The 57671-nt window shown below is 45.8% G+C and carries 49 protein-coding genes (2 of these 49 cut by a window edge); 28 read left to right on the top strand and 21 right to left on the bottom strand.

The window, feature by feature from the left end:
* Positions 1 to 485, top strand: partial view of a ketopantoate reductase family protein gene (locus tag ACTHPG_RS25530; protein WP_440392184.1) — the 3' portion only. It extends 442 nt beyond the left edge of the window; the window shows 485 of its 927 coding nt (coding positions 443-927); the start codon falls outside the window, past its left edge; it ends in the stop codon at positions 483 to 485.
* Between the two features lie 76 nt (positions 486 to 561).
* Entirely contained in the window at positions 562 to 978 is a 417-nt protein-coding gene (locus tag ACTHPG_RS25525) for a DUF4395 domain-containing protein (RefSeq protein ID WP_440392183.1), read from the top strand.
* A 182-nt stretch (positions 979 to 1160) separates the two neighbouring features.
* On the opposite strand, the gene ACTHPG_RS25520 is transcribed toward ACTHPG_RS25525, so the two are convergent.
* Complete coding sequence (locus tag ACTHPG_RS25520; protein ID WP_440392182.1) at positions 1161 to 1877, bottom strand: NPP1 family protein; 717 nt, start codon at positions 1875 to 1877, stop codon at positions 1161 to 1163.
* A 523-nt stretch (positions 1878 to 2400) separates the two neighbouring features.
* Here ACTHPG_RS25520 and ACTHPG_RS25515 point away from each other — a divergent pair.
* Both ACTHPG_RS25515 and rlmD read left to right on the top strand, forming a co-directional pair.
* Positions 2401 to 3282, top strand: a complete 882-nt coding sequence (locus ACTHPG_RS25515) for a diacylglycerol kinase (protein ID WP_440392181.1) — start codon at positions 2401 to 2403, stop codon at positions 3280 to 3282.
* A 442-nt stretch (positions 3283 to 3724) separates the two neighbouring features.
* A complete protein-coding gene (gene rlmD, locus ACTHPG_RS25510) occupies positions 3725 to 5326 on the top strand; it encodes a 23S rRNA (uracil(1939)-C(5))-methyltransferase RlmD (protein WP_440392180.1) in 1602 nt (533 codons plus the stop codon).
* Between the two features lie 229 nt (positions 5327 to 5555).
* Here rlmD and ACTHPG_RS25505 read toward each other — a convergent pair whose 3' ends face one another.
* Positions 5556 to 6467 carry a ketopantoate reductase family protein gene (locus ACTHPG_RS25505; protein ID WP_440392179.1) on the bottom strand — a complete coding sequence of 304 codons (912 nt, stop codon included), beginning with the start codon at positions 6465 to 6467 and terminating at the stop codon, positions 5556 to 5558.
* Between the two features lie 148 nt (positions 6468 to 6615).
* On the opposite strand from ACTHPG_RS25505, the gene ACTHPG_RS25500 reads away from it, so the two are divergent.
* Positions 6616 to 7197 carry a TetR/AcrR family transcriptional regulator gene (locus tag ACTHPG_RS25500; RefSeq protein WP_339304126.1) on the top strand — a complete coding sequence of 194 codons (582 nt, stop codon included), beginning with the start codon at positions 6616 to 6618 and terminating at the stop codon, positions 7195 to 7197.
* Positions 7198 to 7333: 136 nt separating this feature from the next.
* On the opposite strand, the gene ACTHPG_RS25495 is transcribed toward ACTHPG_RS25500, so the two are convergent.
* Positions 7334 to 7477 (bottom strand): leucine-rich repeat domain-containing protein, encoded by a 144-nt coding sequence (locus ACTHPG_RS25495; RefSeq protein ID WP_440392178.1) that lies wholly within the window; start codon positions 7475 to 7477, stop codon positions 7334 to 7336.
* A 175-nt stretch (positions 7478 to 7652) separates the two neighbouring features.
* Here ACTHPG_RS25495 and cysD point away from each other — a divergent pair, with 175 nt between their 5' ends.
* Together cysD and ACTHPG_RS25485 are read left to right on the top strand one after the other, a co-directional pair.
* Positions 7653 to 8591 carry a sulfate adenylyltransferase subunit CysD gene (gene cysD / locus ACTHPG_RS25490; RefSeq protein ID WP_440392177.1) on the top strand — a complete coding sequence of 313 codons (939 nt, stop codon included), beginning with the start codon at positions 7653 to 7655 and terminating at the stop codon, positions 8589 to 8591.
* Between the two features lies 1 nt (position 8592).
* Positions 8593 to 10266 carry a GTP-binding protein gene (locus tag ACTHPG_RS25485; RefSeq protein ID WP_440392176.1) on the top strand — a complete coding sequence of 558 codons (1674 nt, stop codon included), beginning with the start codon at positions 8593 to 8595 and terminating at the stop codon, positions 10264 to 10266.
* Between the two features lie 279 nt (positions 10267 to 10545).
* Here ACTHPG_RS25485 and ACTHPG_RS25480 read toward each other — a convergent pair whose 3' ends face one another.
* From ACTHPG_RS25480 to ACTHPG_RS25470, 3 genes are all read right to left on the bottom strand, one after another.
* A complete protein-coding gene (locus ACTHPG_RS25480) occupies positions 10546 to 12312 on the bottom strand; it encodes a leucine-rich repeat domain-containing protein (protein WP_440392175.1) in 1767 nt (588 codons plus the stop codon).
* Between the two features lie 281 nt (positions 12313 to 12593).
* On the bottom strand, positions 12594 to 13475 hold the full coding sequence (locus ACTHPG_RS25475; RefSeq protein ID WP_440392174.1) for a GNAT family N-acetyltransferase: 882 nt from the start codon (positions 13473 to 13475) through the stop codon (positions 12594 to 12596).
* Between the two features lie 73 nt (positions 13476 to 13548).
* Positions 13549 to 13755 (bottom strand): DUF2536 family protein, encoded by a 207-nt coding sequence (locus ACTHPG_RS25470; RefSeq protein WP_440392173.1) that lies wholly within the window; start codon positions 13753 to 13755, stop codon positions 13549 to 13551.
* Positions 13756 to 14139: 384 nt separating this feature from the next.
* Between ACTHPG_RS25470 and ACTHPG_RS25465 the strand changes: the two genes are divergently transcribed.
* The gene (locus ACTHPG_RS25465) at positions 14140 to 15132 is read left to right on the top strand and encodes a tRNA dihydrouridine synthase (RefSeq protein WP_440392172.1); all 993 of its coding nucleotides are present in this window, start codon (positions 14140 to 14142) and stop codon (positions 15130 to 15132) included.
* Positions 15133 to 15260: 128 nt separating this feature from the next.
* On the opposite strand, the gene ACTHPG_RS25460 is transcribed toward ACTHPG_RS25465, so the two are convergent.
* The gene (locus ACTHPG_RS25460; protein WP_440392171.1) at positions 15261 to 16319 is read right to left on the bottom strand and encodes an ankyrin repeat domain-containing protein; all 1059 of its coding nucleotides are present in this window, start codon (positions 16317 to 16319) and stop codon (positions 15261 to 15263) included.
* A 298-nt stretch (positions 16320 to 16617) separates the two neighbouring features.
* On the opposite strand from ACTHPG_RS25460, the gene ACTHPG_RS25455 reads away from it, so the two are divergent.
* Positions 16618 to 17187 carry an SF0329 family protein gene (locus ACTHPG_RS25455; protein ID WP_440392170.1) on the top strand — a complete coding sequence of 190 codons (570 nt, stop codon included), beginning with the start codon at positions 16618 to 16620 and terminating at the stop codon, positions 17185 to 17187.
* 134 nt (positions 17188 to 17321) lie between these two features.
* Here ACTHPG_RS25455 and ACTHPG_RS25450 read toward each other — a convergent pair whose 3' ends face one another.
* On the bottom strand, positions 17322 to 18152 hold the full coding sequence (locus ACTHPG_RS25450) for a MerR family transcriptional regulator (RefSeq protein WP_440392169.1): 831 nt from the start codon (positions 18150 to 18152) through the stop codon (positions 17322 to 17324).
* Between the two features lie 134 nt (positions 18153 to 18286).
* Between ACTHPG_RS25450 and ACTHPG_RS25445 the strand changes: the two genes are divergently transcribed.
* The 3 genes from ACTHPG_RS25445 to ACTHPG_RS25435 all read left to right on the top strand — a co-directional run bounded on the left by ACTHPG_RS25445 (position 18287) and on the right by ACTHPG_RS25435 (position 20630).
* On the top strand, positions 18287 to 18832 hold the full coding sequence (locus ACTHPG_RS25445) for a GNAT family N-acetyltransferase (protein ID WP_440392168.1): 546 nt from the start codon (positions 18287 to 18289) through the stop codon (positions 18830 to 18832).
* Between the two features lie 15 nt (positions 18833 to 18847).
* Positions 18848 to 19324, top strand: coding sequence for a GNAT family N-acetyltransferase (locus tag ACTHPG_RS25440; protein ID WP_440392167.1), 477 nt, complete (start codon positions 18848 to 18850; stop codon positions 19322 to 19324).
* A gap of 139 nt (positions 19325 to 19463) precedes the next feature.
* Entirely contained in the window at positions 19464 to 20630 is a 1167-nt protein-coding gene (locus ACTHPG_RS25435; RefSeq protein ID WP_440392166.1) for a cobalamin-independent methionine synthase II family protein, read from the top strand.
* Between the two features lie 193 nt (positions 20631 to 20823).
* Here ACTHPG_RS25435 and ACTHPG_RS25430 read toward each other — a convergent pair whose 3' ends face one another.
* Together ACTHPG_RS25430 and ACTHPG_RS25425 are read right to left on the bottom strand one after the other, a co-directional pair.
* On the bottom strand, positions 20824 to 21402 hold the full coding sequence (locus ACTHPG_RS25430; protein ID WP_440392165.1) for a GNAT family N-acetyltransferase: 579 nt from the start codon (positions 21400 to 21402) through the stop codon (positions 20824 to 20826).
* A 75-nt stretch (positions 21403 to 21477) separates the two neighbouring features.
* Positions 21478 to 22218: a TVP38/TMEM64 family protein gene (locus ACTHPG_RS25425; RefSeq protein WP_440392164.1), complete on the bottom strand. Its 741-nt coding sequence runs from the start codon at positions 22216 to 22218 to the stop codon at positions 21478 to 21480.
* Between the two features lie 159 nt (positions 22219 to 22377).
* On the opposite strand from ACTHPG_RS25425, the gene ACTHPG_RS25420 reads away from it, so the two are divergent.
* Both ACTHPG_RS25420 and ACTHPG_RS25415 read left to right on the top strand, forming a co-directional pair.
* Entirely contained in the window at positions 22378 to 23070 is a 693-nt protein-coding gene (locus ACTHPG_RS25420; protein ID WP_440392163.1) for a response regulator transcription factor, read from the top strand.
* A complete protein-coding gene (locus ACTHPG_RS25415; protein WP_440392162.1) occupies positions 23063 to 24406 on the top strand; it encodes a histidine kinase dimerization/phospho-acceptor domain-containing protein in 1344 nt (447 codons plus the stop codon). The genes ACTHPG_RS25420 and ACTHPG_RS25415 overlap by 8 nt, the downstream gene beginning before the upstream one ends.
* Positions 24407 to 24490: 84 nt before the next feature.
* On the opposite strand, the gene ACTHPG_RS25410 is transcribed toward ACTHPG_RS25415, so the two are convergent.
* Entirely contained in the window at positions 24491 to 26026 is a 1536-nt protein-coding gene (locus tag ACTHPG_RS25410; RefSeq protein WP_440392161.1) for a carboxylesterase/lipase family protein, read from the bottom strand.
* Positions 26027 to 26140: 114 nt separating this feature from the next.
* Here ACTHPG_RS25410 and ACTHPG_RS25405 point away from each other — a divergent pair, with 114 nt between their 5' ends.
* Positions 26141 to 26950, top strand: coding sequence for an AraC family transcriptional regulator (locus tag ACTHPG_RS25405; protein ID WP_440392160.1), 810 nt, complete (start codon positions 26141 to 26143; stop codon positions 26948 to 26950).
* Positions 26951 to 26952: 2 nt separating this feature from the next.
* Here ACTHPG_RS25405 and ACTHPG_RS25400 read toward each other — a convergent pair whose 3' ends face one another.
* Together ACTHPG_RS25400 and ACTHPG_RS25395 are read right to left on the bottom strand one after the other, a co-directional pair.
* Positions 26953 to 27156 carry a hypothetical protein gene (locus ACTHPG_RS25400; protein WP_440392159.1) on the bottom strand — a complete coding sequence of 68 codons (204 nt, stop codon included), beginning with the start codon at positions 27154 to 27156 and terminating at the stop codon, positions 26953 to 26955.
* A complete protein-coding gene (locus tag ACTHPG_RS25395; RefSeq protein ID WP_440392158.1) occupies positions 27157 to 28320 on the bottom strand; it encodes a glycoside hydrolase family 27 protein in 1164 nt (387 codons plus the stop codon).
* A gap of 379 nt (positions 28321 to 28699) precedes the next feature.
* Here ACTHPG_RS25395 and ACTHPG_RS25390 point away from each other — a divergent pair, with 379 nt between their 5' ends.
* Both ACTHPG_RS25390 and ACTHPG_RS25385 read left to right on the top strand, forming a co-directional pair.
* The gene (locus tag ACTHPG_RS25390; RefSeq protein WP_440392157.1) at positions 28700 to 29407 is read left to right on the top strand and encodes a DNA alkylation repair protein; all 708 of its coding nucleotides are present in this window, start codon (positions 28700 to 28702) and stop codon (positions 29405 to 29407) included.
* 226 nt (positions 29408 to 29633) lie between these two features.
* Positions 29634 to 30815: a DUF4317 domain-containing protein gene (locus ACTHPG_RS25385; protein WP_440392156.1), complete on the top strand. Its 1182-nt coding sequence runs from the start codon at positions 29634 to 29636 to the stop codon at positions 30813 to 30815.
* Positions 30816 to 30986: 171 nt separating this feature from the next.
* Here ACTHPG_RS25385 and ACTHPG_RS25380 read toward each other — a convergent pair whose 3' ends face one another.
* The 3 genes from ACTHPG_RS25380 to ACTHPG_RS25370 form a co-directional block, all read right to left on the bottom strand.
* Positions 30987 to 32105, bottom strand: a complete 1119-nt coding sequence (locus ACTHPG_RS25380; RefSeq protein WP_440392155.1) for a response regulator — start codon at positions 32103 to 32105, stop codon at positions 30987 to 30989.
* The gene (locus tag ACTHPG_RS25375; RefSeq protein WP_440392153.1) at positions 32102 to 35233 is read right to left on the bottom strand and encodes an ATP-binding protein; all 3132 of its coding nucleotides are present in this window, start codon (positions 35231 to 35233) and stop codon (positions 32102 to 32104) included. The genes ACTHPG_RS25380 and ACTHPG_RS25375 overlap by 4 nt, the downstream gene beginning before the upstream one ends.
* A 120-nt stretch (positions 35234 to 35353) precedes the next feature.
* Entirely contained in the window at positions 35354 to 36295 is a 942-nt protein-coding gene (locus tag ACTHPG_RS25370; protein ID WP_440392152.1) for a helix-turn-helix domain-containing protein, read from the bottom strand.
* Positions 36296 to 36465: 170 nt separating this feature from the next.
* Between ACTHPG_RS25370 and ACTHPG_RS25365 the strand changes: the two genes are divergently transcribed.
* Positions 36466 to 37485: a glycoside hydrolase family 88/105 protein gene (locus ACTHPG_RS25365; RefSeq protein WP_440392150.1), complete on the top strand. Its 1020-nt coding sequence runs from the start codon at positions 36466 to 36468 to the stop codon at positions 37483 to 37485.
* Positions 37486 to 37498: 13 nt separating this feature from the next.
* Entirely contained in the window at positions 37499 to 39679 is a 2181-nt protein-coding gene (gene gnpA / locus ACTHPG_RS25360; protein ID WP_440392149.1) for a 1,3-beta-galactosyl-N-acetylhexosamine phosphorylase, read from the top strand.
* A gap of 119 nt (positions 39680 to 39798) precedes the next feature.
* On the opposite strand, the gene ACTHPG_RS25355 is transcribed toward gnpA, so the two are convergent.
* Positions 39799 to 40722 (bottom strand): alpha/beta hydrolase fold domain-containing protein, encoded by a 924-nt coding sequence (locus tag ACTHPG_RS25355; protein ID WP_440392148.1) that lies wholly within the window; start codon positions 40720 to 40722, stop codon positions 39799 to 39801.
* Between the two features lie 193 nt (positions 40723 to 40915).
* Here ACTHPG_RS25355 and ACTHPG_RS25350 point away from each other — a divergent pair, with 193 nt between their 5' ends.
* The 3 genes from ACTHPG_RS25350 to ACTHPG_RS25340 all read left to right on the top strand — a co-directional run bounded on the left by ACTHPG_RS25350 (position 40916) and on the right by ACTHPG_RS25340 (position 44310).
* The gene (locus ACTHPG_RS25350) at positions 40916 to 41245 is read left to right on the top strand and encodes an ArsR/SmtB family transcription factor (RefSeq protein WP_091038881.1); all 330 of its coding nucleotides are present in this window, start codon (positions 40916 to 40918) and stop codon (positions 41243 to 41245) included.
* A gap of 166 nt (positions 41246 to 41411) precedes the next feature.
* Entirely contained in the window at positions 41412 to 43187 is a 1776-nt protein-coding gene (locus ACTHPG_RS25345; protein WP_440392147.1) for a SulP family inorganic anion transporter, read from the top strand.
* A gap of 127 nt (positions 43188 to 43314) precedes the next feature.
* Positions 43315 to 44310 carry a phosphotransferase gene (locus ACTHPG_RS25340; protein WP_440392146.1) on the top strand — a complete coding sequence of 332 codons (996 nt, stop codon included), beginning with the start codon at positions 43315 to 43317 and terminating at the stop codon, positions 44308 to 44310.
* A gap of 113 nt (positions 44311 to 44423) precedes the next feature.
* On the opposite strand, the gene ACTHPG_RS25335 is transcribed toward ACTHPG_RS25340, so the two are convergent.
* Together ACTHPG_RS25335 and ACTHPG_RS25330 are read right to left on the bottom strand one after the other, a co-directional pair.
* A complete protein-coding gene (locus ACTHPG_RS25335) occupies positions 44424 to 45416 on the bottom strand; it encodes a DUF4003 family protein (protein WP_440392145.1) in 993 nt (330 codons plus the stop codon).
* A 67-nt stretch (positions 45417 to 45483) separates the two neighbouring features.
* Positions 45484 to 45849 carry a DUF6713 family protein gene (locus ACTHPG_RS25330; protein ID WP_440392144.1) on the bottom strand — a complete coding sequence of 122 codons (366 nt, stop codon included), beginning with the start codon at positions 45847 to 45849 and terminating at the stop codon, positions 45484 to 45486.
* 372 nt (positions 45850 to 46221) lie between these two features.
* On the opposite strand from ACTHPG_RS25330, the gene ACTHPG_RS25325 reads away from it, so the two are divergent.
* A complete protein-coding gene (locus ACTHPG_RS25325; RefSeq protein WP_440392143.1) occupies positions 46222 to 47601 on the top strand; it encodes an amino acid permease in 1380 nt (459 codons plus the stop codon).
* A 225-nt stretch (positions 47602 to 47826) separates the two neighbouring features.
* Positions 47827 to 49356, top strand: a complete 1530-nt coding sequence (locus ACTHPG_RS25320; protein ID WP_440392142.1) for an alpha/beta hydrolase family protein — start codon at positions 47827 to 47829, stop codon at positions 49354 to 49356.
* Positions 49357 to 49380: 24 nt separating this feature from the next.
* Here the strand turns inward: ACTHPG_RS25320 and ACTHPG_RS25315 are convergent, their stop codons facing one another.
* Complete coding sequence (locus ACTHPG_RS25315; protein WP_440392141.1) at positions 49381 to 50364, bottom strand: MerR family transcriptional regulator; 984 nt, start codon at positions 50362 to 50364, stop codon at positions 49381 to 49383.
* Positions 50365 to 50733: 369 nt separating this feature from the next.
* Here ACTHPG_RS25315 and ACTHPG_RS25310 point away from each other — a divergent pair, with 369 nt between their 5' ends.
* Both ACTHPG_RS25310 and ACTHPG_RS25305 read left to right on the top strand, forming a co-directional pair.
* The gene (locus ACTHPG_RS25310) at positions 50734 to 51636 is read left to right on the top strand and encodes an SDR family oxidoreductase (protein ID WP_433750729.1); all 903 of its coding nucleotides are present in this window, start codon (positions 50734 to 50736) and stop codon (positions 51634 to 51636) included.
* Positions 51637 to 51892: 256 nt separating this feature from the next.
* Complete coding sequence (locus ACTHPG_RS25305; RefSeq protein WP_440392140.1) at positions 51893 to 52888, top strand: hypothetical protein; 996 nt, start codon at positions 51893 to 51895, stop codon at positions 52886 to 52888.
* Between the two features lie 73 nt (positions 52889 to 52961).
* On the opposite strand, the gene ACTHPG_RS25300 is transcribed toward ACTHPG_RS25305, so the two are convergent.
* Positions 52962 to 55466 (bottom strand): transglutaminase domain-containing protein, encoded by a 2505-nt coding sequence (locus tag ACTHPG_RS25300; protein ID WP_440392139.1) that lies wholly within the window; start codon positions 55464 to 55466, stop codon positions 52962 to 52964.
* A 304-nt stretch (positions 55467 to 55770) separates the two neighbouring features.
* Here ACTHPG_RS25300 and ACTHPG_RS25295 point away from each other — a divergent pair, with 304 nt between their 5' ends.
* On the top strand, positions 55771 to 56190 hold the full coding sequence (locus ACTHPG_RS25295) for an ester cyclase (protein ID WP_440392138.1): 420 nt from the start codon (positions 55771 to 55773) through the stop codon (positions 56188 to 56190).
* A gap of 129 nt (positions 56191 to 56319) precedes the next feature.
* Positions 56320 to 57671 carry the 5' portion of a GH36-type glycosyl hydrolase domain-containing protein gene (locus tag ACTHPG_RS25290; RefSeq protein WP_440392137.1) on the top strand. It continues 1027 nt past the right edge of the window, so only the first 1352 of its 2379 coding nucleotides appear in the window; its start codon is at positions 56320 to 56322; the stop codon falls past the right edge of the window.

Here is a 57671-nt window from a genome sequence, read left to right as displayed (position 1 = left end):
AAATGGTGATTGGCAGTCTGGACGGAGAAATAGGCTTTAAACCTTTGTTGGATCAAGCTTTCCAACATGTGAAATACAAGTTGAATGTTCTGAGCGATATTGATGCCTGGCTGAAAAGCCATGTTGTACCCATTCTGATGCTTAATGCGGTGAGCTTTAATGAGAAACGTGAGTTGATCAAGTTGGACGGGAACAAACAGCAGATCCAACATATGATTCGGGCGATGGATGAGGGCTTCAGCGTGCTTGAAGCTATGGGTATAACGATTATACCGGAGATTCAGGCTAAAATGATTCGCAAGCATCAACGGATGATGTTTCTTCTGTTGAAGATCTATAGTATGCTTCCGGTTCATAAGCTGGTCGCGGGTTCTTTTGCAGAGATTGAGGTGTTAAATCAGGCATTTACCGATTGGAAAAAGACAACAGGCATCCCGACACCCCATTGGGACGTGCTGAAAAGAGATTTTACTCCCCTTAAATAAAATGTACTCTTGCTCATTGACTCAATACCGACTACAATAAAACCAACTAATAAAATGGGATTAAGGGGATATGAGGATGCGAGAAGTGCCCATGCGGTATGTAAAAGCGAATCAGGTCGGTATTGTATTGTTTGTTTTACTCTCGTTTGTGTTCAATCCACTTGTAGTTCTGGGCGCACTCTGGATCATTCAGGTGATTGGTCTGGCTTCCAGTGGCAAGCTTAATCTGTTTGTGCAGATTGGGAAAGTTGTGTTGACGGATAAAGGAACAGAGACGCAGGCGGTGGAACTGCAGCGATTCAACAATATTCTGGCTGTGCTCTTCCTGTCTCTGGCACTCATCTCGTTCTCGCTTGGCTGGGTAACCGCGGGTTATGCCTTCTCTGTCATGCTTCTCGCGGCTGCAAGCGCGGCTCTGCTGGGTTATTGTGTGGGCTGCACGGTGTATTTCTGGTACAAACAGTTGCGTGCAGGGCGAAAAATCGGATTTTGAGGTTGGCTGAAGAGTGATATGATAATAAAACAACCTAATCTTAGATTAAGGATCTTGACGTGCGATGTTCCGAGGAGCTTTCTTGCGTTGAGCATTTAACTGAAAAATCTCTAGCTATCGGTTCACGATAGCTTCATAACGAAATCCCCCTCAAGTGAGCTGTTCACTTGAAGGGGATTTTTTTACCTAAACCAAGCTTTGTTCAGATTGTTGGTGAAATTGTTATCATTGAAAGGTACGTTGGCACTGCCAAAGTCCGTGGTATTGAGTGCATTTCGTGCCGCAGAAGTCAGGTCGTCCCATCCGATTAAAGGTTGTGTTCCCCCAACAACGTTGGTGACGCCTAGTTCATGGTTCAGTGGCCAGGTACTATTATAGGAAATTAACGGATGGTTACCTTGTGTATTGGTATTGCTCGGTGTGACGTTGGTGAACTGTCCGTGACCGGAATACGCGATGGAGAGGATTTGGGGATTGGCCGCTGCCGGATTATCTACCCACACGACGATACCTTCCCAATCATGACGATGGCCGAGCCCAGGGGAGTGAGAGTCTTTGGGAAAATACCACGAATACATGATGGCCCACACTCCGTTGTGCCATGCCGAGCGGGAGTAGATCTGTCCTGTACTTGAGCTACAGTTTCCATTCGATGACCCGGATGTATTCAAGCCAGCACTGGTATTGCCCTGTTGATCGACCGCAGGGAAAGGAACACAACCATGATAGACTTTCAGAAAAGGCTGAAAACGCTTGGCTGCTTGTTGTGTCACGGTGACTGGTGAGACTTCCTGAAATCCGACAACCTGATCATGATTAATTGCTGCTGCTTCAACAACGGTAACCCAAGGAATACATGCCATAAGAAGGACCAGGAGCATTAACACGATTTTTTTCATTCACAGTTCTCCTTCACGGGTATGGTGTGGTGCGAAGTTGCGGGTGCACTAAGACTATATTGGGAAAAGGTTTGTATTATTTATCTTTTTATCTTGAGATTTGTAAATTTGTAGCATATCCATGTCATAATCATATGAAGGTATCAAAATTGAAGACTAATTCCTGTCCAAGCGGGCAGAATGGTTGATTAATGAGACTATTTTACATAAAAGGTAATGGGACAGATTCAGGATTGGTGCAGAAGGTTATTGGGTAGTGGAAGGAATCGTGGATACATATATGAAAAAATATACTTATAGATTACAGGCTAGGACATCTTTACATTTGATGATATGATAGGAGTTAAAGGCTTTGGAATGAGACGGAATTCCTGATGCATAGATATAGGTAAGACGAAAGATTAGAGCAGAATGAACGGAAGTTCATTGTTGTGTTAAAAATATGCCCTTTTGTGGATGGATGCAAGGTAAGATTATGAGGTCGTATAGACTCATGGATAATGTGGAATAGGTGGCGTATGAGATGAAAAAAGCTCGCTTAATATATAATCCGACCTCAGGCCGGGAAGAAATGAAGAAACGTCTGGCTGATATTTTGCAGCGTTTGGATCAAGGTGGTATTGAAGCTTCATGTCACGCAACGACGGGTGAAGGTGACGCAACCCGGGAAGCTGAACTCGCGATTGAACGCGGATATGACATGATTATTGCTGCTGGTGGCGATGGTACATTGTACGAAGTCATCAACGGCATGGCCGAGCGGGAGAATCGTCCGCCGCTGGGTGTGTTTCCTTTGGGAACGACGAATGACTTTGCACGTGCACTCGGCATTCCGAGACAATGGGAAGATTACGTGGATATGGTCATTAACCAGCAGCTTCGTCCGCTCGATCTGGGCAAAGCCAATGATAAATATTTTATCAATATCGCCGGTGGTGGATCATTAACTGAACTGACCTATGAAGTGCCGAGTCGTCTGAAAACGATGATTGGGCAACTGGCCTATTATATGAAGGGTATTGAGAAAATGGCGAGCCTGTCTCCTCAGGAGCTGATTATTCGCGCCGACGGTCAGGAAGAGATTCATGATGAATTCATGTTATTCCTCATCGCCAATACCAATTCGGTTGGGGGATTTGAAAAGCTTGCTCCAGGTGCGACCATTGATGATGGTCTGTTCGATGTGATCGGTGTCCGCAAATGTAATCTGGCTGACATGATCCGCCTCGTCACGCTCGCGCTGCGTGGGGAGCATCTGAACGACAAGAAAGTGGTTCATTTCCAGACGAGTCATATGGAAGTTACCTCGCCGGGTTATGTGCAATTGAACCTTGATGGAGAGTTGGGCGGTACGCTGCCAGCTACATTTACGAACCTCAAGCATCATCTGCAATTGTATCGTTAAGAATGTAGTTGCTGTGGGCAATGTGGGTCGCTTGCGAAAAGCAATGTTGATCCCCTCAGAAAAGCTATGATGCTGCAGCAGTGGTTGCACAGTATCGCATAACTGTTGAGGAGAGTTGGATTCAGCTCTGCGGTAAGGCGAGATGGAAGTGGATTTTCCAGTTGCCGTGTACGGTGGGATCGCGTATAATCTCATGTGGTCACCATGCTGAAAATAGCAGTTTGGTCGAGTGCCGGCGGCTAACGAACTCAGAAAGCCTTAATATGGCGAAATCGCCGAATCTGCGAATCTAACGAATCTCAACGTCGTTATTATGAAGAAAATGGTCTAATAAGGTCGTAAAACACCATCCGAAGATGATATAACGTTTCTGAAGTTCATTAGAAATTCGGAACGTTATTTTTGATGTGATACCATATAAGAAGAAAGAAGTGAATGTACGTTGTCTAATACGAACCGCAGCGGTCGTGGAAAAAACCGCCGGAATTCGGCTGCCTCTCAGGGGCAAGGGAACGCTTCAGCGTCCCGTCAGCCAAGTCAATCATCTCGTCCATCACCACGTCAGCAAGGGAAAGAGGTGCGGCCACAAGGCGCATCTCTTTCTGCCGTTCGTTCAAAGGGGAGAGCGCGTGAATCAGCACCAATCGAAGGACTGCCCGTTAGCAAAAATGAAGAGACCGTCATCGACATCATTGGTATGAACCATGACGGTGAAGGGGTAGGTCGCGCGAATGGATACACGCTCTTCGTGCAGGGTGCGCTTCCGAGTGAAACTGTGCGTGTTCGCGTGATGAAAACCAAGAAGCAGTATGGCTACGCCAAGTTACTGGAGATCGTGAAAGCAAGCCCGGATCGTGTGTCCGCGCCATGCCCGATCTACGATCAGTGCGGCGGCTGCCAGATCCAGCATATGAGCTATGCCGGACAGCTTGCGTGGAAACGCCAGTTGGTCGTAGATAATTTGCAGCGGATTGGCAAATTGAACGTGACGGTGGAGAATACAGAAGATGCGGAGCAAGGCATTCGCGTTCTTCCTACGATGGGTATGGACGAGCCGTGGCGCTATCGTAATAAGGCACAGGTGCCAATTGGTGTGACCGAGGGTGGCTTGGTAGGAGGATTTTACGCCAAAGGAAGTCATCGGATCATCGACATGGACACCTGCCTCATTCAGCATGAGCACAATGACGAAGTGGTTGCGAAGGTGAAGGAGATCGGCAGTCATTTTGGAATCAGTGCATATAACGAGGAGACAGGTCGCGGTCTGCTGCGCCATGTGGTTGTGAAGAAGGCGTTCCGTACAGGCGAGATGATGCTTGTTCTGGTCACCAATGGACGAGACATTCCGTACAAAGACGAGTGGATTGGCAGTATCCGTGAAGCGATTCCGCATGTGGCGAGTATCTGCCAGAATGTGAACAAGAAACAGACCAACGTCATTTTCGGTGATGAGACCCGCGTCCTATGGGGCCGTGATGTAATCTATGATTATATCGGTGATGTGCAGTTTGCCATTTCGGCGCGTTCGTTCTACCAGGTGAATCCGGTGCAGACGGAAGTGCTGTACGGGAAAACGGTGGAGTACGCCGGACTAACCGGCAAAGAAACCGTGATCGATGCCTATTGCGGCATCGGTACGATTTCTCTTTTCCTCGCGCAACATGCGGATCAGGTGTATGGGGTCGAGATTGTGCCTGAAGCGATCGAGGATGCGCGCAGCAATGCGCTCTTGAACGAGATGCGTAACGTGAAGTTTGAAGTGGGTGCATCCGAGGACGTTATTCCGCGCTGGAAAGAACAAGGCATCGAAGCCGACGTCATCGTTGTCGATCCACCGCGTAAGGGCTGTGATCCACGTTTGCTGGAAACGATCCTGGAGATGAAGCCGGAACGTGTGGTGTACGTGAGTTGTAATCCGAGCACGTTAGCACGTGATCTGCGTGTGCTGGAGGATGGCGGGTATCGCACGGTTGAGGTAACGCCGGTGGATATGTTCCCACACACGGTGCATGTGGAGTCGGTGGCGATGTTGGTGAGGGAGTAGTGTTTTGAAGCTAGATTACCTGCTTTAATAAATAGCTAATTAGCCCGAAGCTTCTAAAGTTCGGGCTAATTAGCTATTTATAACCAAATTAATTCATTCAACGAAGGACATTTAATGATGCTTCCGTTCGTCGGATGGAGAATCGTTTTATATAATCATTTGGAGAGTTGATGGTGGTCTGAACAATATCAAGTTTTCCAGTTTATCCGTTTTCAATAGCTTGGTGTTGTTAAGTGTTTTCTAATACCGCAGTAAGACGTGGCAAAGGTATACCTAACTTTTGGGCTTCTCTCACAACTTCAAGTACTGCAAAACTGGACGTACTATTATTGTATTCAATGAAAAGTCGTGGTAAGCTGCCTTTTGCAAAAATAACCTTGTTAAACAGCGTTCCGAGAAGTACTGGTGGAATCTTGGTCAACAGTAGAGTAATCGCGTCCATCTTTGCGCCTCTTGCTTTAAGTACAGGGGTCATTTCCCGCATACTCTTACCGACATTTGCGAATGAGTCACCATGATTCAAGAGTGCTGGGAAACTTCCCCGTTTTAACACCTCGGCCTCCATCGCCGCATTCGTGGCATAGTGATTCCATAACCAGCTTTGCATATCCTTGATCCAATTGATTTTAAAATGGGCGCTTTCAAATAGTTCTTTGACCTTGTTGTTGATCTGTTCCGTGCCTACCCGTGGTTTTTCCAGAAATATCATCTTTAAAAAGCCGCCCCTAAGCTTATTGTCCTCAATGCCGCCTCCTGCTCCTGGGAACCCAAAGACAACATTGTTCATAGACAGGGGCAAGATTGATGACTTTAAATCCTGCCAAATATTATTGAATATTAGGATCGGGGTGTTACCAGCAGTAGTCGAAAGTATTCTTGCTGCTTCGGGAAGTTGTTCCGTGTTGACACTCGCAATAATGAGATCATAATTTGGGTTTATCTCCTCATGCAGCTTGATTTTCCAGCTTTCTTGGATGAAATGTTTTCCTCTTCGTGCGTCCCACATTTCAAGAGCGATATGACTTCCAAATGTTTCTTTCCTCCCTTTTCTAACGTAAAACTCAACGGTATGCCCTGCCTTCTCTAAAGCCCAAGCGTATTGGGTCGATATTACACCTCTACCGAAAAATAAAATTCTCATCTTAGCCTCCTAATATCCATATTCATCTTTGTCGATAATCCAACAACGTGTTGTATAATGTTATTGTATAGATTCACTATTTGGTCATCAACCATCAGATTTTTAATATCTGTCGTATAATCAATCCAATAGAAAATGGAGGTCAAACATGAATAAGCAACCTGAAATTACGGAAAAAACAAGGCAGACATTTATAAATGTATTCTGTGATTTATATTGCCGAAAACCAATCGAAAAGATATCCATTCAAGAGATTGCTAACCAATCAGGATATAATCGGAGTACATTTTATCAATACTTTACAGATATCTATGATCTGTTGGACTGCGTTGAAGAGCGCATGTTGAAATCAATTAAGGAGGAAATGGCAGGAAGAGAGTTTTCTACACATACTATCCAAGATGCACTTCAATGCTTGGAAAATGCAGAGGAAATTTCAGTTCTTAAAGCTGTATTGGGCGATTATGGTTCTGTTCATTTTGTGGAACGCTTGAAAAGAGAAATTCCCTTTGAGCGATTGATTATGGATTTTTCAACAGATGATGTCTTGGCACCATACATCATTGAGTTTTACATATCAACATTAATATCTATGTTTCGTCTTTGGATACACAGAGACAAAGATCTATCATCGGAGGAATTGATCAAGCTGATCGATAGTCTATTTTCAAAGGGGATAACACCGTATCATATCTTTGGCACGGTCAATCCGCAACGCTCTGGAGTGTAGAGATGATGGTTAGAAAGCGAAACATAAACATAAGGGGCTCGAGAATTTATATATTCTCGAACCCCTTTTTTGTCTTTGTTTCAATACCATCCATTACCTGTAGTAGTCTAAAACTCCCCATCATCCAAGGCGGTAATTAATATACGTGCACACCCGTACCAAGCACGGATTTGTTTTGTACGAAATTACCGGAGAGATACACCTTTTGCAGATTAGGCAGCTGACTTAGAGTCTCCATATTGGAAATGGCATTGTTCTCGAGATGAAGCTCAAGTTCCATGTCCATCCGATTCCATTTGCAGCTCAGTACAAATCATTCGTTCAGGCGATTTTTTATAGGAGTGAACGGCTACTCAATGCTGAATATTGTCGTTCCAACACATAGACATCATAAATTTTGCTTTTTTCCACTTTGCAATAAAGATGGAATCTGATAGGATAAGTTTATAAATACGATGGTTTTAGTGAGGATTAAAAAGGAGGCCGCCCTTGCCATGCAAGAATTAACACATCTGGATCAACTTGAGGCTGAAGCGATATACATTATCAGAGAAGTAGCAGCGGAGTGCGAGAAACCGGTCATGTTGTATTCCATCGGCAAGGACAGCTCGGTCATGCTGCACTTGGCCCTAAAGGCTTTCTACCCCGAGAAGCCGCCGTTCCCATTCATGCATATCGATACAACCTGGAAATTCAAGGAAATGATTGAGTTCCGCGACCGAAAGGCGAAGGAATTTGGTATCGAGATGATCGTGCACTCTAATGAAGAGGCTATTCAGCAAGGAATCAATCCCTTCGACCATGGTTCCGCATATACCGACATTATGAAAACCACAGCCCTGAAGCAGGGATTGGACAAATACGGATTCACGGTTGCGTTCGGTGGCGGAAGACGTGATGAGGAGAAGTCGCGTGCGAAGGAGCGGATTTTCTCGTTCCGGAACAAGAATCATTCGTGGGACCCGAAGAACCAACGTCCGGAGATGTGGAAGCTGTTCAACACGCGAATCAACAAGGGTGAGAGCATTCGAGTCTTTCCGCTGTCCAACTGGACTGAGAAGGATATCTGGCAATACATTCGTCGGGAGAACATCGATATCGTTCCGCTTTACTCCGCCGACGTAAGACCGATCGTTAATCGTGACGGGCATATCATCATGGTGGATGACGAGCGGATAAAGCTTGAGCCTGGCGAGAAGGTAGAGATGAAGAAGATTCGCTTCCGCACGCTGGGTTGTTACCCGCTCACGGGCGGAGTCGAGTCCGATGCCGTTACACTGGATGAGATCATTGAGGAGACATTGGGTGCGTTATCTTCCGAACGGACCAGTCGGGTTATCGATCAAGAAGCGGCGGGAAGCATGGAACGACGCAAACGGGAGGGCTATTTCTAACATGAAGAGTCTACTTAAATTCATTACCTGTGGAAGTGTTGATGATGGCAAGTCCACGCTGATCGGACATATGCTCTATGAGGCCAAACTGCTATTTGCCGATCAAGAACGCGCGCTTGAGCTCGATAGTCGATTGGGAAGCCGAGGCGGCAAAATCGACTACTCGCTGCTCCTGGATGGTTTGCTGGCCGAACGCGAACAAGGGATTACCATTGATGTGGCATATCGTTATTTTACGACGTCTCATCGTTCCTTCATCGTGGCGGACACACCGGGACACGAAGAGTATACGCGCAACATGGCTGTAGGCGCTTCCTTTGCCGATCTAGCCATCATTCTGGTGGACGCTACCAAAGGCATCATTACCCAGACCAAACGCCATGCCCGGATCTGCGCCCTGATGGGGATCAAGCATCTCGTATTGGCTGTGAACAAGATGGATCTGGTCGGCTTCGATCAAAGGACGTTCGAGACAATCAAGGAAGAGTTCATCCAAACGACGGCCGAATTCCAAATCAAGAGCATTCAGGTCATTCCCGTGTCCGCTACGGAAGGGGACAACATTACAACCCAGTCGCCGAATGCACCCTGGTACGAGGGGTTAGCTTTATTGCCGTATTTAGAAAGTATAGATGTTCATACTACCAATGATACGAAGCCTTTCATGATGCCAGTTCAGCGTGTAAGCAGACCGGACCATACGTTCCGTGGGTTCCAGGGCCAGATCGAGGCTGGAAAGATTTCGGTCGGAGACGAACTCATGACTCTGCCAAGTCGGGAGAAAGCCAAGGTTAAGCGGATTTTGGTGACGGACCAAGCTCAGGATTCGGCTTATGCTGGCCAACCAGTTACGATACAACTGGACCGCGAAGTTGATGTCTCGCGGGGTTGCGTGCTCACGATGGACAATCAAGTCCAAGAAGCTGACAGCTTCGCTTCTACAATCCTGTGGATGGACGATTCCGTCCTGACTCCGGGCAAGCATTATTGGGTAAAGGTCGGAACGAAGACTCTTCCAGGCACTGTAACTGCGATTACCCATAAAATTGACATTAACACGGGCCATACCGTTCCAGCCGATCAAATTGTTAAGAACGAATTGGCCAAGTGTGAATTCACACTGTCGGATCAGATCGTCTTCGATTCCTTTGAACACAATAAGAGCATCGGAGGTTTTATCCTCATTGATCGTGTCACCAACATGACGTCCGCGTGCGGAGTCATTGATCAAGCTCTGAAGGGAGAAAGCCGATTTGCCACGCTGGATACTGGGATCACGAGAGATGTTCGCGCCCAGCAGAAAGGACAATCTCCGCTCACGGTATGGTTTGCTGGCTCGGATACGGTATCTATCGCCAAGGAAGTGGAGAAGCGACTAATGTCATCCGGTTATCATACGATGCTGCTTGAGAGCGTCAGTGGAGAAACGCTCCGCGGTACGGCGGAGATGGCAAAGGTGTTGAACGACGCTGGCCTGATCTCACTGGTTTCCCATGATTCTATCAGTGCGGGCGAGCTTGAGACAGCTCGAGAGATCATCGGGGGCAAAGGATTTATCGAAGTTAACGCGGATGAGATCGGCGGAATGTCCACCCAGGATGCCGCAAAATCCGTGGTTAAACGAGTCGTGCAATCCGTTATCGATCATAGTCCTTCGAATAACTACGACATTTAATAAGCATGTCCGATAAAGCGGTTGCCGATCAGGCAGCCGCTTGTTTGTTTCGTCAAGATCCCTTTATATGTGGAGACTGATCTTTGGATGCCAACATCATCCGTGCTGAGGTTGCAGCTATCGTCCAAAGAATATTGAAGGCTTCTGAATTGATTTAAAGCAACGAAAGGGTTCCCCCATGCAGGAAGAACTGCATAAGGGGAACCCCTTTTTTGTCTTTGTTTCAATACCATCCATTAACTGTAGTAGTCTAAAACTCGCCAACATCATAGACGGTAATTAATATACGTGCACACTCGCACCAAGCACGGATTTGTTTTGTACAGAATTACCTGGGAGATAGACCTTTTGCAGATCAGGCAGCTGGCTTATTGTCTCAATATTGGAAATGGCATTGTTCTCGAGGTGAAGCTCTTCTATGGCCTGCCAGTTGCTCATGAATTCGAGAGAAGCCAAATTGCTGTCTTGCATAGTGAAGGAACGCAGAGCGGACAGTTTGGCAAAGTATGGCATCATTTGGTCAACTTCAGTAACGGAGGTATTGTTAATGCTGAAATACGGCTGCTCTAAGGTCAAATGTTCAAGCACGCTGTTCTCCACGGCCGTTTTTTGTTCAAAGTTCAGCCTGCACTCGGAGCACATCAGCGATTTGACCTGCTTCAAACGAAATAAAGCATCGCTCTCCTTAAATAGTGAAGAGTCGTAAATGTTCAGGGTCTCTAGGCTGGACAAGCCGTCCAAGGCGCCCAAACGGGTTATTTCATCGATCTCCCAGAGCGATAGTTGCTCCAGTTTCGGGAATTTCCCCAGCGCTGCCAGATTCAACTCGCCGCTTCCGCCACGGAGTGCCAGACTGGTCACGGCGGGCGCTTTCAGCCCGGAGAGAAAGGAGCTTGGAATTTCCACCCGCTCGACATTAGGCAATGTCAGCGCTTCTGCATTCTCGTAGTAGCCGGACAACGTTAATTCCCGCAGAGATGACAGGCTATTGATGGCCTTTACCGAACCAAGCTGACTTAGAGAAGCCAGGCGCAGTGTAGTAATGGAGTTTTTGCCGGTCAAGCGCTCCAGACTGGAGAAGTTTACATTTTCAATATCCAGCGTTTGTAGAGCAGGCATGTTTTGCACAAAGTCGATGGACTTTACATTTGTTAAAAAGGACAAACGAAGCTCCTGAAGCTGGGTCAAGGCATATAACGGCTGCAGGTCTGTGGTTTCACTGTGCTGTATAGATAAGGATGTTAGCCCGGTCATGGACGACAACCATCCGAGTTCATCGACAAAGGTAAGGGACAGGGACTTGAGTGGCAGTTTATTCAACAGAAATAAATCCGTTACGGACTCATCCACATAGGTAATGGATAAAGAGTTCAGATTGGGGAATTCCAGCAACAGGGCCAATTCCTGATTGCTGCGAAGCTGAGTGGTAAGCTCCGTAATGTTAGACTTGTCACCAAAGTAGTCCGAAAATGTGCCAAAAGATTCATTAAAAGCGCCGCCATAACTTTTTAATCCGGACATATGTGCCAAAGTGGTTTGGTCCGTCTGGGAGATTTCATAGGTATTCGTCAGGTCCAATGCCGTCAGTCCCGTAAAAGCTTCAAAATCTCGCTGATCAATCCGTTGGCTATTTAGTTTCTTATCCTGAGTAACATAGGTGATCTTTTCGGCCTGTTCATCGCTGAAGGGATCGGAAAGGCTATACGTAAATTGCCACTGATCATTCTCCGAATGCTCTACGGTTAAATAGCGAATACGAGCCAATTCCTCCTCTGTTGGCAAGGCAGACCCTTTATCGAAGATATCTCGCAAAAATGAGAGCAGAACCTCGCTTTCGGGCATCTTTCGCACAGGCAGATTGGCTTCTGTTTTGGGATAGGTGGAGCTGTTGCTATAATAAAAATATGTACCGATGGCCCCGGTCAGGAGCAGCATCAATATCAGCAGCAGCCTTACAGAGACGTTCAGCGTCGGTGCTGTTTTTGGGGGCGTTCCGTGGTAATGATTAATGGTCTGGTCCACGTAATAGACATTATTTTGCTTCAATAAAAGCTCTGTTTCACAATAAGGGCACTTTAAGATTTGACCCTCTTTGTACTCAATTCTACCGTTGCAATTGGGACAGTTTAACGGGATAAAGGCCACGAATGTCCCCTCCTTCATTATGATGGTGATAAGATCATGCTGAACGGTCATCTGCTTTCATTATACCTTGTGAATTTACGTTTGATGAGAGAAAGAAGTTTCACATAACGAAGGAGCAGGGAAACCCTGCTCCTCTTTGATCTTTTTAACGTTTAGCTGGTGGTGGGATATTACATAAGTCGTTAAGCGATCGAAGTAATGGGATGTTTAACTTGCACCGGGTAGAGATGATCACCAGGGATTCTTACAAATAATCCGTCATTGGTAAGAGTACTTTTTAGAACGAGATGTTCTGTTGCATCTGGTGTGAAATGGAAGGTTATTGTCTCCGTATCCTCATCTGCAATCTTATCCAAGATATCTTTCATATTTATTTCGTTTAAGCTAACAACGTCGAAGAGCTCAATATGATTGTCCTCTTTTTGATAAATAACAATGACGTTTTCATTTTCTAAGTAATTAATATCATTATTAAAGACATTTAGGCAATAAAACATGAGTATTCCTTGCGTATGGGCGGTTCCGAAATGTTGCGAAACAGGCAGTCTTTCCAATGCAAATTGTTGAATAAGATGTAAATCATCCGCGTTAGCAACATCGAGTTTCCGAAGGTTCGCAGGTGTGTTTAATTTTTTTGCCGTATAATCCATTGAAAAAAGATGTTCTTCCACCGGCTTAAAACCAAACTTGGGGTAAAAATCAAGGACCGATTCATTGGCAAAAAGGTACATGAGATCGTATTTGTTGTCGTATTCCTCTAAAATCTGGTTCATTAAACGAGTGGATAGTCCTTTCCCTCGATAGTCGGGATGTGTCATCACTGTGCCGATTTGAATCGCTTTTTTATGCTCCCCGTGAATGATGAGCTCGAGGATATTGACTGAAGCATTGGCAACAACCCGATCTCCGTCCACAAATGAAAAAGGGATGTAGTTCTCGCCCCAGCATCCGTGCTGGTACCAATTTTCAAAGTCAATATCAAAAGTATCGGCAGCAAGTTTAAAAAAACTTGTTCGAAGTGTGTCATTATTTTTATAGTTCTTCGTAAAGAGCAATTCCTGCATGGTATGTCCCCCCCCCCTAATCCTCAAAAGTGACTACATAATATGACTGAGAGCAACTGCAAATCTTGGTCCATCAATCTAAGGAAAAATGCACGACTGCACTATATAACATTTTGGTACGAATAGGGTCAAAGGTTACTTGATGTTGGACTTGCTTTACACGTAGCATTAATGCCTTATTGATTTCAATTCGTTCTTCAATCGCTCGCGCCAGTTCATGAAAGTCATAAGCCTGCAAGCATTCGACTTTATCTTTCATTATATCCAGTGAAATTTCCATATTTAAGTTATGCCTCCTCCGAGTGTCGATCTGCAAGTTAAATGCTTGTCGAGCTTCATTTTAGAGGAGCTTTTCCAGTTCGGCAAGCGTAAGCATGCTGAAAATTAAATATAGACGTGATAAAATCGGGAAAGAGTTATTCGGAAATCATCGAACTTTCAATAATCTAAGATCTAATGGAAGCAATAACAGATCTGATGTTTGAACAAAGTTACATTTGCATGGTATAAGTGAAGAAGCAAGGACACAATAATGTGAATTGCAACGAAAACTGTTAATGCTAATATAGTTGATAGGCAAGCAGATTCATAAGTTACGTGTTTTACTATGTTTACTATTAATGAGGATAAAGACTGTCCTGGAATGTATAGAGGAGTTATGGAGATGACACAAGAGAACTTTTGGCGTGAATTGCCACGACCATTTTTTATACTGGCACCGATGGAAGATGTGACGGATGTTGTGTTTCGGCATGTCGTAAGCGAAGCGGGCAGACCGGATGTGTTTTTTACCGAGTTTGCGAACACAGAGAGTTATTGTCACCCGGAGGGGCACAAGAGTGTGCGTGGGCGTTTGACGTTTACAGCAGATGAACAGCCGATTGTTGCTCACATTTGGGGAGATAAACCGGAATTTTTCCGTGAGATGAGTATCGGTATGGCAAAGGAAGGCTTTAAAGGTATCGATATTAATATGGGCTGTCCTGTAGCGAATGTTGCCGAGAATGGAAAAGGAAGCGGCTTGATCTGCCGGCCGGTACTTGCGGCGGAGATTATTCAGGCGGCGAAAGCCGGGGGGCTGCCGGTCAGTGTAAAAACGCGTCTCGGATTTACGGAGGTCGATGAATGGCGCGACTGGTTAACTCATATTTTGCAGCAAGACATTGTGAATCTGTCGATTCACCTGCGTACGAGAGAAGAAATGAGCAAAGTAGACGCTCACTGGGAACTGATTCCGGAGATCAAAAAACTGCGGGATGAGATCGCGCCGAACACACTGCTGACCATTAACGGGGATATTCCTGACCGTGAGACAGGCCTCAGACTTGCGGAGCAATATGGTGTGGACGGCATTATGATTGGACGCGGTATTTTCCAGAATCCGTTTGCTTTTGAGAAGGAGCCGAAGGAACACACCAGTGAGGAATTGCTTGATCTGCTTCGGCTGCATTTGGACCTTCATGATCAATATTCAGGACAGGCGCCACGTTCGTTCAGCGCGCTTGCCCGTTTCTTTAAAGTCTATGTCCGAGGATTTCGAGGGGCAAGTGAACTCAGAAACAGCTTAATGAACGCCAAGTCGACAAGTGAAGTTCGCACGCTGCTCCATGAATTTGGAAATAAGGCTCAAGATGAGGCGGAGGGACGTGGGATTTAAGTTTCCGAGTGATGTATTGGATGATTAATTAAAAAGATATACAAGAAAAGAAGCGGGAACGATTCCGCTTCTTTTTGGGCTGTTGTTGTATTCAATTTGTGTTGTAACACTTTAGTCGTCTTGGAACGTTAACGCGTATACTCCGGTTGGGCGGCCATGGCGATCGGCTGAGGATTCGCTAATACCCATAACACAGCCAACTCGGATAATCTGGCGGGCGCATCAAAATCGTATCCATTGCGAAGTCTGCTGACCAAGTCTGCTGCCTCTTGGAGAAGTTCCGGGGCGAGTGGCGCACCAGTGCCCAAGTGACGAATCAGTGCATCCAGCATCTTGCGATACTCGGCGTCCCAGTTTCCACCGCCATTATCCAATACTTCATGGGACACGCGCCCTGTGATGCGGATAACCTCTCCCTGCACCGTTTGAGCATGGCCCTGAGCAGGAATGAGATATTCCCATAGCTCTTGGTGCTGCTTGGGCCAGGTGGTTGCCGTTACCTGTATGGGTTTAGTGCCATCGTGCATGATCCGATTCGCTACCGGCTCGACATCAAATAGCCGATACAGTTTGATCAGCGCGTCTGAAACTTCATCGACCTTGTCTTTATTGAACTTCTCACGAACGAATTCAAAATCCTTACCAATCCGCTTCACCGATTCTTTCATATCCGGGGTGACCGATGCACCAGCATCCAGCAGAATGGCGGCAATCTCCGCCAGATTGACAATATCACTATTCCTGCAATTGATTAATCCCTTAGCTAATGGCGTATTTCCCTTATTATTTTCAACGTTAATAGCAGCACCTTGGTTTACCAACTCTTGAACCACTTTGGTTCTATACCCATTGACCGCTGCATGTAACGGTGTTTCATTTTGGTAATCCACAGCGTCCAGATCCGCACCTAATTCAAGAAACAGGGCTACATTTCCTGACCAGTGTGAGGCATGAGCATGTAGAGGCGTGCGTTGATATTTGTCACGTGCATTAATATCTGCCCCTTGCTCTACTAGCCAGCGGACCACTTCATCCGATATTTGACGAAAGCTGAGGGTCGTACCTTTGCTGTATCCCCCACGGGCATCCCATTCGCATTGCTCGAAAACTTCTTTTACAGCAGAAATATCATTATCTTTAACGAGTTTTTCCATATGAGCCGGTAATGTTGTTTTCATCTTAGCCATTAAAAAATCCCTCTCCTTGTGAACGACATCGTATTTCTAATGATAGGAAATGACAAATGGATAGAAAGCAGATAATTTTCTGCAAGTTTATCACATAGGCGTTTTTAAAACCAATAACTGGATTTTAAAACTTCTGATTTGAAGCATAAAGTAGTGGGCACTGCATCACAATTGATATGAGACTTCGCTTCGCTTGGCTGTGATATACTTTAGGTGAATGTTGATTTTGGAGATTGGTTGAAACGATTAAAATGATCGCCGCAATGCATGCGGTAGGTTTTTCATAATAGGAGGATCTATGTCCTGGAGCAAATTGAAGCAACAATTGGAAAGTTTTCTTAGTCCTGCGTTAGTTGGACGGGTGGAGTACCGTGCTACCAGCTATCGCTATTCACCTGATAAATCAGGAAATTGTTACATTACCGTAGATAAAAAGAACATATTGAATATGATTGATACGACCGCCCCTGTCCGGTGGTATCAGACGGAGCAGGAGATCAAGAACGATCCTAACATCGTCATTCCTGTGAGCGAGGAAGAGATTGAAGCTATCCGGCAAGAGTCCATAGGCAATATTCCCGAGGAGCGTCTTCAAGTCATGGCAAGAAGCAGAAAAATCTCCGTCCATGCCAAGGAGCTTTTGGCGGCGCAGACCGCACTCAGCAAATCGAATTTTACCGTTGCAGCTACCACATATTTATCGACTTCTATAGAGGATAATCTGGAGAGCAAGGATATCCTTTCTAACATTCTGGCTTTAATGGACAGACGAGTAGGCAAAAAGCGAATATTGAACATGTCCGAGCAGATGAAGTTAAAGCATCCAGCGGTGCAATATTTTTATGAACTGCGCCGTCGTACGGTGTAGATTAGTTAAACTTCGTAGGTTGCTATGATCATCAAAAAAAATATAAACCCAGGCATAAAGAAATAACTTGGGTTTATATTTTTTGAGTTGAAGCTCTTATTTTATTGGTGTAATTTTAGAGAGCCGTTACTTATTCAGGATTGTACGCCTATAGTAATCCGGGTAACATAGTTCAGTTCACTTTGTTCGGCTACCTCGTCAATTAAATATTCCTCATAAGCATAATCCCCAAGATTCCAACCTTCTCTTATGGAGTACTTCACTATTTTTTCATAGGTTTCTCCAATGGTTTCGTAGCTTCCATGATGGTAAGCAACAGCATACCAACCTTTTGGTTTGACAGAAGTAGATGTAGTTTTAGATTTCTTTTTACTCTTGGTTTTTACATAAAAAAAGGATTTGGAGTGGTAATCCCCGTTTAAAATACGTTCCCTGCTTAGAAGATAACCTACGAAAGAGGTATCTTTAGATAAGCTACGATCCTCGAAATGATGAAAAGCTAACATCCAGCTTATATATTCTTCTTTATCCAGCGCAATCAAAGATTCACTGCGAATAATGAATTCCTCTTCCTGTTCTTCGACCATAATAGTTTCAAAATCGGCATGCATGCCTTGTTTTACGTTGTGAATTAGTTCTCTTAATGTGTGTTTGAAATATGTGAGTCTCTCGATCTCCCTGTCGATGTCCTTTATTTTCTCTTCTGACATCTGTATAGCTCGTTCCGAATTTCTTACTTCAAGATACTTCTTAATATCGTTAAGAGGAACATTCAAATCTTTGAGAATGTTGATGGTGGAGAACAACATGAACTGTCCTTCAGAATAATAACGATATCCGTTTGCATCCACATAGTCGGGTTGAAACAATCCAATCTCATCGTAATGAAAAAGCGTTCTTTTATTCACGTTACACAGCTTGGCAAATTCACCTGTTTTGTAGTACTTGTCTGATCCAGTATCCATAATTAACCACCCTTGACTATCTGGTTACGTTATACCTTATTGTAATGTTACAAACATTAAAATCTAAAGTAAAGGCAAGAAGAAATGGTTATATGGGATAGCCATCTTTTCATGAATTTTAAAGGAGAATCAGTATGAGTTTGAAAATAGAGTATGTGAATAAATCTTTTCATGAAATGAACAGTCTGAAAGAGTTATATGACGGTGCATTTCCTGAAGAGGAAAAGTTGCCGATGTGGTTTCTTTTATGGAAGGCGAGGAAAAGTTACATTCATTTTGTCGCATTTTATGATGATCTTCAGTTCATTGGCTTTACTTATTTAATTGAATATAAGGATACTACGTTTATCTTTTACTTAGCTATAGATACGAAGAACAGGTCCAAGGGATATGGCAGTCAGATATTATCCAAGATTAAAGAGATGTACCCGAATAACAGAATAATTCTCAACATTGAGGTCATTGATGAGGCTGCCAGTAATTATGAGCAGAGAGTCAGCCGGAAACGTTTTTACGTGAAAAATGGTTATAGAAGCTCTAATCGAACGATTAGCCAATTTAATCAGTCCTATGAGGTTATGATTCATGGCAAAGATCTGGTTGAAGACGAACTTCGCAGTATGTTGAAGCTGTTCGCAGGAACAATTCTATACTGGTTCAGTAGAACAGAGATTAATTGAGGTAGGGTGGTCCTTATGGATAAGTTCGAGATAAAACATGTTACTGCACAAAACCGGGATGAGGTTTTAAATTTACGCGTAAAAAGTACACAAGTAACCAACATTGAAACAACGCAAGAATGCTTGGAAGAAGCAGATGAATGTGAATATTATCAGCCTGCAGGCCTGTATTGGAATGATATGTTGGTAGGTTTTGCAATGTATGGTTATTTTCCGCCAATTGAAGATATGCAGGGTAGAGTGTGGTTAGATCGCTTTCTTATCGATGAGAAGTTTCAAGGTAAGGGCTTAGGAAAAAAACTGCTATGTGTTCTTATACAACATCTTTTTAGCTTATACAGGTGCAACGAGATCTATCTTAGCTTGTATGAACATAACCGGGAAGCATTACAATTATACCAACAGTTTGATTTCAAGTTTAATGGAGAGCTGGATTTTAACGGAGAAATGGTCATGGTGAAGGAAATTAATGCTCTTGAGATTGGACATTAACTTCCGTATCACAACTTCCCCCAAAAAAAGTGCTATTTTTGATATAGCTTTTAACTATAACCAGTTATGGTTTTTAAGTATCCCTTCTAACTGCTCTCTGCGTGATATGATCATGGTATACAACGAGGGGGTAATTTACATGACTGACAAGTTCCAGATCGTAGGAAGTTTATTGCGGCCGGATGAGCTGCTGAAATATAAAACGCAAATTGAACATAATGACGATATCCAATATCCGTTCTATGAAAATTACGAAGGATATGAGAAGTGCGAGACGGAGGCTATCAAACAAGTTGTCGCCAAGGAAATCGAACATAACTTGTCCGTGGTTACCGATGGCGAATTCTCTAAATCGATGTGGCATCTGGACTTTGTATGGGGATTTGGCGGCGTGAAACGTTATATCGCGGATCATGGCTATTTTTTCAGAGATGTGGACGGAACTTCGAAATATGAAACACGCAAAGATATTGGACTGCGGATCACGGACCAACTGAGCGGAAAGAATCATCATTTTATTCAGTTGTTCCAACAACTGCAAGACACGGCTGGCGAGCAACAAACGAAACTTTGTGTACCATCGCCATCCCATATCTTCGGTGAGCTTTCCTGGTCGGATAACATTGGCGGTACCGATTCCGTTTATCAGAACAAACAGGAGCTCAAAGAGGGGCTTGTGATCGCGTATAAGGAATTCGTCGAAGAATTCGCTGCAGTGGGCGGTAAAATTCTGCAATTCGATGATTGCTTGTGGGAACTGTTTGCAGACGACAACCCGAACTCTCCTTTCACAGGGGAGCATATCAATCAAGATGAAGTACAAGGCCTGGCTACTGAATTCATTGATATTAACAATACCGTGATTGACTTCGGTCATAGCCTTGGCTTGAAAATGTGGACACATAACTGTCGCGGTAACTATGATTCCCGCAACATGGGCGGTGGATCATATGTGAAAATCGCCAATCTGTTCCTGAAGCAATTAAAGTATGACCGTTTCTTCTTGGAGTGGGATGATGATCGTGCGGGTTCACTTGAAGCGTTGGAAGTGTTCAAGGACAGACCTGAAACGGAAGTGGTATTAGGTTTGCTTTCCTCCAAAACAAGTACCCTCGACGATGAAGCACGCGTTGTCCGTTTGCTGGACGAAGCTTCCAAAATTATCGATAAGGATCGGCTGCTGTTGTCTCATCAATGCGGTTTTGCATCCTGCGATGGCGGTAACGAATTAAGCGAAGCTCAGCAATGGGCGAAGATTGATCAGGGGCAGAAGATCGCCAAACAATATTGGGGCAGCACCGTTTAGGTTCAAGCTGACGGTATTTTGACCCATAAACGATTACCCGTTCAATAGTGTTTAGTATTCATACAACGGCGACTTGTCCTCTGGAATCCATCCAGGGAGAAGCCGCCGTATTTGTTCTGAAACGTACGTATAGGTACGTTCTTATTTCTATAAACTTTTTTAAACTAATGATGAGGCATAAGTATGTCTTTTTCTATTTCTGCGATTCACGCTGTGCCAGCCATTCCTTTTTCAACAAAGCATATTGATACGTATTTTCGTATTTCGGTGTTCCGTCCTCATTGTTGACAAATGAAATGAACTCCAAAAAGAGACCTTCCCGGCGCATGCCCAGCTTCTCACACAGTTTCTGGGAACGAAAGTTATCATCCTCGACATAGGCGTACACTCTTCTTATTCCCTGTTCCATAAAGAGATGCTCGATGAAAGCATGGGCACTCTCACTTGCGTACCCTTTCCCTTCAAATCTGCCATTAAAATTCCAACCAATACTATACGTATCTGAATTCGTATCCTTATCTGTACCAGGATCCTGATCTTCCCTCATGCCAAACAGCTCACCGATCAGCTCGTTACTGTCTTTCAGGCAGACTGCGATTTGGGAATCGTCATTGCTTCTTTTTGCGACCTCCGCTGCCGCGTCTTCCAGTGTTGAAATTCGGTGATCCACAAAGCAATTCACTCTGGGATTAGCTGTGTATTCCAACAGTCCGGCTGCGTCTGTTGCGGTGAAATTTCGCAGGATTAATCGATTGGTTTCAAGGTTTTGCATGAGATATACCTCCAGTGTTCAGATCAATAGATTGGCTTTGTTCATGTTGTATTTCTTTTTATTCTACCAAACACATTATTTCTTACTATAGCTGGGTGCAGCCTTGAGTTTGGCTTTGGTTTTGGTTCTGGTTCTGTCAGACCGGGAGAACAATCCCACCAATTTCTCCCTATAGATATAACCGAGCACGAACCCGATCACAGCGATAACAGAAATACTAATGGCGATCGTATATTGTTGCATATGAATGGTGGACCCCACGGCGGCAGATGCAATGATCCACGGCAGACGACCAATTATCAGAATCATGAAGAACTTAAACGAACGAATCGATGTAAGAGCGGCAACAAATACAAGCATGTCTTTGGGCAAGCCGGGTATCACGAAAAAGATAAATAAAAAGGCGGAGAATTTCTTCTCATCATGTATAAACGACATCCACTTATAATTTTTCTTTTGCAGCAGCCGTGAAATGTAAGCCCGACCGATAAAACGAGTGAAATAAAAGGCGATCGCTGAGCCGAGTATCAAACCTATCGTTGTATACAATGAACCAATGGCTGTACCGTAAATATATCCGCCTGCGACTTGCACCACTTCTCCTGGAATAGGTGCAACCACGATCTGAAGAATCTGGAATAGGATGAACATGATTGGACCCCAATGTCCGGTTGAATGAATATATTCTCTGAAGTTGTCCATGGAAGACATGATTTTAATTATGGCAGGAGAATAATAGACCAGCAGACCAATGGACAACATGAGGAACAGACCCAACAATAGGTTAGTCATTACTTTTTTCGAGGGTTGTGGCATAGCTGACGACTCCTTTGTGTAATAACCTTTAGATATTTACAGTATAAGGCGAAGTTATTAAGAGATACCTACATAACTTCTGAAGAATTCTTAAGTCGATTGTATTTGCTGGTAGTCGCCAATAGCGCATATTATACTGAAATTAGACGGAGGGATCAGATGAGTAAGAAAATTCTAATTGCTGATGATAACAGCGAAATTCGTGAAATTGTAAGGATTTTATTAGAGAGCGAGAATTATGAAGTGATTGAAGCGATAGATGGTCAAGATGCGATTGATAAAGTGAATGAAGAGACGGATCTCATTATCTTGGATATGATGATGCCCAATAAATCGGGCCTGAAGGCATGTCTGGAGATTCGTGAACAAACAAGCGCACCGATCCTGTTTCTCACGGCGAAAACGCAGGATTCTGACAAACAATTGGCCTTTTCCTCCGGCAGTGATGACTTCTTGTCCAAACCCTTCTCCTATACAGAACTCGTTTCAAGAGTGAAGGCCTTACTGCGGAGGTATTACGTTTATCGGGGCAAGGAGAAAACTGAAGAAACGGATCAAATCATCGTTAAAGATCTTACCGTCCATCAGGATTCAAAAACCGTGTTTGTTGGGGAGAAGGAAATTGCTCTAACTGAAATTGAATACAACATTTTGTTGCTGTTGGCTAAGAAACGACGAAAGGTATTCTCGGCGGAAAATATATATGAGAGTGTTTGGGGGCAGCCCTACTTTTATACATGTAATAACACGGTGATGGTTCATATTCGTAATCTGAGAGGCAAACTGGAGGATGACCCACAGAACCCTAAATATGTGAAGACCGTTTGGGGGAAGGGGTACAAAATTGAATAGGTTACTCATGGGGAAAAAGCTGAAGATTAAACTGGTTCTGGCGGTTATCATTTCTCTGATCATTGCCACAAGTGTTTTCGTTATTGTACAAGTTGTTGGCGAGACTGTATTGGATAGTTACTTAAGCAAATCCACCTTTGTAGAGAACAGACAGCAAGATGCGCTTGAACGATTCGAAACATTCGTAAACAATCAGAACGTGTCAACACGAAATCACGAGCAATTATCTGATTGGATAAGTCATGAACGCTACTTGAATCTGTATATTTTTGCAAAAGATAAATTGATATTCTCCTCCAACACGGAGATTGATCCTGCCATTAATGAAGAGCTGTTAACTCAATTTGTACCATCGAAAATACCCATCACCACCATCCATTTTGCGGATCAGGATGCCCAAATATATTTGGTTAGCTTCTATGAGTATCAATATTACAACCTCATTCTCATTATGGGTGTTTTCATAGCAGCTGTCGTGTTCATCGTTTCCTTTCTACTGATGATTAATAAGAAAACGTCGTATATTGGCGTGCTTGAACAAGAGATCAAAATACTCGAAGGTGGAAATTTGGATTATTCAATTACGGTATCGGGAAAGGATGAACTGTCATCTTTGGCCCAGAGTATTGATGAGATGAGGAAATCATTTGTGGAGCGGCTGGGTAGCGAGGAGAGGGTCAGGATGGCCAACCGTGAATTGATTACGGCGATTTCCCATGATTTGCGAACGCCACTCACGATTCTATTAGGATATATGGATATCATAGAGCTCAATAAGTATAAGACACATGAGGAGCTGTTGCAGTATATTCATAATAGCCGGGAGAAGGCCTATCAGATCAAAGTCCTGTCGGACAAATTATTCGAATATTTTACGGTATCTTCTGCCGCGGAAGAAGAGGAAATTGAATTTGAAAGGTATGAGGGCAGAGCGCTGATTGATCAACTCATCGATGAACAATTAGTGGTTTTGGACGATATCGATGTGCAGGTTCAGACAGATGCATATGATGAGGCGTTTTTACTGGAAATCAATCTGGTCGCCATGCGTCGCGTAATGGATAACCTATTTTCAAATATTCGAAAATATGCCGATCCAGTGTTTCCCGTTCATATCCAGATCTCTTTGAAGCAACAATATGTCATTCTTGAGGTGAAGAATAAGATTAAACGTGTCAGTAAAAAGAAAGATAGCAACGAAATAGGGCTCGTTAGTTGTCAGAAAATGATCGAACAGCACAACGGTACGTTGAAGGTGTCGCAGGAAGAAGATACTTTTTCACTACAAATTACGCTACCCGTCATCTCCAATAAACCAACACAGACTCATCTATAATGAAAGGAGAGAGGGGTTATTGTATTAAAAGAGCCATGCGATCGCATGGCTTTTACGATATCGTGCGAAGGCAAGCCTCATGTTTTAGACAACAGGTTCATTCTGTTTTTTGAAATATTGTTCAATGAGAAACGAGAGCATCGATCCGGGCTCAGCCTGCTGTAATTGAGACTGATCGCCAAATTCCATGAGATACGGCTGTTCCGTAGTACATGGAATCCAATGAGGCATCAGCTTTCCGGTGGAGTCCGAACCGTTTGGATCACCTGTAGCAATAAAATTGGATAAGTAATTGCACATCTGGCGGGCCAGATCATAATGTTTGCCTGTGAAAGGCCGCCAGCACTTGGCGAGTGTTTCGAAGAAGAACCACAAGTCGACGGAGTGGAAGGTGCCCGGCTGGTCCCAACCCGGAATTTCGGCGTCGAAGTTATAATAATAGAGAGGCGTTTCAGACGGATGACTGCTGTTCGCGCGGATGGCGAGCAGGATGGCATGTTGGATCATGCGTACCGATGCGTGTTGCAGAGCCTGCTCAATTTGGCCGGTACCCGTCTCGCATAGCTGCAAAAAGGCAGGAGCATCCTCGCCGAACAGCTCCACAGCCATCTGCTTCAGTTCTTCCAGATCGGCTGCGGCGGGACGGGTCCAAAATTCGGAAGACGTATGCCCCAGCATTACGGGGATCGCCTCGCGCTTCTGCTGAATAAAACGAGTAAACGGATCGCCTGCGCAGAATTGTTCGTCAATGACGGTTCCCCAGAAATTTTTGTATTCGAGTGCTTTGTCACGAAGATACAAGGCATTGAGTTGTCTCGCCTCAGCCAGGGAGGATACGCCCAGGAAGTCGAAAAATGCTACCCCGGCCTGCTCTGCATCCCGCAGTGTGGAACGGACAGCAGGCACACGGACCTTCGGGTATAACTCGGTGGCCATACCGCTCATGATGACGGCTCGCTGGAACAAGCCTTTATTTTGCGGAGAGGTCATCTGGCTGAGTACACTTCCTCCGCCTGCTGACTGTCCGCCGATGGTGATCTGATCTGGATCACCGCCAAAGGCAGCGATGTTACGTTTGACCCACTGGGTGCCTGCTTGCTGATCGAGATGACCGAAGTTGGCGGGGGCATGGGGGGATTCGGCGCTAATCTGGGGATGACACAGGAAGCCAAAGGCATTCAGTCGATAATTAATCGTCACAACGACAATACCTCTGCGAGCGATTCGCTCGCCATCAAATTCCATTTCGGCCGTATGGCCGACTTGAAGGCCCCCGCCAAAATACCAGACAAAGACAGGCAGCTTCTCGTCCGTACGCTTGGCGGGTGTCCAGACATTCAGATACAGACAATCCTCGTCCATGGGCAGATCGGGGTCAACAGCCCATTCGCGGGTGTAGATATTGTTATCGTCGATGACTGTCGGGGCTTGCATGGAGATAGGGGCAAAATCGAAAGCTTGCAATACACCGTCCCAGTTCGACTGCGGCTGTGGAGCTCGCCAGCGATTCTCACCTACAGGAGGTGCGGCAAAAGGAATTCCCTTAAAGCTGGTAATTCGCGGGTCCGCTGCGGGCAGTCCTTGCACTTGTCCATGTTCTACCGTAACCATTCTAAGCATCACAACAATCTCCTCTCTGGATTTAGCATGTAAGCGTTACCGAACATCTGATCAACGATATGAAGATAAACCAAACGTGAGAACCTGTTAGCTGGAGAAATGGGGGAATCAAAGTTGAATCCGATTTGGCATGAGAGCAGTAGATCCAGTAATTTGTATTTTATCAGCGGTGGTCACAAGCCAGCCAACCTGCACCAATGGGGACCAGGCGTGCGAGACGTTTATGCACTGCACTATATTATCCGCGGCCAAGGGACGCTGGAGACGGGCGGCCGCGTTTTTCGGCTAGTCACGGGAGAAAGCTTTATCATATTTCCGCAAAAGGAGATTTATTATTATCCAGACCCGCAGGATCCATGGGAGTACGTCTGGGTGGAATTTAACGGTGAAGATGCCGGACGATTGCTGGGACTGACGCAGTTTTCAGAGATACAACCAGTGGTGACAATCTCGCCGGAAACATTGCAGCCTTTTTTTCATCTCGCCTGGAACGCAGGTGCATCATCCCATGAATTGCTTCGTGCGGATGCACGTTTGCGCCTGCTGTTATCCTACTATATGGAATACTATCCGAAGGAGCCGCAGGTGGACGCCAAGGACTATGTCTGGCTGGCGAGAAAGTACATCGAGCAGAACTACTGGAAGCCGACATTGACCGTCACGGAGATCGTAAAGGCCGTCAATCTGGAGCGCAGCTACTTGTTTCGTCTGTTTAAAGGAGCAACTGGCAAGTCTGTTTTGGAGTATATTACATCCTGCCGAATCGGGCGCGCCTGTGAATTGCTGAAGACGTCGGGTCTGCCAATTCAATCGGTAGCATACTCTGTTGGCTACAATGACCCGTTATATTTTTCCAAAGTATTCAAGAAGGCAACTTCACATACCCCAACAGCGTACATGATGCTGCACCGAACTAAGGCATAACGTTAACGGAACAAGGCACAATTCCCGGACTTTCGGAAATAACGTATCAGCTTCTCAATAGGCTCGCGTCCACTGTTCAGCTTCACTCCAAGACAATCAATACATAGAAATTGCTGGGCAGAGCGCGAGATCAATTTGAGGTAGATGCCGACATCGTCTGAAGAAAGCGGAACCTGACAGGAGGTGCACAGGCGATGTTGAGCCATTTATTTCACCAGTTTGGCCCGGACGACGAGGCAATCATGTGCTGCGACAACGGGAGCGAAGCGTTCACGGAACACGCCTAGTTCTTTATGTTCCCAGCAGTCATAAAGCGAGAGAGCGTAACCGGCAGCATAAGGCAGACCCATATCCCAAAACTGCAAAGACAATTCCCGCTGGCTGTCGCTCAGATTGAAGAAACCAATAGCCAGATCGCCATCTGTGAGCACCTTCACCAGCATAAATACATCGTCTGTGTGAAACCATTGCGGCTCCGGTTTAATACGATAAGCTCCGCGCGCTTCTGCATCCTGGTTGATGGCAAGCAGATCAGGATTCAGGAGAATATCTTTGGTGATCTGGTTAGCCTTGCGTACGTCGCATCCGATCATTAATGGGGAACCCATCATGGACCAGAGGGAGAAGTGGGTTTTATATTCGATGTCGTTGCATCCGCCGATGCTGCCGATATAGTCATTGTTGCTTCCACCATACATACCAACGATCAGCATATCCATGTCGTTATGGCAGAAGGAGCCGGTGTAGCTCTGTTTTCCGAGTTGAGACAAGGCAAGTTCCTTTACTGAATCCCAATTGTCGCGGATATCGCCGGTGGATCGATACATATGAGCACCTGATTCCCGAATCCAATCGTATACGTCATCGGCTCCCCAGTTACAGGCAGAGAACAGGATATCGCGTCCGCAGTTTTTGAGCGCCAGGCTCATTCGTTTGTACAGCAGCTCGCCTGAGATATGTCGCGGCTTGAAGCAGTAATCATACTTCAGATAATCAACGCCCCATTCGGCAAAAAGGGCGGCATCCTGGAATTCATGCTCAAAGCTGCCCGGATACCCGGCACAAGTATGCGTGCCCACACATGAATACATGCCGAACTTTAGTCCTTTGCCATGGATATAGTCAGATAGCGCTTTCATACCGCTTGGGAATTTCTCTGGGTCAGCCACCAGATTGCCACCCGCATCCCGTTCCTTCAGACTCCAGCAATCATCAATGACGATATACTCGTAGCCGGCAGCCAGATAACCTTCTGATACAAACACATCAGCGACATCCCGAATTAATTGTTCGTTAATATCCCACGTAAAGGTATTCCACGAATTCCAGCCCAGAGCAGGGGCGAAGCCTAACACTTGATTGTTGCTCATGATCTCCCGTCCTTCCTCATCTTGGTTTCTTTAACTTTACTAAACTGAACATAAACGATGAGCGATGTTTCCTGCCATAGCTTAACGTTGCTTGGGCATGGACAGATGTTGCTCTGCTGTGCAGGGGGAAACATCGTTTTTCCAATCAGAATTTGGGCGGGTATTCAGAAGTTGCTGATAGAGGCCCAAGAAAGGAGAAATGTCCGTTCACGAAGAAGTTATATTTATCTTTTCAGGGATCTGTGCGAAACCATGGTATGAATGCTATGATCGGTGATAATACTCGAAAAGGATGTCAGAGTAACAGGGGAATCTAAATACGATTCAGTTCTTTCAGGAAGTTCACATATATAATTTATAGAATTGGGAGTGTCACCACATGAATCTGGATGAAGTGATGCAAGAGCTGGAAGCGCTGGGTAAAGAACGAACAAAAAAAATCTACCTCTCCAACGGTGCGCATGAACCGCTATTTGGCGTGGCAACCGGGGCGATGAAACCAATGGCGAAGCAGATCAAAAAGGATCAGCCTTTGGCAGAGCAACTATACGCGACCGGGAATTATGATGCGATGTACTTTGCAGGCGTGATTGCTGATCCTCAAGCGATGACGGAAGCTGACTTTGACCGTTGGATTGATGCTGCTTATTTTTACATGATCTCTGACTTCATCGTTGCCGTCACATTGGCAGAGACGGATATTGCTCAAGAAGTTTCGGATAAGTGGATCGCGAGCGGAGATGAGTTGAAAATGTCAGCAGGATGGAGCTGTTACTGTTGGTTGCTCGGCAGTCGAAAGGATGCTGAATTTTCGGAGAATAAACTGATGGAGATGCTGGAACAGGTGAAAAAGACGATTCACGAATCTCCAGAACGAACGAAATATTCGATGAACAACTTCCTGTATACCGTTGCAACATCCTATCAACCGTTGCACGATCAGGCAGTGGAGACAGCCAGGGCAGTGGGACCTGTGGAAGTGAACAAGGGCATGCCAAAGAGCAAACTGCTGAATGCCTCTGAGAATATCCAAAAGGCAGTGGATAAAGGGCGGGTAGGCTTCAAACGCAAATATGTAAGATGTTAATTGTAATTGTTGTGATGTGATAGACTAGAACATCAGGGATGTAACACATTCAGGAGGTGCTCGCACGCATGTAAAGAGTGTCTCCCTTTTTGTGTTTTTTTGAATATCACGTGCGTGTGTAACTGAAATCTAGTAACCGTCAAGCAACAAGTTAGTCAACAAATTCTCTGTCGATCCTTTATACTAATAAAGCCAGAAACATATCTAAGGAGTTGCCGAATCCAATATGAATAAAAAAGAAGTCGCGCATATACGCAAGCAGTTCAAACTCGATCACGATCTACTAAATATTTACGATATTCTCAACGTGTATATTACGAAGGAAACCAACGAGGTCTATCACTGGGAGCGTCACCCGTTCGAACTGGTGGATAGAGAAAAACAGGAGCTGTACATGGGCAATTTCAAAAAGTTGCTGACAGGCGATTTGGATCAGAAGTTGTTTGAACTGAAATTCCAGGAAGCGGCGGAGGACCCGGCACAGGTACTGCTTCACCAGGCGCTGGTAACAGGTGACCCGGACGAATGGCAGGATCTCATGCTGTTGCTCGTGGATCGAATGTTGGTGGATGCCAAGTATGAGCGGGATATGGTAGCTACGTTCGTGCGCGGACAGTATTATCTGCCGACCAAAGCTAGAAACGAAGCTTCGGAAGAGAGCGAGAAGAACGAGGTATTCGCCCATCCGTTCATTCTGTGCAGCGTGAACTCCACGGAGAAGCAGCGGAAAACGCTCTTGTTTGATTACGTGGAGAGAGAATTCAAATACAACATTATTGTCGATCCGATTATCAAGTTAAGCACGCCAGAGCAAGGATTCCTGTATCCTAGCGTGACAGACAACTACTCCGATGTGAATCGGGTGTTATATTGCACAGGGAAATCCAATTTCCCGGACCCGCATTTTGTTGAAAATGTTTTGAATGGAGAAAGATCCGTAACCGCACTTGAAGAACGTGCAATCTTCGAAGATATCGTCAAGGAAGTGGCCGGTGAACAGCTCGATTCAGCCACCATTGCACATGTCTACGAGGAGATCAACCGCGTTATCGAAATTAACGAAGAGTCCCATGAGGAAGAACCTCCGAAGCTGGATTATAAAGATCTGGAACGTGTACTGACTGCAAGCGGTGTAGAGGATCTGACCACGGAGAAAGTGGAACGCGCCTTCGAGACGATCGTGGACAACAAGAATTATGAAATGAAGGCGACTAGTGTTATGCCGAAGTTCACGTCCAAGTCTATCAAGATCGAAACCAAGGTTGCTACGATTTCGGTTAGCCCGCAAGACCTGAGATATGTGAAGCAGGTGAACTATCAAGGCAGACGTTGCATCATGATCGAAGTGGACGAGGATGTCGTGATTGAAGGGTTTACGCTTAACACAGAAAAACTTATCAACGAGTAATGGATAGTTGACCATGATGATGTAAATCATCGGACCAGGTCGACTGAGCATCCAACTATTGCAAATAGCCCAAGCCTAAAGCAAGACTTAACTGCTCCCTGTCATAGTAGACCGTAAAAGACTATTAATGGGAGTAGTTCAGTATGCCAAGGCACGGGCTTTTTTGCAATTTCATGATTGTTGCAGGAGTTGTCTGATATCCGCTGCCGGACTGGAGCCGAGCTCCTCTCTGAGCAATTCCTCCAGAACAAGATATTGGCGCTGCGCTTCGGTTCTTCGTCCGAGGGACAGATACAGCAGGATGATCTCGCGATGGATATCTTCCCGAATCGAGTCGATCTGGAGGATACGTTCAAAATAATACAGCGCCCGTAACGGCTCGCCTTCCTTCGCATGATAGTGGGCAGCAGTTTCCATCGTCATAATGAAATCCAGTTCCAGCTGTCTGGACCATGCGAAGGCCCACTCATAATGCCTTCCTTTCAGAAGTTCACCCGTATACAACGTGTCCATCCGCTCGAAGAGCTCTGGACGATGTGACGAGGCCTGACGCATCTGCCGAAACAAGGCCTCGAACTCGTACAAATCGCAGTCGATTGCATCGCGGTCAATACGGATGCCGTTCCTGTCCTTGAGAATGATCGGCACGTCACTATTGTCGCCGATGGCCCGCCGTACGTAATAAAGGGTGGAATTGATGTTCGTCCAGGCTTTCTGCGGACTGAGGTCCTTCCACAACGTATCAGCCAATGCATCACGGGTGGTTGATTTGGTATACAGCAGGAATGCGAGCAACTCTTCGGTTTTGGGCGTTCTAAGCTTGATGGGACTGTCTGCGCCACCTCCACCGAACACGGTGAATTCACCGAACAGACGAACGTTCAGCTTGGGTGCAGGCGTTGTCAGTTCGGAAGAGTCGACGGACTTATGAAGCTGCTGCTGCAACCGCTGAATACTGCGATTCAGTCGCTCAGCCGTAACCGGTTTAATGACATAATCGATGACCTCTTTGTCGAAGGCCTGCACCGCATATTCCTCGTATCCGGTCACGAGTACAATAGGGAGTGAAGGATAATGCTTGCGCAATTCACCAATGAGATGCATACCCGAAATTCGAGGCATCGTAATGTCCAGGAATGCTGCATCGAAGCTATTCTGTGCCGCATACTCACAGGCTTCCTCCGGATCATGAAACGCACGAGATACCTCGACTTCTCCACTTTCTGTCAAAATGCGATTCAGTCGCTTCAGCGACAAATCCTCATCGTCCACGATGATGACTTTTATCATGTTTCATACCCCCCGTTCCCATCTATGCCCAGACGTTGGTTTGGAAGATCAAATGTAATCCGTGTTCCCTCGCCGTCCAGACTTTCCATCTGAAGGTGTCTGCCATACAGCAGGTTCAAGCGGCTGGAGATATTCCATAGTCCCACGCCGTTGCTGCCGTCCGTGGATTGCCGAATTTCGTCCATCCGTTGTCTGGTTATGCCTATTCCGTTGTCCTCGATGGTGAAACGTGTTTCCGTATCATTCAGATTACGAATGGACAACATGACGCGACCACCGTCCATGCTGGACATCAGGCCATGACGAATGGCATTTTCGATCAGAGGCTGTAACGTAAGGGGCGGAATGTCCATGTTCCGGTTCACGTCCGCATCCACATCGATAATGACCTCCAGCCGTGAGCCAAAGCGAGCTTGCTCAATGGCAACGTATGCTTCGATCATCTCCAGTTCGTTCATCAGGCTCGTTTTTGAATCAAGGTGTTTAAAGTGCACACTCCGCCTTAAGTAACTCGATAATTGCAAAATCAATTGTTCTGCCCGATTCGGTGCATCTACACACAATTCGGCAATGGCATTCAGGGCGTTATACAGAAAATGCGGGTTCATCTGTGACCGCAAAAAGGATATTTCAGCATCTCGCGCAGCCTGGACGGAGGTTTTCATCCGGATCAAGCCGCCGATCCGTGCAAGCAATTCCTCCGATTCAAACGGTTTTGATACGAAATCATTGGCCCCTTTCTCCAAGGCCAGCTTCAACTGATGAGCTTTATTGCTCGCCGTAAGCATAAGCACGGGCAGTTCGGAAGGAGAGTAGCGCGCCCTGATCCGTTCCAGCAATTCGTAACCCGACATGTCCGGCATCATGATATCGGCAATGACCAGATGTACGGCAGGAAGCTGGTCAAGCAGTTCCAGTACGGAAGGGGAACGTGAGGTTACTACATAACTGTAACCTTCCAACTTCAAGAGATTCACTATGGTCTGCAAATTAGCCGAGTCGTCGTCCACAACGATGATCCATTCATTGAGATGCCCTTCCACAATCGTTGGTTCTTCAAATTGTAGTAACCGTTTACCCGGACCTGCAGGAGCTATGGTAAGTGGCATGACATTGGATCGTTTCTCTCCTTTACCCTCTGCGAGAGGAAAAGTCAGGATGAACGTGGCGCCAATGCCGGGTGCCGATTCCGCATGTATGGTTCCGCCATGCAATTCGACCAGTTTACGCGTAATGCTCAGCCCCAGACCCGTGCCTCCCGCAACGATTGGCCCGGTATCTGCTTCCTGCTCGAACGGCAGGAAAATATGCTCCAGCTTGTCGGTACCAATGCCGCGGCCGGTATCGATAATGCGGATTTCCGCTTTTCCATGAACAACGGCAGCTTCAATACTTACTGTGCCTTGTTCCGTGAACTTGATGGCATTACCGATCAGATTATGCAAGATCTGAATCAGTCGGTTGCCGTCTGCATGGATCGGCGGGAAATGCACCGGGATGCGGTTAACGAGTTCCACCTTTTTCGCGCCAAGCAAGAAGGAGTGCATCCGCATGACTGATTCGACAAACGAGTACAGATCGGTCGAAGACCGGTGCAACGGGATGTCGCCATGTTTCATTTTCGAATAATCCAGCAATTCATCGACCAGATAGGTTAATCGTCTGCCGCTTCCCGTCACAATCGCCAGGTTATGCGCCTGATTGTCGGTAAGCGGGCCTTCGGCACCTTTGAGCAGGCTCTCGCTGATGTTGACAATCGCATTCAGCGGTGTTTTGAGCTCATGCGAGGTGTTGGACAGGAAGTCATCCTTTACTTTATCCAGCAAGAGTAACTGGTCCTTGAGAGCGCGTACCGTACGATAAGATTCGAAGAATCGAAGGACCGCCAGAAACAGCATCAGGATGCTGAACAGAACAATGGAGACCTGTCCGATGTTCATATTTTCCTTGAGTGAGATGGAGAAAAGGTTAATGTCCAGACAGTACAGTGTGATGCTTAAGAGAGCCGCATACCACAGAAAGGCAGACAGTCGTTCACCCTTCTCACTCGTCAGGAACTGTGATGCGCATTGATACAGCAACCAGAGAAGCATCAGCGTATACATCACGACAACGTAAGGTGCAACAACCCCATAGACTGAGATTGGCAGGAGCGCGACCATGCATAAGTAAGCGCCGAACATGATCAGGGTCACTGTCGTAAGCAGACCTGACAAGATGCCTGTTTTGAATCGGTAGAAGTAAAAGGTCAACAGACCCAGACATGCCACGGAGCAGAAATCTTTTAATTTATAGAGCGTGCTAAAGGAGATTTCTGCGTTCACCATGGATAACACACGTTCGCTGATCATGCCGTTATAGAGTGCATACAGCAGACAGACTAGACCAAGCAGCAGCAGGGAATCGTCCCTGTTTCGGTAGAGTGCAGACCCCAGGTAACTGATGAGGAATATGACCGAAATGGTAGCCAGTACAGCAAGTGTGCCGAATTCGACAGCTGTGCTCATTTGATGTTTATTGAGCATGGCTGCCTGTTCGCCGAAAAAGAGTGGTCCCGGAATGCCAGAGTCCGTGTAATCGTAATTAGCCACCCGGATCAAAATCTCAATGTCACCGCCATGATAAGGGAAAAAGCCAATCTGGGGGGAGTTACCTGGTCGGTATCCCGCTGATTTCTCCACGGCATGTCCGTCTTCCAGCAGCTTGTTGCCATTGATATAGATTTCGCTGGCAAAACGAATGTTCATTTTCTTGATCGCCAGTGTTCCCCGGGCAGGTGTATTTTTGAGCACAAGCCGATAGGTGGCGAAGCCGTGGGCAGGCAGCCGTTTGCCATCCACTAACATTCGATTCCAGGAGCCGGGAACAATGGCATATGCATCCGGCGCTTTCGCTGGAGCAACCTGATTCTGAGTTGCAGATTCGGGAGGAAGAAGATGCTCCCAGTAAAACTCCCACTCACCGTCCAGCTTGATCCGCTCGTCCTGTTCCGGGTTCCAGTCCGAGAGGTCCATAACCCCTTGACGAGCATGAAGAGCCGCAGATTGAGGTTCTCTGATCGTTGACAGGAGCAGTACAGTAATAGCGAGTACAACAGTCAGGACAATGCCTGAAATTTTTAATAACACAAAATGCTGCTCCTTTAGAGGTTGTTCGATTCATGGATAGATTCGACATCAACTCTTGTATTCTATCGGCATTGTAGCGAATAACGCTGGGGGGCGCAATCATATTTCGACAAAATTCTTTCATACCCAACCTGTAAATTCCAATATGGATGCTTTTGCAGACTGAGACTCGGTATGAGCCGCTTTGCGCCAGGCTTTGGGCGATGTCCCCATCAGTTTGGCGAAGCAGCGGTTAAAGCTGGAGATGGATCGGAAGCCGACTTGCTCGGAGATGGAGAGAATGGAGGCGTCCGTACTTTTTAATCGCTTGCATGCTTCTTCAATCCGGGTACTATTCAGAAAATCGAGCGGTGTGGTCCCCATGATCTCATGGAACTTGCGACGAAAATGTGTCGTGCTTAGATGGCACTGATCCGCGAGGTAATCGATGGTTACGGGCATCATGTAATTTTGGGTGATAAACTCCAGCACGGGCGAGATGACCAAGTCACCTTGGAGGTCCCGTTCCTGGTTCTGAACTGACCAGCTTTCGTTGCCCGAATGAATTCGAAGCAGTTCGATATACAGAGACATCAACAAACCGTAAGCGCTCTCCCGATAGTAGGGGGACTGCTGCTTCATTTCTTCTACCACTGATGTTGCGAGCATGTGAATTTTGGGATGTTGTTCCTTGTTTAGAATGCAATTGGTTCCCTGAATCGCCCATAAATTCGGTTCAATGTGGCTTTGGGCTGTTTTGAGCGAATGACGGAAGAGTTCTTCCGGTGAAAAAAAGATATACGCCCACAGGCTGGCATGATCAGGTGAGCTGTATGTGGTATGCGGAAGATAGCGGGGAATGAACGTGATGTCACCTGCCCGAAAAGGTACAGATTCTCCCTTAATCTCCATGATCCCCTCATCTGAATAACAGATGCCAATCTCCATGTGGTTATGGAAATGAAGATGCTCACTTTTGATATCGGATATTCTCCAGCGGTCTCCACTGAGTAACAGGACAGGGAAATCAATGGGCAGGCTGTAATGACGATATTCAATGACAGGTTTCTTCGGTTTGGGCATTTTCCAGGGCTCCCCTGTTTAAATGATTGAAATTGCGCAGTTTTGTTATGAATATGCTTAGATTGAGACTATTTTACTGCGTACAATGAGATAAGTAAAGCGTTTACAAAATGGACGGACACCTCTCAGGGCGCACTTGGGGGCGTGTGCGCAGGGAGAGGGGAATAACAATGCTTCAAGTGAAATATGACAGGGAACAGATTCTAAACGTGATTGAGAACGTGACCAAGAAAACACTGGATATGGATCTGACATGGGATTGGCCCGGCGGTGTGGCGTACTATGGAGTATCCAGAGCCTATCAGACGACTGGCAACCAAGAGATTCTGGACAGGCTGGTGAAGTGGGCAGATGAATATATTGAGCTGGGTCTGCCCAGTTGGACGGTAAATACATGTGCCATGGGCCATGTGCTCATCACTTTATATGAAGAAACCGGGGATCAGAAATATTGGGATATTGTACTCAGCAAGGTTGATTATCTCCAGAATCATGCCCTTCGCTTTGGAGACCATGTGCTTCAGCATACGGTATCCGTTTCCAACGATTTTCCGGAACAGGCGTGGGCGGACACTTTGTTTATGGCGGCATTTTTCCTGCTCCGCGTAGGTAGCAAATTAAAAGATGAGGCCATGATTCAGGATGCGCTGAATCAGTATTACTGGCACATCAAATACCTTCAAGATCCGAGCAGCAGTCTGTGGTATCACGGCTATAACAATATCAACAAGGACCACATGTCCGGATTTTACTGGGGAAGAGCGAACGCTTGGGGAGCCTATACGATGTCCCAAGTGAAGCCGCAATTGAACGACTGGTATTTGTATCCGCAATGTATGGATGTAGAATGTGCTCTTCGCGATCAATTGGCGGCTCTCAAGTTGGTACAGACCGAGAACGGCTTGTGGCGTACGGTTTTGGATGACGAAGAATCGTATGAAGAGGTATCGGCTTCCGCTGGTATTGCAGCAGCCATGATCAATAACGGCAATCCACTGCATACCAAATATGTGCAAAAGGCACTGGAGGGCATCCTGAACAACATTAGCGAAGATGGACGCGTGCTTGGGGTATCTGGTGGTACGGCGGTGATGAAGGATCGGGATGGCTATCGCAATATTCCAAAAGACTGGATTCAGGGCTGGGGTCAGGGCCTGGCACTCGCTTTTCTGTCCGATATGTTGAGATAGGGAGGGAACCCAATTGTCCAAACCAACCAAAGGCTCCTTTACACTACCGGGAGAGTCCGGTTATGAGGCACTGACGCTGGAACTTGCCGATCGCTGGGGTGCGGATGTGATCCGTGACAGTGACGGTACGAAATTGTCCGATGAGATTATCAATGCCGGTTATGGCATCTATTCAACCATTTGCATCATCCGGGATCACAATGAGTGGGCATCCCGTAATTTGGATAAGCTGCAGCAATGTTTTCTCATTACGAATCCGAAGGTTGCTGTGCAAGATTATATATCCATCTATCTGATGGAGGATTTTTTTGCTGAACAATTCAGGGTGAACGATTCGAAAGAAGCGTTTAAATATTGGCAAGTGTATGATCGAACGACTGGAGAAGAAGTTCCTAGAGGGCAGTGGAATTATGAGAGGGAATCGGGCAATGTTGTCATTACTGGCGTTGCTCCATGGCATAAATACACGGTGAGTTTCATGGTCTATCGGATATGGGAAGAGATCTCCATGTACAATCATACGACAAATAACTGGGACAAAGAGCACCTGATGCAGATAGACCCGATCTATACGGACACACAGACCTATCTGCTGGATTGGATGGAAAAGTGGTGCCAGGATCATCCGGAAACAACGGTTGTACGTTTTACATCCCTATTTTATAATTTCGCCTGGATCTGGGGAAGTGACGAGCGGAATCGCCATCTGTTCTCGGATTGGGGTTCATACGATTTCACGGTAAGTTCGAGAGCATTGGATCTGTTCACTCAAAAATATGGGTATTCACTCTCGGCCGAGGACTTTGTGAATGGTGGTAAATATCAGGTCACTCATATGCCTGCGGATCAGCGAAAGCTGGATTGGATGGCATTTATCAATGACTTTGTGATTGATTTCGGTAAGAAATTAATTGATATCGTGCACAAGCATGACAAGCTGGCGTATGTCTTCTATGATGACAGCTGGGTAGGCATGGAGCCGTACAATGATCGCTTTGAGGAGTTTGGATTCGACGGCATGATCAAATGTGTGTTCTCCGGTTATGAGGCTAGAATGTGCTCAGGCGTTAAGGTGGATACCCATGAGATTCGATTGCATCCCTACTTGTTTCCGGTTGGCTTAGGCGGGCTTCCTACGTTCAAAGAGGGCGGAGACCCTACACTGGATGCGAAAAAATATTGGATTAATATCCGACGTGCGCTGCTTCGGGAACCGATCGACCGGATTGGACTGGGTGGATATCTGCATCTGGTAGAGCCGTATCCGGATTTTGTGGATTACATCGAGAAGATTGCTCATGAATTCAGGGATATGAAGGTTCTGCATCAGGCTGGAAAGCCTTATCAGATCAAGACAAAGGTAGCCGTTCTGCATAGCTGGGGCAAGTTAAGATCGTGGACCTTGTCCGGTCATTTTCATGAGACGCATATGCATGATCTGATTCATGTGAATGAGGCCTTATCCGGGTTGCCGATTGAGGTCAAATTCATTGATTTTGATGATATTCGTCAGGGTGTATTGAAAGATGTGGATGTCGTCATTAATGCGGGTTCTGCTGGTTCTGCCTGGAGTGGTGGAGCACACTGGAATGACCACCAATGTGTAGACATTCTGACCCAGTGGGTGTACGAAGGCGGTACCTTTATGGGGATCAACCAGCCTTCAGCGGTCCACGGGTACGACACCTTTTTCAGAATGGCGCATGTGCTTGGTGTGGATGAGGATACAGGTGCCAGAGTTGTTCATGGAAAATGGTCGGTTGAGGCTCAAGATGAACACGGCCTGGTTCCAGCAGAGGCAAATATATTGTCAAAAGGTAAAAGTAACATTTATCTAACGGATGGGACAGCTCAGGTATTGCACGAGACAGATGGTAACATCACATTGTCCACACATGCTTTTGGAAAAGGAAAAGGGATCTATCTGTCTTCATTCGAATTTAACTGGGCAAATACGAGATTACTGCAGAATCTGATTCGTTTTGCCGGGAATGAGGTGGGGGACACGAAGTATATTCCGGATAACTTGTATACCGAATGTGCCTACTACCCTGAGAGCAACATATTGGTAGTGATCAATAACAGCGATCAGGTTCAGTCCACGACGATTGATACGGAGCATGGAAAACAAACCGTGGAACTAGATCCGTATGATACGGTCATTGCCAAGATTGGGGATCTGAGATTGGTTTAGGACAGACAGCTTGATCATCAGCTGGCATATTAGAAATAGGCCCAGGTCTGCGGCAGTACAGCCGAGGACTGGGCTTATTGCCGTGACGAATATCGATGTTACTTCCCTCCGACATCATTTCATTTTGAGATAATATCAATGATTTTGTGCTTAGCGTCTTTGGCTTCAGGAATCGGGTAGAGTACGAAGACGTGATTCATTTTGGGATAAACAAAAGTATTATGCGCAATACCTTGCTCCGTTAGCTTTTTATCAAGTTCCATGTTGTCAGGAAATAAACCTTCATGGGTTCCGATGAAGATGCTAATCTTGCCAAGCCCTTCAAAATCCCCGTAGATTGGACTGATTAACGGATCGTTCAACGGTTTGTCAGCTGCCCAGATCCGCCGGATGACATCATATCCTTCCACAGCGAGCATAGGGTCGCGGGTCTCGTAATCAAATATGACCGGATTGTCCAGCACCATATCCACACAAGGTGATAACAAGATGATATCTTTGGGCTGCGGGAGATCATGCATCTTCAGATAGTGGGCCAAGGCAAGGGATATGTTCCCGCCTGCGGAATCTCCCATAATGGTGAGTTGTGCCGGGTCATCTACGGAGGCAAGCAGATCCCGGTAAAGATTGAGCAACTTCGGATACGTGTGCTGATAGTTGAAGTGCGGAACCTTTGGATAGATGGGAGCAACAACTTTGGCATTCAAAGTCTGAGCCATGCGGTCCATGAATTTCCAGTGTAAAGACAGAGGCTGATGTGTATGCGCCCCGCCATGAATGTAGAGAATGACCCTCTGTTCACGGGAATGCTGATCGTTTAGTGTGAATACCTGCATGTCTTCATGGGAGCGCTCTTTGACGGGAGATGACAGTTTTGTTTTACCCAAGGTATAAGGTTTAATGTTCTCCAAGCCCATTAGATCCAAGTGTTTGCGGGTAAGCTCACGTGTTGAAAAAAATTTCTTGGTATCTAATGTTCCGATATATTTCTCGAATAGAAAGCTCGTCAACGAGCGTTTGTGATTATGGATATACATGTTCATTGAGGAATCACCCTTCCTGATGGAGATTAGATATAAGATCTATGGAGAATATAAGTCAAGTATAAAGCTTGAAGTGTACTTCAAGGTCAATCTTAATTTTTCATTCAAACCGTTACGGTTAGAGTAAAGCATGCTACCTGTTGTATGTTATGATATTTGCATCTTCAAAAGTTCGATTGAAGGGGCATAGCGTATGAATCAGAGCATACAACAGTTTAAAGCGGATTTTTTCAAAGCGTTGGCGCACCCGATGCGGATTCAGATTCTGGAGCTGCTGAGCGAAGGAGCCAAGAACGTGAATGAACTGCAAAGCATTCTGGGATCGGAAGGCTCTGCCGTTTCACAGCAACTGGCTGTACTGCGCAGCAAAAACGTTGTCCAGGGAATCAAAGAAGGCACAACTGTCACCTATTCGTTGCGTGATCCGCTGATTAAGGACCTGCTGGCGGTTACCAAACAGATTTTTGACAATCATCTGGTTGATGCCATTTCCATGCTGGAAGATATTCGTAAAGAGTCCTGACACAAGAAACAAGAGCAACGGGGTGTAATGACCGGAGGTTCTTGTTTTTTTGTGTTGGTTTCATGTAGGAATTGTGCGTAATCCGATTGACAGGCGGGATGCAGGGGAGTAGTCTTTTGTTTATATTCAAATATTCAAATATATAAAGAAAAGAAGGTTATTGTACATGAGATGGATGGGGAGATATGCAGGTTACAATGCTGCTGCTTTTCGCAAGGATCTGTTATCGGGGCTGATTGTAGGTATTATTGCGATTCCACTCGGTATGGCCTTTGCCATCGCTTCCGGGGTCAAACCGGAGTATGGATTATATACCACAATAATCGCAGGGATTTTCATTTCCTTGCTGGGTGGGTCCAAGTTCCAGATTGGCGGGCCGACGGGGGCATTTATTCCGATCCTTTTCGCCATAGTGATGCAGTATGGATATGAGAATCTGCTAATCGCCGGAATGATGGCCGGTTTGATGCTTGTACTTATGGGCGTATTCAAGCTTGGGGCACTCATCAAGTTTATTCCCAGGCCGGTGACGATCGGTTTCACGGCAGGGATCGCCGTTATTATTTTTAGCGGGCAGATTACGAACTTCCTGGGACTTCGCGGCATCGAGAAGCATGAGGATTTCTGGTCCAATATGAAAGAAATCGGGATGCACCTCTCAACGATTAATATATACAGTGTGCTTACAGCTGGAGTCTGTCTGGCTGTTCTTCTGCTTGTGCCCAAGTTTGCACCAAAGGTGCCTGCATCACTGGTGGGGCTGGTTCTTTCGACGGTAGTCGCAGCTTTATTTTTTGAAGGGCAGGTAGCTACGATCGGTTCGTCCTTTGGCGCCATTCCTAGCGCCTTGCCTCAGTTTCATCTGCCTGAGATCACTTGGGAACGTATCGTGAACTTGCTGCAACCCGCTTTTGTCATTGCCATGCTGGGTGGAATTGAATCGTTGTTGTCTGCTGTTGTTGCGGATGGTATGACCGGAAGTCGGCATAACAGCAATCGGGAGTTGATTGGGCAGGGAATCGCTAATATGGTGACACCATTATTTGGGGGCATTCCTGCAACAGGAGCGATTGCACGTACGGCCACGAATATCAAATCCGGCGCAGTATCGCCATGGTCTGGCGTAATTCACGGTGTGGTAGTTCTGCTGGTACTTGTTCTCTTTGCGCCATATGCATCCCATATTCCACTTGCCAGTATGGCTCCTGTTCTGATGTTGGTTGCCTGGAATATGAGTGAACGGAGATCCTTCGTGCATGTCATGAAAACGAAAACGAGTGATTCGCTCGTTCTGCTTATTACCTTTTTGCTTACTGTATTTACAAGTTTAACAACGGCTGTAGAGGTGGGGTTGATTCTGGCCGTTCTTTTATTTGTGAAGCGGATGAGTGAGATGTTGAAGGTTGCCAAAGTACTGCCCGATCCCGAGCATAAACATGAGAAAGTCATGGCCCACATGGTTCGGGAAGGACATGACTGTCCGCAAATAAGCCTGTATACCATTGAAGGGCCGCTTTTTTTCGGCGCAGCGGATATGTTCGAGAAGTCGGTCATGAATTCGATTCATCGGCGACCGGGCATTTTGCTGTTGCGCATGGGCAAGGTGCCTTTTATGGATACGACAGGTGAATCCAATCTGGCCCGTGTCGTCAAACATATGGAAAGATCCGGGGGCAGGGTTTTACTTTCAGGCACTCAGCCGCAACCGATGGAGATGATGAAGAGAACAGGTCTGATTGAACGAATTGGTCATGATCATATGTTCGAGCACACGGGTGAAGCCATCGATTATGCATTAGTGCATCTGGATAATCAGAAATGCAGAGGGTGCAAACATTTTGCCTTTCGTGAATGTGCTGCATTGTCAGGTGCTGTTACCGACCCGGAGCGTAGTAACCTACTAAAATCTGGAAAGCGGGCCACTGCAAATAATCCTGTGTAATTCTGCTGATCAAAATATATATTCTGGAAAATAAATGAAAAATATACTATGTTATAGGTTGATGTATGAATACGATTACATCGTCATCATATGAGAATTAATCATACTAAACTGAAGGAGTATACATATGTCCATTCAACCGACTGCTTTACGTTCAGTGCTTAACCCCAGGTACCTGGAGTCTGCATTGAGCAATCAGTATGATATTGGAACATGGGAAGAATGTTTGTTTTGGCTTAGAGGATTAAATGATACCTACCGGGTACGTACTTCGACAGGCTTGTATATTCTTCGCATTTACCGTACTGAAGTCACGGAGGCAGATGTTCAGTATGAGCTATCATTATTGTCTCAACTGAAGAACGTTCTAGCTTTAGCAGAACATACTGACATTGGAGAATACACCGCGAAGAAGGATCACAAGGGATATACGGTGTTGGAGGCTGCGGAAGGCAAGAGGGTTGCTGTAATGTTTCGCTATATCGAGGGTACGGAGAACAACCTGGAGGATGAGGAATCCTGTTACGCCTTTGGTCAATCTGCCGCTGAATTGCATAAGGCTATGGATCAGGTGAACGTGGAGCTGCCCCGATATGAGCTTGATCTGAAATTTCTCATCGACGAACCCTTAGCGCGAATCATCCAGTATATCGGTGAGAACCATGAAGCAGCATCATTTCTTCATACGTTTGCCATAACGTTAAAAGAACGCATAGTTGCGATCTCCAGACAAAACCTGGACTTTGGTCTGTGCCATGGCGATATGCATGGAAACAATAACGCGTTTCAACAGGAGCATCAGTACGTTCATTATGACTTCGAATGGGCAGCTCCGGGATGGCGTGCGTATGATCTGGCTCAAGTGAAAATTCGGAAACGGCAGTCGGGTGATTCGGAGCAGAAACAAAGACTCTGGGATGCATTCATGAAAGGATACCGGACGGTTCGGAAGTTTACGGATGCAGACGTACAGGCAATTGACCTCTTTATTATCGCTCGAAGGTTCTGGGTGATGGGTCTGGATGTTGCTTTTATCGAGAGTGATATGGGTGCGCTGGATTATGGCGAGGATTGGCTGAATGACTTTCTGGAAGAGTTCCGGGACACGGGGATTGTATCGTAGGCGAGTGATGAACATTAGCAGAGGTATAGATTTGAATGCAGTAAGACCCTCCGAGTGAACTTGAACTCGAGAGGGTCTTTTTCAACGCATATGGAAGGTAACATCGTCACTTGTTAGTTCGATGATGATGAAGATGCGGCTGCGGCCGATGCTGCGGCAGCTGCGGTCATGGCTGCTTGTTGGGCGATGATAATATTCGTGATACTGGTTGAAATCGCTGTCGTAAGCACACCTTTCCGCAGATTCTCCACATGTTGGATGGCAATTAACGCAGATGAGAACAGAAGCAACTCCTGTTTGTCGATCGACCAGCCACCGAAGCCTTTTTGAGTCCGTAACCAGTCATTTGTTTCCGCGACCTGATCCACTAAGGTGTCTCTGTCCGAAGGCAGCAGGGAAAGTATCCCGAGAGAGGGTAATGTGTACGTTTTATCCATTCGGAGATCCCTTTTGCGGAAAGCTTGATTTAAGTCAATTACACGAGCACCTGCATCCGGGGTATCCTCTCCAAGAACCAATACCTGTGTTAACGCCTGCACACTGTTTCTGGAAGAGAACTCCGGTTTTAATTCCCTATAGAGTTGCTCCATACGGGCGACACCAGTATCCACGTCGAGATTGGAAAGGGCTAACATGGCAGCGAAAATGTAGTCATCCTGTCCAGTAAGGAAGCGATGCTCTGCTTTCATGCCATCATAAAATGATTTTGCCCGCTCTACCGTAGGTTGGAACTGATCGGATGATACCTGCGTGGCGATCTGATAGGCAGCAATAACCAGATAATCCGACGTACGGAATTTGATCTCTTTCATCAGGTCATAGACATGCAGGGTATCTGCAAGCTTTGCATTCTCATCCGTTGTGAGGGAGAGCATGGTAGCAATGCTAATGGCAGAATGACCTCTGAATGATGAGAACAGTTTCGTGTTTTTCTTAATCAACTCATGGCTTTGACGGATGACTTCCCCATCTGCTGTTTTATTCTCTGCTGCATAGAGCAGGGCGGCTAGACGGTGCATCATTCCATGTTGCCATTTGAACGACTTCTTGATGATCTGAGTGTTGGTAACGAATAATTCAACGCGTTCTGCATGATGCTGTTGCATAGGCAATACCTCCATTTTAGGAATATAAGAATAGCTGTCAGCCCTTCATTCCGTCGGTGTAAAGAGATTAGGTCATTAGGAATATCAAATGTATTAAGGCGATCATTCCCATGGGGTAAATCAATGATCTGGAGAAACCATTCTTAAATTCATTTCGAGGATGCTTCTCGAAAAAGAAATGCAATAGAGTATGTATGATGAAAAAGATATCCAGGACCCCAAATGTAATAGTCTGATACGAGCTAAAAAGCAGAGAAAGGATAATGGTATACATTGGAAGGTGGATCCAAGTGAAATACCTGTAGGCTTTATCATCTTCCATATCTTTTAACACGATGAACAATTTCCACTCGGACCTCCTAATCGCATCCATTTCGTGAAGCAGGAAGAGAGACAGGTTCAATAAAAATAAGACCAGTAAGAAGTCAGGCATGTGCGGCCTCCCGTTTTTAATGTAATACAAGTAGGTCAATATCGACAAGTTACGTACGATGTTGCGGTCCACTTATACAATACGTGAGCTGTCCATCAGGGTTCCAGCAACTTCCACATAGGGTTCGGTTAAAAAAACTTTCGTTTTGTTTGCACAACACTGCCCTGAATGGTCTATGAGACGGTCTGCCATATTCATTTAGCGGTTATCCTATATCTATAGGTGTAATGAATCCGTTTCCTCACATTCCTTGTTGTATTTCTGCGGCACATCTCGTACAATTTGGTGAAGTAATTCTGCATTGCGTTAATGTGAATGTGAAAATTAAAAAATTACATCAAGAAGCTGTACACAAGAAAAGGGGAGAATCGCTTGGAATCAAAGCAACTATCTAGAGGGCTAAAGCCCCGCCATGTTGAGCTGATTGCACTCGGAGGTACAATCGGCGTTGGCTTGTTCATGGGATCAGCGAGTACGATCAAATGGGCAGGGCCATCCGTGCTGCTGGCCTATTTGCTGGCCGGTATCATTATCTTTTTTGTCATGCGAATTATGGGGGAAATGTTGATTCAGGAGCCGGTAACCGGTTCGTTTGCTACATTTGCTCACAAATATATTAGTCCGCTTGCCGGATTCCTGACCGCCTGGAGCTATTGGTTCCTGTGGGTTACAGTTGGTATGGCGGAAGTTACGGCGATTGGCATCTATGTCGGGTATTGGTTCCCGGACATTCCGCAGTGGCTGCCGGCACTTGCCGGGGTACTCATCATTGCGGCGGCGAATCTGGCGGCTGTGAAGTTCTATGGGGAATTTGAATTCTGGTTTGCGATGATCAAAGTGACGGCTATTGTAGCCATGATCGTGATCGGAACGGGGCTGATCTTCTTCGGATGGGGGAATGGGGGTCAGGCGATTGGTCTGTCGAATCTGTTCAGCCATGGTGGTTTCTTCCCAGGAGGCATCAAAGGTTTCCTCTTCGCGCTGTGTATTGTAACGGCTGCGTATCAGGGGGTTGAAATGGTCGGTATTACAGCAGGCGAAGCGGAGAATCCGAAATACACCTTGCGTAAAGCGATCAAAAACATCGTGTGGCGTATTCTTATTTTCTATGTAGGCGCCATATTCGTAATCGTAACCCTGTATCCTTGGAACGAGGTAGGGGAGACAGGCAGCCCGTTTGTGCTCACCTTTGCCAAAGTCGGCATTGTTGCTGCAGCCGGGATTATCAACTTTGTGGTGCTCACAGCGGCCATGTCGGGATGTAACAGCGGGATTTACAGTGCAGGACGGATGTTATACACGCTGGCTGAGAATGGGCAGGCACCTGCCTTTTTCAAAAAGCTGTCCAAAGGTGGCGTTCCCCGCAACAGTATCGTCATTACGATCTCATTGTTACTGATTGGTGTTGTGTTAAACTACCTGATGCCGGACTCCAAGCTGTTCCTGTACATTTATAGTGCAAGTGTCCTTCCAGGTATGGTTCCATGGTTCGCACTGGCGTTCAGTCAGTTCCGATTCAGAAAGCGTTGGGGCAACGAGATGGCGGATCATAACTTCAAGTCCAAATGGTTCCCGATCAGCAATTACATTATTATTGTGTATCTGATCCTCGTCATTATCGGTATGGCGTTTAACCCGGATACGCGCTTGCCCCTGATAGTTGGAGCTACGTTCATGGCCATTGTGGTGGCTGGATATTTTGCATTTGGTATTGGAAAGAGACAACGGATAGATGGCGGCGAAGATCGCTAGTCCCATATTCCAGAGTCAATATATAACGTGATGTCATACATGCATTCCTTGAAACGATTGGAGCACCTGCGGGTGATTCAGCGTCATTCAGGGAGTGCATTTTTTGATCCGCCAAATTCAGGCTTGAATCTCCTGTAACTGGAGGTTTTAAGATTGGAGGTAGAAGAGCTGCCGCACAATAAAATCACTTTACTTGAATTCGCGGCAGACAGGGGAGGTTTAAGCATGAGGGCTATAGAATGGATTTATCTTATTTTCAACCTGCTTATTTTAGTGGGGGTAATCGGGATCGGGAGACAGAATCATCAGTTTCGGAAAATGGGATGGGGCGGATTCACCATATCGGGTGTGCTGTTGATCATCCATGGTGTGGTCGAAGGACTACGCTGGCCGATGATTCCGGCGTATTTGCTCACGTTGGTTCCATTGGCTGCGTTATTTACAGATTCAAGGCGCCAGCAACACTCAAGTGCAGCCACGCTGAATAGTAAAGGTTCCGAGGCATCTGTTACCACTTCGACGTCGACGAGTAAATTCGGACGTATTCGGGCCATTGCAGTGTCTCTGACGGTTTTGGTATACGCTTTTGTGAGCATTAGCTTGCCGTTGCTATTCCCGGTGTTTTCCTTTGCCAAACCAGCAGGTCCTTATGGAATTGGAACGGTGTCTTACGATTGGACAGATAGCAGTCGGGAGGAATTGCTGTCGAGTACCGCTGGGGAAAGACGCGAGCTGATGGTACAGATCTGGTACCCAACGAATCTAGAAGCTGAGGGAACAACAGCTCCTTATGTGAATGAGCCTGAAACCTATGCAACAGCCTTCAACGAAGTGCTGAAACTGCCAACGCTTTTATTTTCCAGTCTGAGTCAGGTCCAAACGCATGCGATACAGGAAGCACAATTATCTGATGCCGAAGCCAAGTATCCGGTCGTTCTTTTCTCTCATGGTCTGCATGGCTATGAAAATCAGAATACATTCCAGGTCGAGCAGCTGGTCAGTCAAGGTTATATTGTTGTGGGGTTGAATCACACGTATAGCAGTCTGGTGTCTGTATTCCCGGATGGACACGTGGCGCAATTTGAATCCGAAGGGAAAGAAGGATTTGAGCAGCTGCAATTCAGTTATATGGACAAGTTGAATGAGACATGGGTGAAGGACGTACAGTTTGTACTGGATGAGGTAGAGAAGCTGGCTGAGGGGGACCCGAGTGAGCGGTTTACTGGACATATGGATCTGGACAACATCGGCATGTTTGGGCATTCCTTTGGCGGAGCAACGACGGTACAGATGTTATTGAATGATCCACGTGTGAAAGCAGGCATGAATATGGACGGGGTATTGTTTGGTAGGCAACGTATCCCGGTCGAAGGTGTGGGCAAGCCGTTTCTGATGATGAGTGCAGACTCCACCGTTGCAGGTACGAGTGTCATGAGTGATGAAGAGATCGCTGCGATGGGTACGACCCGTCCGGAAGCCGAGGAATATTATGAGGAAGTGTATGAACGCTATGAACCGGTAACCGCAGGAGGGAACTACTGGATGGAATTGACCAACACCAAACATCTGAGTTTCTCGGATCTCTACCTGATCTCTCCATTGCTGGAGTGGTCGCAGGGTGTAGAAACGCGGAGAACACAACAGCTAATCAACGATACGACAATTGATTTCTTCAATCACTACTTGAGAGGGCAACCGCTCCATATGGACAAGGAAGTAGGAGAACACGAATCCTATACGTTAAAAAAAGGTTGAACTTAGAATGGAAGGAGACGGAGGTCAGTCTTCTTCCATTTGTTTTAAGCGTAACCGCATGCCTTCCTGTAACAGGTCAATGCCATCTACAATCTGGCTCCATTCGGGATTCATCACCTTGCACAGCTTGTTAAAACGCAGAATGCGAATTGTCACCGAGTTCAGCATATATTGGGCCTGTTTGCGAAAGAATACATCGGGTGTTTCGGCATGCTCGACACTTGCATACATCAACACAAAGTCCCACACCATGCTTTGCACAGCAGGGCTATCGATCGCCCAACGCTTGTCCAAAGCTTCGGTCGTGCGAATGCGAATAGCCTCCATTTTTTTAACCCAGACGTCCGCTTCGACTTGTGGTTGATTTGCCATAATGAAGAATGGAACCTCCAGCCGAGCCAGGTCATCCCAATAGCCCGGATCATTAATCAGTTTCTGGATTTCCTGCCAGGCCAGTGTTTGTCCAGCCGTCAGTTTCATATCTTTCATCATATATTTATCGAAAAAGTGCAGGAACGACGCTCTCCAATCCTGCGGAATACTGTCCAGCAGATGAGATTCATTCATCTTGGCGGCAACGAATTGTTTCCGTCTGCTCGCATTGGCCGTTAGCGATTCTACCAGACTGGAGATATAGGTGAGAGACTGTTCTGATTGCAGTGAAACCTCTTCTTCATGTTGTTTCGCTTGCTGTAAAACGGAGAGCATGGAATTCATCGTACCAATCTGGGTCTGCAAGGCTTCAATCTGCAGATCCAATGCCTGTGCTACCGCCAGTTCACCGGACATAAGCTTTCGAATATCCAGGATGCTGAAATTCAGATAACGAAGTGTTGTAATGAGTTCGAGTTGCCACAGGTCTTGCGTTGAATAGAGACGATGTCCGCCTTCCGTATGACTGGAGGGCTGCAACAGTTCAATCTCATCGTAATAACGGATCGTTTTCACCGTGGAGCCGATCAGTTTGGCTGCTTCACCGATGGAATAGGGTTCTTTGTTTGCATTCAACGAGATCACCTCATGTTCTATTATACAATCTCCAGTTAAAGGAGATTCAAGATCAGACGGTGGTCAGCGAATTCGGACGGACGTAGTTTAAATTCCATCCATCTCGGTTACAAAGGAAAGAGTGCAACTTTTAGGAAAACAACTTTTGATAATAAATTTAACATTTACATGATAACAAAGAACACTGAAATAACCTGAAGAAACGGAGTGTCCGCCTAAAAGCTTTCTGCAAGAAAGCTACATCGGAAGCTTACGCTATCCCCGGATCTTCCCCTTGTATAAGGAAGAGAAAAAAATCTGGGGATAACAGCGATCGGAAGGTTATTCTGTGATCGTAGTGATCTGTAAATAACCGAGGAGGAAATGAACATGGCGAATCAAGACCAGCACACCATGCAAGATCCAACGACACAATATCCGAAGGCTACAACGGAGTGGAAACAGCAACAGGATGAGCCGGGACTTCAGCGTGAGATGACTCCTGTTCCCGATGCGGGTGAGAAAAGTTATAAAGGCAGCGGACGTTTAACGGGACGCAAAGCGGTTGTGACTGGAGCCGATAGCGGAATTGGCCGTGCGGCTGCGATTGCATTTGCTCGTGAAGGTGCAGATGTCGTTCTGGCATATCTGCCGGAAGAGGAAGCAGATGCACAGGAAGTTGTGAAGCTGATCGAGGAAGCCGGGCGCAAAGCCATCACAATGCCAGGTGACCTGAAAGATGAGAAATACTGTGAAGAACTCATTGAGTCTGCAGTAAAAGAGCTTGGCGGGATTGATATCCTTGCTAACGTAGCAGGTAAACAGCAGTTTGTGGAGCAGATTGCGGATCTGACTACTGAGCAATTTGATGCGACGTTCAAAACAAATGTCTATTCCATGTTCTGGCTCTGCAAAGCAGCTGTGAAACACATGAAGCCAGGCAGTTCCATTATCAACACATCATCGATTCAGGCGTACAAACCTTCGCCAATCCTGCTGGATTATGCGACAACGAAGGCCGCGATTAACACGTTCAGCAAAGCGCTCGCCCAACAGGTGGGTAGCAAAGGGATTCGTGTCAATGTGGTTGCACCAGGACCGGTATGGACACCGTTGCAAGTCGTGGGTGGACAACCAGTCGAGAAATTGGCCGAGTTTGGTTCCAACACACCGCTAGGTCGTGCAGGACAGCCTGCCGAGATGGCTCCGGCATTTGTGTTCCTGGCAAGCCAGGAATCCAGCTATGTGAGCGGCGAGACACTGAATGCGAATGGCGGTACGGTTAGTCCGTAAATCGTCTTAGGCAATCCAATTTTGTAACGAGAGGGTACGGTCTCCATATTGGGGGCAGTATCCTCTTTTTTGTCGTTAAGATGAGAGAAAGAAAATATTTTGATATATGAAAGCGTTCTTATTTAAAACGGCAAAGGTACATGGTAATATATTCAAGAACATAGTCTTCGCTCCCAGCTCCGAGAGTACGTTGCTTATACAATGATTCTGTTCAGATCAATACACTATGCCTAGGAATCGAAGGAGGAATTCTGTAATGGCTAAGAATGTACTTAAACTAGGTGACCCTGTCATAAGCACGTACACCTCATATGGGACATTAACATCCGTTATGCACGAAGATTTATGGCCATGGATTTTCAATAACTTTATACAAATCAGGTATGCACATGGATGGGGGATTTTCTCGTTTGACTCTCATCAGTTTCTACTAAGCACCTGTCCGGGCATTTCCTTTTACAACCTGCCACAAGAAATTGTAATTAGCAAATGGGGAACATCCCTGAAGCAAGTGATTACGGAAGCGATAGATATGGGATATTATCTATATATTTATGCAGATCGATATTATATTGAATGCACAGACTATTATCAAAAGGAACATCTCATGCATGAGTTATTGGTGTACGGATATGATCTGGATCAAAATGTGATATACATTGCGGATAATCTAAGCGATGGTAAATTCATACAATCCGTATGTAGTCTGGATGAACTTGAGAAGGGCTACTGGACCATGTCTAATGAGTACAGTTTTTGGACAGAAGTGAGATTTCTCAAGCCTATTCCGAATATCAATTATGCAATTCATGTAGAGCAGATAATAAAAGCGATGGAAAACTACCTTAACTCAAGCGAGACCTATGACTTAGTGAGAGATCAGAAATACGATTTTGGAATGCAAGCCATTCAACGCATCTTTACCGATATCGAGCAGGCAGCCCTCGTTGGAGAAGAATTGGATTCACGAGTCTTTCATCTCTTATATGAACATAAGCTGCTTATGGAGTTGCGTTTATCTTACTTAATGGAGAAATCAATCATTGAGCCAGATGCAACCTTTTTGGAACTTAGCACCGGTTTGAAACAGGACTATTTTAAATTGAGAAATATAGTTCTCAAATACAATATAACGCGTGACACCAATTCACTCCGTAAAATAAGTGAGAGATTGCAAGAGAATCTCACAAAAGAGAAAGCATTTATCTCTTCTTTTATTACCAGATTGCAACAGGTTGAATCACTGGTTTGAAGCCATCTAATAACAGACCTAAAATCCCCTTTGCTTGTGAGAAAGCAAAGGGGATTTTAGTGTAATAATGAAGTTATTTCTGATCTGGTTTCGGGTCCAGTATGGCATAACTGCCCAGCGTGGCTAATTGTGCCGTATTCAGAAGGGCTTTATCCACTGCAGCGAGGGCTTCGCCAGCAGCTGTCATCAGCTCATCAGAGTCAACAGGTGAGGCAAAACGGAGGATGATCCGGCTCTCTCCTTTTTTAAGTTCACTCTCCGCCTTTGTTTTGTACTCACTAATGGATGCGACTTCGAGATCATTCTGCACATAATAATCATTGGCATCGCTCTCGCCATTAAACATCGCGAGCTCGGAATCAAGCCAGTAATCCTTATCCGCTATCGTTTTCTGACTTGCAGCAGTCTCATCGTTGGCATTGTACAGGAAGTATGGGATGCCGGAGTTCGTCAGGTTGTTGGTGGCATCGACATGGAACCATTCGTTCCCGATTTTGACCTTGTTCCATGCATGTGGAACGCCGCTGGAAGCTCCCGTTACGACGATGCTTTCCAGTCCCGAGAGATCGGATAGCAATTTGTAGACGGAAGCATAGCTGGCACATACCCCAACACCTTTGACCAGAATACCGTATGTGGTAAACGAGTCATTGAACTGCGGATCGACATTTTTGAAATTGTTCTGCTCCGCATTCTCCAGCGCTGCATCATCATACTTCGCGTTATCGTTCAGATAATCGTAGATGGCTTTTCGTTTCTCGTCTTCGTTCATGCCATCCTTGATAATAGAAGCGACAACTTCGTTCGCTTTGGCAATAATCTCATCTTGTTTCTTCAGGATACCACTAGCCGATTCATTGTAATGAATCGAAAGGGTGAGTGTACCATAGTTATATTCGAAACCTTCCACACCAAGAATCAATGGATTCTGGTACATCACTTTCAGAACCACATCCGAAAGTGTCGTGAAATTTTGAGCCTCGGGAAAAGCTTTCAACGAAATGTTATCTTGTGCCGAAATCATGTTTTTGGCTAAAACTTCTTCTAATGCGGAATCTGCATTGATCATTGCATTACCTGTAGCAGGCTGTGGCACAGTTTCCTGATTACCTTGTTCAACATTTTGCTGTGTATTGGACTTCTGCTCATCGACCAGATTGTCTTCTTCAGCTTCAGTAGCAGGTGCTTCATTGGAAGTTTCCTCGGAAGCATTCTCGGAAGTATCATTAGAAGCTTCGGTCGATACAGGATCAGTTGCATTTTCTGAAGTCTCCGTATCGGTTGCGGACTCTGTGATTGGAGTTTCCGAAGCTGGTACTTCTTCCGTTTCCGTTGCTGACTCAGGTGCATCATGATTGTTGATGATCGTTGGTACATCAGGTGCAGGGACGTAAGGTGTATCATTCTTCGGCTCTACCAGTCCGTTACTTGACTCAGCTACGGTTTGCTGAGCAAGTCTGTCCAGGTCTGCTTGGGTCACATTCTCTACGCGTACGTAACTTTTCAGAGCGGTTCCTTTAACGTGAAAAGGAATATTCGTTTCATTGAACTCTGAAATCTCTACGTTGGCAGTATCATAGACAATGGTTTCACGGGTTAGGGATCCGTCATTGTACTCAACTGTTGTTTTTTGAGGAAGCAGATCTGTATTCTTTAATTTCTCCCTATACAATTGTTCTTTCAGAGATGTTGGCAACTGGGAAGCAAGCGGAGCTGTAGGGACACCTCTGCTAAAATTGGATTCTTTGCCTCCACCGATGGCAGTGACGTAATATTCTCCTCGTATACCATGGTTCTGATGTGTAGTTATCAATTCATTATAAGTGCCGAGCCCGCCTTTTCCATCTCTCAGAAAATCATTGAAAGACGTCTCTGTTGTTACCGCAATATCTAAAGGCAAACTATTACTGAAAGCGTCCTCTGCGCCAGTTAGAGGTACATTGGTTTCAAAGTTGGTTAGGTCTGAACGTTTATAAATTTTATATTCAGTGGCACCTTCAACTTTGTCCCAGACGAGCTTGAACCGTCTGTCTTTATCAATCTCATATCTTAGGTTGGGCACAGGTAACTCCGATTTCACTGTAAACGGAATAATGATGGGTTGATCAAGCAGTGTTAGATTTTCCGCATCTGGATCATAGTTCAGACGAATGTAGTAGATTGGGGCACCACCCCAAGAACTTTGACCCCTGTTCATCATGGAATCTGAGCTTAAGACGCCCCATCCAAGAGGCTTAATGGAAACACTATTGTCGTTTGTCTCTGGAATGGCATATACATCGCTTGCTTTAAGTGCTTTAATATCGGTATGTACACTAATAATGTCTCTGGCTGAGAGGTTATTTTTACGTAAATCTGCTTTAAACTTGAACGTAAATTCTTCATCCTGAGCTACGTTGTACATCGGCATGATCGATTGTTCCGACTCAGAGCCGTATTTCTGCTTCAAACTTAAAATGGTAGAGCCTTCTCCTACTTCTGTAGGATTATTCTCGGACGGACTGCTTTCCTGTTCATTACTCTGGCATCCAGCCAGTAACAGGGTGAGCGCAAACATAATGAAAAATAGACGTTTCATGATACACCGCTTTCTCGTTTTTCTAAATTGCTCTAAAAGCTACGTTTCTACACACCGAAAGATTATCAAATATGGTTAAAATCCATACTCAAACCTCTTAACGGACAAACCTCCTATTAATTTCCTAATATCCTTTGCTAGTTTATGGTCATATTGACGCATTGTCAAGGTAAGAGGATAGGGTTTAAGTCCTGTAGAACAATAGAACAGATGTAATTCCGTAGCGTGTGTTCCATGTTAGAATACAAGAATTGCTACATATTTATATACAATCGGATATTTTGCATAGACTGGAGTGGCTCAGATGACAACAGAACAGATTGTCAGATCCTTTTTTGAAGAGGTCCGATCAGGTCGGAATCCGGATTATGCAAGCAGCGTGATGGCAGAACAGGTACTGGCCCATCAAGTGATATCTGAAGAAGAAGTCACGGTGACCCGAACGCCTTCCGATTATGCGGATCATGTGCGAGATATGATCGAAGCTTACGGGGAGTTTTCACTTGAAATCCAGGAGTTGCTGACGCAAGGGGATAAAGTCTACGTGCGCTGGAAACAAACGGGTACACATATCGGAGAAGTGGATGGATATACACCAACGAACTTGCCAGTGATCGAAATTGCGAGTGCGGTATACCGGGTGGCAAACGATCGAATTGCAGAATATTGGATTCAGATCGACAGGTGGGGTATCGAAAAACAATTGGAACGGAATCGGAGCTGATTTTTTCAGCTCTTTTTTAGTTTTTGATTTTCTGTAAGCGTTCTCGTGTTATAATAAACCAAGTTGTATACAAGTTACCTAAAACGTTTTCTGTTTTTTGACTCCAACATCTGAAAGTGAGGTTCAGTGATGATTAAAGCAACGGAAGATAATCAGTATGTTGAACTAACAAGCCCGACGAGTTTACCGAAGGCATCTGGATTTCTTTGGAATGAGAAGATGATGATTCATGTGAATTGCCGAGGATATGCTGTGGCTCAATTCATGCAGCCCGAACCTGCCAAATATTCATACGCGCCCAACCTGGAGGCGAAGACGTTTATGCAACCGGAGCAACCATACTATGCCCACCATCCGGGACGGTTTGTCTACATTAAAGATGAAGAAAGTGGGGAGATCTTCTCTGCGCCGTATGAACCGGTTCGCAAGCAGGCGGATAGCTATACGTTCGCTGTGGGTAAACATGATATTCACTGGAAAGTGATTCAGGACGACATATGCGTCGAGATGTCCCTGCGCCTGCCGAGTGAAGATGTGATGGAGCTGTGGCGAGTGAAGGTAACCAATCTGTCTTCGAGAAAACGCAAGCTGAGTATCTACCCGTATTATACGGTCGGCTATATGTCCTGGATGAACCAGTCCGGTTCATATGTGGAAGATGTGCAGGGCATTGTCTGCTCGGCGATTACGCCGTATCAGAAATATCAGGATTATAGCAAAATCAAAAACTACAGCGACAAAACCTATCTGCTTGCAGATCGCCAACCGACCGCCTGGGAAGTGAATCACGAGAGCTTTGAAGGCGAAGGCGGACTTCATAATCCCTCCGGGCTTCAGTTGGAGATCCTTGCTGGTGGAGATGCTCGCTATGAGACCCCTGTAGCTGTATTGCAATACAGAGTAGAGCTTGAGGCTGGTGCTGAGCAGTCTTATCGATTTATCTTTGGCCCGGCTCATGATGAGACAGAGATTGAGGGCATTCGTCAGCATTATTTTGTGAAGCAGAATGAGGAAGGTCAGGATGGTTTCACCGCAGCCGAACAGGAATATGCGGCTTATGTTGCCGAAGGACAGGGGAACATCCAGATCGAGACACCGGATGCTTGGCTGGATAACATCGTGAATCACTGGCTGCCTCGTCAGATGTATTATCACGGGAAAACAAACCGTCTGTCTACCGACCCACAGACCCGGAATTATCTGCAGGATAATATGGGGATGAGTTACATTCAGCCACAGGTTGCGCGGGCTGCGTTCCTGACTGCATTGTCACAACAGCATATTAGCGGCGCTATGCCCGACGGAATTATTTTGCACCCGGACGCCGAGTTGAAATATATTAACCAGATTCCTCATACCGATCACTGTATCTGGCTTCCGGTCTGTTTGAAGACCTACTTGGATGAAACCAATGACTATGGCATTCTGGAGGAACAGGTTCCTTTTACAGACAGTCCGCAGAAGCTCTCCGTACTGGAACA

This window comes from Paenibacillus sp. SAF-068 (genome assembly GCF_051967555.1).
Lineage (GTDB): Bacteria > Bacillota > Bacilli > Paenibacillales > Paenibacillaceae > Paenibacillus.
Note: the sequence above shows the minus strand (reverse complement) of the source record. Positions and strands in the feature narration are given on the sequence as shown.

Coding starts and splice junctions, on each gene's coding strand:
- ACTHPG_RS25440 (WP_440392167.1), top strand. CDS start 18,848: ATGGATAAGTTCGAGATAAAACATGTTACTGCACAAAACCGGGATGAG.
- ACTHPG_RS25525 (WP_440392183.1), top strand. CDS start 562: ATGCGAGAAGTGCCCATGCGGTATGTAAAAGCGAATCAGGTCGGTATT.
- ACTHPG_RS25515 (WP_440392181.1), top strand. CDS start 2,401: ATGAAAAAAGCTCGCTTAATATATAATCCGACCTCAGGCCGGGAAGAA.
- ACTHPG_RS25435 (WP_440392166.1), top strand. CDS start 19,464: ATGACTGACAAGTTCCAGATCGTAGGAAGTTTATTGCGGCCGGATGAG.
- ACTHPG_RS25355 (WP_440392148.1), bottom strand. CDS start 40,722: ATGAACATGTATATCCATAATCACAAACGCTCGTTGACGAGCTTTCTA.
- ACTHPG_RS25520 (WP_440392182.1), bottom strand. CDS start 1,877: ATGAAAAAAATCGTGTTAATGCTCCTGGTCCTTCTTATGGCATGTATT.
- cysD (WP_440392177.1), top strand. CDS start 7,653: ATGGTTTTAGTGAGGATTAAAAAGGAGGCCGCCCTTGCCATGCAAGAA.
- ACTHPG_RS25505 (WP_440392179.1), bottom strand. CDS start 6,467: ATGAGAATTTTATTTTTCGGTAGAGGTGTAATATCGACCCAATACGCT.
- ACTHPG_RS25350 (WP_091038881.1), top strand. CDS start 40,916: ATGAATCAGAGCATACAACAGTTTAAAGCGGATTTTTTCAAAGCGTTG.
- ACTHPG_RS25335 (WP_440392145.1), bottom strand. CDS start 45,416: ATGCAACAGCATCATGCAGAACGCGTTGAATTATTCGTTACCAACACT.
- ACTHPG_RS25470 (WP_440392173.1), bottom strand. CDS start 13,755: ATGGAAATTTCACTGGATATAATGAAAGATAAAGTCGAATGCTTGCAG.
- ACTHPG_RS25310 (WP_433750729.1), top strand. CDS start 50,734: ATGGCGAATCAAGACCAGCACACCATGCAAGATCCAACGACACAATAT.
- ACTHPG_RS25305 (WP_440392140.1), top strand. CDS start 51,893: ATGGCTAAGAATGTACTTAAACTAGGTGACCCTGTCATAAGCACGTAC.
- ACTHPG_RS25410 (WP_440392161.1), bottom strand. CDS start 26,026: ATGCTTAGAATGGTTACGGTAGAACATGGACAAGTGCAAGGACTGCCC.
- ACTHPG_RS25385 (WP_440392156.1), top strand. CDS start 29,634: ATGAATAAAAAAGAAGTCGCGCATATACGCAAGCAGTTCAAACTCGAT.
- ACTHPG_RS25455 (WP_440392170.1), top strand. CDS start 16,618: ATGTCCTGGAGCAAATTGAAGCAACAATTGGAAAGTTTTCTTAGTCCT.
- ACTHPG_RS25500 (WP_339304126.1), top strand. CDS start 6,616: ATGAATAAGCAACCTGAAATTACGGAAAAAACAAGGCAGACATTTATA.
- ACTHPG_RS25430 (WP_440392165.1), bottom strand. CDS start 21,402: ATGCAAAACCTTGAAACCAATCGATTAATCCTGCGAAATTTCACCGCA.
- ACTHPG_RS25400 (WP_440392159.1), bottom strand. CDS start 27,156: ATGGCTCAACATCGCCTGTGCACCTCCTGTCAGGTTCCGCTTTCTTCA.
- ACTHPG_RS25495 (WP_440392178.1), bottom strand. CDS start 7,477: ATGGAACTTGAGCTTCATCTCGAGAACAATGCCATTTCCAATATGGAG.
- ACTHPG_RS25300 (WP_440392139.1), bottom strand. CDS start 55,466: ATGAAACGTCTATTTTTCATTATGTTTGCGCTCACCCTGTTACTGGCT.
- ACTHPG_RS25445 (WP_440392168.1), top strand. CDS start 18,287: ATGAGTTTGAAAATAGAGTATGTGAATAAATCTTTTCATGAAATGAAC.
- ACTHPG_RS25465 (WP_440392172.1), top strand. CDS start 14,140: ATGACACAAGAGAACTTTTGGCGTGAATTGCCACGACCATTTTTTATA.
- ACTHPG_RS25320 (WP_440392142.1), top strand. CDS start 47,827: ATGAGGGCTATAGAATGGATTTATCTTATTTTCAACCTGCTTATTTTA.
- ACTHPG_RS25380 (WP_440392155.1), bottom strand. CDS start 32,105: ATGATAAAAGTCATCATCGTGGACGATGAGGATTTGTCGCTGAAGCGA.
- ACTHPG_RS25295 (WP_440392138.1), top strand. CDS start 55,771: ATGACAACAGAACAGATTGTCAGATCCTTTTTTGAAGAGGTCCGATCA.
- ACTHPG_RS25485 (WP_440392176.1), top strand. CDS start 8,593: ATGAAGAGTCTACTTAAATTCATTACCTGTGGAAGTGTTGATGATGGC.
- ACTHPG_RS25390 (WP_440392157.1), top strand. CDS start 28,700: ATGAATCTGGATGAAGTGATGCAAGAGCTGGAAGCGCTGGGTAAAGAA.
- ACTHPG_RS25395 (WP_440392158.1), bottom strand. CDS start 28,320: ATGAGCAACAATCAAGTGTTAGGCTTCGCCCCTGCTCTGGGCTGGAAT.
- ACTHPG_RS25425 (WP_440392164.1), bottom strand. CDS start 22,218: ATGCCACAACCCTCGAAAAAAGTAATGACTAACCTATTGTTGGGTCTG.
- ACTHPG_RS25460 (WP_440392171.1), bottom strand. CDS start 16,319: ATGGCTAAGATGAAAACAACATTACCGGCTCATATGGAAAAACTCGTT.
- ACTHPG_RS25370 (WP_440392152.1), bottom strand. CDS start 36,295: ATGCCCAAACCGAAGAAACCTGTCATTGAATATCGTCATTACAGCCTG.
- ACTHPG_RS25330 (WP_440392144.1), bottom strand. CDS start 45,849: ATGCCTGACTTCTTACTGGTCTTATTTTTATTGAACCTGTCTCTCTTC.
- ACTHPG_RS25365 (WP_440392150.1), top strand. CDS start 36,466: ATGCTTCAAGTGAAATATGACAGGGAACAGATTCTAAACGTGATTGAG.
- ACTHPG_RS25345 (WP_440392147.1), top strand. CDS start 41,412: ATGAGATGGATGGGGAGATATGCAGGTTACAATGCTGCTGCTTTTCGC.
- ACTHPG_RS25420 (WP_440392163.1), top strand. CDS start 22,378: ATGAGTAAGAAAATTCTAATTGCTGATGATAACAGCGAAATTCGTGAA.
- ACTHPG_RS25340 (WP_440392146.1), top strand. CDS start 43,315: ATGTCCATTCAACCGACTGCTTTACGTTCAGTGCTTAACCCCAGGTAC.
- ACTHPG_RS25475 (WP_440392174.1), bottom strand. CDS start 13,475: ATGCAGGAATTGCTCTTTACGAAGAACTATAAAAATAATGACACACTT.
- ACTHPG_RS25450 (WP_440392169.1), bottom strand. CDS start 18,152: ATGGATACTGGATCAGACAAGTACTACAAAACAGGTGAATTTGCCAAG.